Raw genomic sequence first — 57,671 nt, forward strand, 5'->3', positions numbered from 1 at the left:
AAGCCGGTAATAAAATTCCCAATAAAATAATTAGCCAAATTAGATTACCCGAAACGTTAAAGTTTTTTGGCAATGGCGGAGCAGAGGCTAAAGAAAAACCATTGATGGATTCTGGCCGACGTTGCCACCACATGATGATGCCGCTAATGCAGATTAACAAAGTGCCTAATGCTGTTATGAGGCATAACACGAGATTCGCGGTGCCGAAATAGTGGCCTTCATGAATCGCAACTCCAATTTCAATTGCGCGTGCCATTAATGGCATATCTTCCCAGCATTGCTGACCTAAAACCGCGCCTGTGTATTGGTCAATGTGAAAATAACATTGTTGAGCAGGATTCGGTGAATTCACTATAACGTGATAAACGCTGTCGGGATTTTTAGGAAAATTGATATTGACGCTAGTATCTTGTGATATTTTTTTATTAATGGCGTGGATAACCGTATCAATGCCAATCGGTGTCGTTAATTTATCTGGTACCACGGATGAATATAAATTCGGCAACCATGCGGGCTCGCTAGACTGCCCAATCCTTTTTTGGATGAGGTGCATGCTGCCGCCCCAGATGTCGGTCCAGGGCAAGCCGCTTATTAATAATACCGATAACAATATGGATAGATAGATGCCCGTTACGGAATGTATATCTCGCCAAAAAATCCGCTTACTGCTTTTTAAGCGGGGCAGTAATAAACCCCATGGTGAAAATGTGCCGCGTGGCCACCATAAATAAAATCCGCTGATTAATAATACTAAAGCCCAACAAGCGGCGAGCTCAACAAATTTTGTGCCGAATTTACCCAATAATAATTCTCCGTGTAATTCGCGTATCCACGGCATCCATCGCTGGCTTTCATCAAACTTGCCTACTATTTCGCCAGTATAAGGATTTAAAAATACAGTTAGATGCGTTTGCGAGGCGTCACTGATAACTTTGTTATGGTGATTATTATTAGAATCTATCGGAGTTGCTATTCCACTATGTGAAGCATGCGATTGAATAAGGCTTATTTCATTGGCGTGATGAGCGTCGTTTGATAACCTTATCGCGGTTATTTTTGCCGTCGGATAAATTTTCTTGATGATATAAATTTGTTGTGTGACGCTTAATGACGTTTGACTATCGGTGGGTGGTTTTATTAGATATTCATCCCGGATCGATTCATTGTAATAAGGCTCGAATAAATAAATGCCACCACTGATCGCAAGTAGCATAATAATCGGCAGAAAGATTAATCCTGCATAAAAATGCCACCGCCAAATCAAGGCGTAGAGTTTTTTATATTGATTATCGGAATTTTTTTCAATAGTGGTTTTCATTTTTTAAATACCCAAAGGCCATCCGTTTCTAAGGGATGGCCTTTTGATTAAGCTATGGTTGATGACGTGATGTTAAAAAGAATAAGCCACCCCAGCGCTCGCTGTGCGCGGTGTGCCGGGACGATAAACACCATCAGGTGCCCACGAAGGTGCTTCTGCTGTAGTGGCGTAATGATTGTCGAGTACGTTTAATACTTTTACGTCAACAGACCATTGTGAAGTCATGTCGTAAGCCGCGCGCAAGTTTAAAATATATTCGTCGGGTGTTTTTGTGGTGTTGTCTTCGTCTAGGTACCAGCTACCCAGATGTTGTAATTCGCTTTCAACGTTAAAGCCATGTAATACGACAGGATGAAAATCTAGCCGTAAATTGCCAATAGTACGCGGCGATGAAGGAATGGTGTTGCCATCCGCAGGATCATTACCACTTGCTAATTTTTGTATATAAGTATTATCGGTAATCGCGAAAGCGAATTTCATACTGAAATTATTACCTAAAGGACTGCTCACGCCTAGTTCTATACCTTGATAACGCGCTTTGCCGCCATTTTCAGAAATATCACCGGCAGGTGTAGTAACTCCTGCAACGATGCCATCTTTAGTGTCCATGCGATAAGCAGAAATATCTAGGCCTATATTATTATCAAGCCACGCTTTATAACCTAACTCAATGCTATCAATATTTTCCGGATCTAATTTGAATTGTGCTTGAGCAGGATCCAATTCATAAAGTTCAGTGGCATCAGGAATTCTGAAGCCATGTGCATACCGAGCGAATACACTTTGCATATGATTGATACGATAAGTAATGCCGAGTTTTGGATTAAGCTGTGAAAAATCATCATCATCTCGTTCGCCAAGAATTAGGTAAGGATGATCAGGAGTAACATTGCTGCTGTTTAGATGATTAGTGAATTTGTAATTTGAATTTTCGTAACGTAAACCCGCTACTACGATCCAATGTTCACCTAGCGGTTGCGTATGCTGTAAATATGGCGCGAGACTAAGATAATCAACGTCGTAATCTAAATGCACACCTTGCGGGTAGGTAGTGCCATACACGATGCGCGTAACACGGGTCTGTTCAGTGCGTGTATTGAATTGGGTTGATTCAATATCAAATCCCAATACAGTTTCGGTGTTGTTACTGTAACTAAAATAGAGGCGATTAAGTAGACCCACAGTATCGGTAGTTTTATTGGTTAATGGTGTTGTTTCTGGTTCCCAGATAGCCATATAACCGCTGTCAATGGTGCGGTAATAAGGTGTTATTTGTATTTTAGTTTGGGCAGATAGTTGTTTGCTCATTTCAGAACTTATACGTAAATATTGACTCGTTCCTTGTGCTTCATCACGATTAACTTCGGCATCTAAACCATCTTGACTCGGGTCATCATTGTATTGGTCTGCATCAAGAATGCCGGGCATTTGTGAATTAAAATCTGTGTAGGTTAAAATGCTATTAATTTCCCACTCATTATTTTCATATAAGTGACGCGCTAGTAATTGCGCGCGCTCCCATGCAGAAGTCTCGCGCCAACCATCATCTTGTTGATACGAAAAAGCAATCCGCACAGCGTGTTGTTCATTAATGGGAGTATTGATGTCTACGCGAGCATCAACCAGATTATTTTCGCCGCTACGTAAACCCATAGAATGTTTTTTATCGAAAGTAGGTTTTTGACTGAGTGTATTCACTACGGCTGCCATTGCATCGGATCCGTGCAATGCAGTGCCTGGGCCTTTTAAAACTTCCATACCACCAAAAGAAGTCAGCGCAGCGGAATAAGCAAAGGCTGCATGATTAAATGAAATAGGGGATTGTAGTGGTACGTTATCTTGTAAATATAAATAAACATTATTGTATGAAACAGGCAAACGAATCGCAGGTGCATCGACAGGGCCGCGTAGTTGTGTAAAAAATACACCCGGCATTTGATTAATAGTTTCACCAATCCAGCTCGCGTGGTCATTCGCATTTTCTTCGCCGGATAAAGTAGAGATGCTGGCGGGTACAGCCAATGCTTCTTGTTGATTGCCGGAAGTCGTTACTACCATTTCTTCGAGATTTTTTTGATGTTTTTTCGTATCAAGGGTCGTAGCACTCACTTCTGCCGCGCATAAAGTGGGCAATGCCGTAGTGCTCAGCAGGCCAATAGCCAGCCATTGTTGTAAAGAGTACATGCACGTAATCCGAAAGGTTAATTAATTGCGTGCATTATATAGAGGAAAGTTGTCGGGCGTAATGCGACAAAATGTCGCATTAGCAAAGCTAAAATGTGTATTTTGAGCAATCGCTGTGTGTTGTTGAGCCAGCGGACATCTTTAATTCAAAAAAATCTTGCCATCCTTGGCAAGCAAGCATTTAGCTCAAGCTAATGCTCATTTAATGTAAGCATTATATTTTTTAGTTAACTGACTAAAATCAGTTAATAATGTTGTTAGACGATCTTGAATTTTTGTATCGTGTAAAACGTTATTTGCATCAAATGCATCGCCTGCATTGGGCAGTCCAAACAAAGTAGGGTAGACGTGAACGCCCATTGCTTCAAATGGAACACGCGTGTGCCATAAACCGCGAATACCCGCCAATCCACCGGGTGATGCGCACATCAATAGCATGGCTTTGTTGGCCCAAGGATTGGGTTTTAAACGCGAGACCCAATCAGCCGTATTTTTAAAATGTCCGGGAATGCCGCCGTTATATTCCGGGGTGGCGATAATAATAGCTTGCGCTTGGCTGATTTCTTCACCGAGTGCTTTGACGGATGCGGGTATGCCGTTGTGTTCTTGAATGTCGCCATCAAAGGCAGGCATTGGATAATCATTTAAATCTAAAATTTTGTGTTCTATGTCGGGCTGTACGGCATTGAGAATACGCTCAACATTGCGGATGAGTTTTTTGTTTAATGCATCTTTGCGTAATGAGGCAGCGATTAATAAAAATTTCATGCTTAATATCCTAAGCAAGATCAAAAAATAAAAATTCAGCATCACTAAGGGCTTCTAAGCGAAGCATATTTTCTTCGCTAATCGCCACACCATCGCCACGTATGAGTTGATGTTCATTAATACGTAAATTGCCATCAATCATTTGCAGCCATCCATGCCGATGATTTAACAGTGTAATGTCGTGTTGTTGTCCCTGTTTAAATTTACCCGCATAGATATTCACATCTTGATGCAAAGAAACTGAATTTTCGCGGCCGTCTTGTGAAGCCACTAATACAAATGATTGTTGTTTAAATGCATCTAAAAATGATTTTTGCTCATAACCCGGCGCAATGCCGGTACGCTCAGGCAAAATCCAAATTTGTAAAAGGCGAGTGCTGCGATCTTTAAAATGATTAAATTCCGAATGACGTATGCCTGTGCCCGCGCTCATGCGTTGCACATCACCGGCTAGGATGGCAGTGCTGTTGCCCAACGTGTCGCGATGTTCTAAAGCGCCTTCGGTAACATAAGTGATAATTTCCATATCATTATGCGGATGTTCTCCAAAACCGCCGCCGCCGGCGATACGATCTTCATTAATGACTCTTAAAGCACGAAAACCCATGTGCTGAGGATCGTAATAATTAGCGAAGGAAAAGCTGTGATATGAATCTAGCCAGCCATGATTAGCGTGGCCACGTTGTTGACTAGCACGAATTTTAAGCATTGTATTCAACCGGTGATTATATTGTGCTTACTATAAAGGTAAGTTCACCATCACCGCAATCAAACGCTGCTACGCCACAGAATTAGTGCATGCAAATAGTTTTAAATCTTTAGGGTTAATCCATCAGCCAGTGCTTGGCGGTAAGCGCGCAGGGCAGGAATGCAGCCTACGAGAATAGCCCCAATGATGACGCTGCTTAATAGAAAAATTTCATAATAACTGGGTAGATTTATGCTTAATGACAGAGAGAATTTTTCTGCGAGTAAAGATTGGGCAGATAATAAAAATCCATATAGTAATAATAAACCTAGCAGACAGCCTACTGTGCTAACGATGATAACTTCGCTGAGTAATAATGCGACGATATGAATAGGGCGTGCACCGATAGCGCGCAAGATAGCCATTTCGCGACGACGTTCAGCTAACGAGCTTAGAATGACACCTAACATACCGCTTAAGCCGGTTAGTACTACGAAAATTGAAATGAATTGCAGCGTTTTTTCTACCATGCTCAAACTGTCCCACAATTGTTGTAGGGTAACGCCCGGTAAAATCGCAAGTAATGCTTCTTTGGGATAACGATTGATACTGCGTTGAAGTTGAAAAGTGTCGATTCTATTATGTAAGCCCAGCATAAATGCCGTAATCGTTTTGGGTGTTAAATCGCTTTGTCGGTTAGTCACAACGTTAATTTCCTCACCGGGTGCAGGTGGTACACCGGCTTGCCAATCGATGTGAATAGCTTCTATCGCCGCTAAACTGACATGCACGGTACGATCAACGGGGGTACCGGTTTTAGCTAATATCCCCGCGATCCGAAAAGGTTTGTCATCGTGCAAAGAAAAACTAACTTGCGAAGTGCCATGAGCGATAACAATCGATTGATTTAGTTTGTAATTAAGTTCCTTCGCTACTTCTGCGCCTATGACTGCATCATATAAATCGCTAAAAGGTTTGCCTGTTGCAAATTGCAAATCTTTTGTTCGCGCATAACGATAATGTTTAAAGTAATCTTCCGTTGTACCTAATACTCGATAACCGCGATGTGAGTCGCCCAGCGACAAGGGAATGGACCATGCCACTTTTGTGCTGCTGCTAATTGTTTGATAAGTATCCCATGAAATATTATTAACTGCGTCACCCATTCGAAATACAGAATACAATAATAATTGCACTGAACCCGTACGTGCACCGACTATTAAATCAGTTCCAGAAATTGTATTACTAAAACCAGAACGCGCTTCTACCCGAACACGCTCCACAATAAGCAATAAAGCTACGCTGGTCGCAATCGTAAAAACTGTTAATAGAACAGTAAATTTTCTATTGAGCAAGCTGCTAAAAGCGAGTTTAAATATATTCATAAATAAGTGGATGGTTCGTTGGTAAGCGCTCTATTAAGCGATTTCATGTCAAGACAGCGATCAAAAGCCGTAGCCAATTGCTGATCATGACTAACGAAGATAAGTGTGCTGTGGGTTTTGTCGCATTCTTCAAATAATAATTCAAGGAAATTATGCCGGCTGTCTGCATCTAGGGAAGAGGTGGGCTCGTCGGCAATAATTAATGCAGGTTGTCCAATTAATGCACGTGCCACGGCTACTCGTTGTTGTTGGCCGACACTTAAATCGGCGACATTGCGTTTATGTAAAAAATTATTATTAATCCCAAGACGCTCCGCCAGTCGACTTGCTTCATTAGCAAGTGTGGTGTTTTCTTTTAAAACGTTGTGTTTTCTACGTTTCGAGAAGTGGCAGGGCTGAATAATATTATCGACAATGGAAAGATAGGGTAGCAAATTAAATTGCTGAAAAATAAAACCTATATTGTCTGCTCTAAAGCGATCACGTTGCGCACCCGACAAAGCATTAAGCGAGGTGTCTAGCACCGTAATGTCGCCAGTATTTGGTTTAAAAACGCCGCCTAATAAATTAAGCAAAGTGCTTTTACCGCTGCCGCTAGCGCCTTTGATAAATATTTTTTCATTTCTATAAATCGTTAATTCTTCGATTTCGAGTGCCCAATGTTGTTGCCGGGGCCAACAAAAACCGAGATTTTGTATGGTGACAATAGATTCACGGTTTTCGATGGAAGGCGTTTGCATATTGGTTTTTCTGAATCAAAAGGTAATAGTAGATTTTTTCTTGGAAATTACCGCTGCGCTTTGTCTGTCTTGATTAATTAATTGTACATTTAATGTTTCTAAATTCGGAAAGTCTTTAAATAGATTTACGTTCAGGATTTTAAGACGGCTGATATTCTGGCAACTGAATGTATAGCTAGCATCAAAATCCGCATGACTTTCTTCGTTTGCGTGTGCGGCTTTATCGTGCTTATGCTTGCCATCATTGTGCGCATGCTCAGAACTTATGAGTGCCGATTCTATGTCAGCGGATTGTAATTTGCAGCCGGCTTCTGGATTAAAGATAAATAAGACATTGCCATTTTTAAGGGTGGCTACAGATTTGCTAATAGCTTCTCGTTGTTTTTTATTCTTAGGTTTGTGTTCAAAACCCACGATATCGTCAGCCGGTGATTCTAAATTAATTTGAATAATGGATTTTTCAATGACGATGTCTAATTTGCCCGTACCGTGTTTATGAGCATCATGATGTTCGGCTAATTCTGCGTTAGCTAATGATGCGACAGTGGCGATGAGGAGTAAACTAAAAAAACGAATTGTCGTATGCATAAAGATTGCTCCTAGTATCAGTGTAAAGAGTCGTCGGTAGTCGGTTGTTCCCAGCTAGGGAAGGGATCGTTATAGTTTGACCATTGTGCGGGAGATTGTTGCATTTCTTCGTCAGTGAGCAAACAAGCATTCAGTTGTTCGCGGGCTGATGCTTCGTCGATATTTTGGCCAATGAAAACAATTTCTTGGCGACGATCCCCAAAAGGTTCAACCGATTTTTCTAAGATACGTTGAATATCAGCGGGATGTTGCGGCCATTGATCTTCGGCAACCGCTGCCCACCATAAACCCGCAACACCATGATGCATGAGGCCTCCGGCTTGTGACCACGCACCTGCATAATCGGGGCGCGTGGCTAACCAAAAATAACCTTTGGAGCGTAGCAGGGTACCATTATTCCATCCTTGTGATAAAAAGTTGTAAAAACGTTCAGGATGAAAAGGTCGACGTGCGCTGTAAGTGAAATTAGTAATACCATACTCTTGTGTTTCAGGAATATGTTCACCGCGCATTTCTTTTAACCAACCAGGAGCTTGTGCAGCACGGTCGAAATCGAATAAATGAGTGTTAAGAATTTCCTTGAGCGCCACATCTCCCATTCTCATGGGTAAAATTTTTGCTTCCGCATTAAGGCTGCGCAGAATCGCTTGCAGATTTTTAGTTTCTTCGGCAGAAATTAAATCGGCTTTGCTAATGAGTAAAACATCGGCAAATTCAATTTGTTCGATTAATAAATCTGCAATATTGCGATCATCGTCTTCACCACTTGATTGCCCGGTATCTCGTACGCTTTCGGCCATTTGATAATCATTCATGAAGTTAACGGCATCGACCACTGTCACCATAGTATCTAATCGAGCAATATCCGATAAGCTCACGCCATCATCATCGCGAAAGGTAAATGTTTCAGCCACCGGTAAAGGTTCTGAGATGCCAGTCGATTCTATCAGCAAATAATCAAAACGATTTTCTTTGGCGAGTTGCGTTACTTCTTTCAGTAAATCTTCGCGTAAAGTACAGCAAATGCAACCGTTGCTCATTTCAATTAATTTTTCTTCGGACCGATTTAATGAGATTTCATTCGCTACTATGCTGGCATCAATATTAATGTCACTCATATCGTTTACAATTAAAGCGATACGTAAATTATGTTGATTACGTAAAATAGCATTCAGTAACGTTGTTTTTCCCGCGCCTAAAAAACCAGATAAAACCGTGACGGGTAATATTTTTTGCATACCAATACCTTAAGAGAGTGATTTTGTCGGACGCGAAGAGTGATGTTGATGACTGTGCCAATTTAAACAATGAGCGATTGCGATTAGAATAACGCCACTCACCGTGAAGTAAGTTTCTTGGCTTTCATTGTTGGCATACATTATTGCGAGTGTCATCAGTGTTAATCCGATTATGCCGATCAGCAGCCATGCGAGTTGTCGATGCTGGCGAAAACCTAGCCATAATCCCAGCAAACTTACTGGAATAGCGGTAGTCAATAAGCCGATATGTAACCATTCGGCATCAGTGAATATGCTTATGAGAGGCGAGGCGGTGATGAGCAGGGGCAGCAATAAGCAGTGAGCCAAACAAATAAGCGATAGTAGTAGCGCGCTACCATCGAAATAACGGAGTTCTGGATTATTACGATTAGGCATGGTGGGTCAGCGTTTTAGAATTCAAGATACGTAATATTATTACACATCCAATATTGTTACAATATTACATAAATAGGTGTTTTTATGAATCGAGTACGGTATTTGGTCAGGCAAAATTTAGCGCTGTGCTTGCTGTTATTTTGTGCGGCTGGAATTGCAGCGCCAGCGAGTAAGCCCATAGTTGAAAAGTCGGTAAAAATGGCGCCAGCAAAGCCCAAAACTATTGAATGGACCGCGTTAATGCCATCCAGTGATCAAAAAGCTTTGCAACTGGCGCCCCCGATTAGTCACAACATCGTGATGGATTTTGATGAAAATGGGGAGCTTAAGTGGGAGTTACCAGAGGTTTATAGTTCGGCCAAAACCGTCCCGACCATGCATGGCCAGTACATCAAGATTGCCGGATTTATTGTGCCGATTGAAATGGATGAAAAGCACATTTATGAATTTTTCTTGGTGCCGTATTTTGGTGCTTGCATCCATGTACCGCCACCACCGCCTAATCAAATAATCTATGTTCGATATCCACAAGGTTTAACCGCGGCGGAAATAATTGATCCCTTTTGGGTAGTGGGGACGTTGCAAATTGAAAAAGTTGCGAAGGGTATCGCCGCGTCTAGTTATACATTGAAGGCGGATAAAGTTTACATCTATAAATGATATGTTAGCCGCAGTGCTGACAAATTCCATGTGCTTCAATGGTTTGTCGATTAATCTTAAATCCAATCTTAGCTGCTTGCGCCTCCAATGACTGCATTGAAACGCTGGTATGCGCCTCGGTGACGGAGCCACAGCGTTCACAAATGAGTAATTGACCGACACTCGTGTCTTGAGGATGGCGGCACACGACAAAAGTGCTATCTGACGCAATGCGATGAATAAAGCCGTACGCACTTAAAAAATCAAGGGCTCTATAAACAGTGATAGGTTTGGCCGAAGGTGTGGTCGTTTGCAGCATATCTAATAAATCATAGGCACCGATGGCGTGGCCTGACCTGAGCATCAGCTCAAATACTTCGCGACGGCTTTTAGTTAAACGTAAGCCTTGTTGCTGGCATAGCGTATCAAGTGTCGCTAATAAATGATCATTTTCAATATTCACGTGAACAAGCCTAAACATAAGGTTGTTTAGTATAACGAAAGCAGCTATCACTCGGATGTCGGTATTTCAAAGCTATTCAGAAGATCGCACTGCACACTGATTGCGAATGTTATTCTATTTAACATAATACACATTATGCGAAGTAAATAATAAAGCGCAAAGCACGGGTTTAAGGCTATTTAGTCAGTAAAGCCCATCTTCACTGCGGCTGGCATTAATTACCGTTTCCCATTGTCGTAGCCAATCAATACAATTGCGCATCTTTTTGGACGGGCCTATTGATGACTTATATAAAGCGTTTCAGTGAAGTTGGGATTGACGATGTTGCTATTGTCGGCGGCAAAAATGCGTCACTGGGTGAAATGTATTCATCGCTTTCAAAGCTGGGTGTTAAGGTCCCAAATGGCTTCGCTATTACCGCTGAAGCATTTCGTTATTACTTAACTTTCAATAACTTAGATGAACAAATAAAAAATCTTATCACTCAGCTGAACGTTGAGGATTTGGATAGTTTGCATGATATCGGCGGTAAAATTCGAGCCAGTATTGAATACGGCGAAATGCCTGAAGATCTGCGCGATCAAATCATCAGTGCTTACAATGAACTGGCCGAAGAATACGGCATGGAAAAACCTGACGTTGCCGTCCGTAGTTCAGCTACCGCTGAAGACTTACCGAATGCCTCTTTTGCAGGCCAGCAAGAAAGTTATCTTAATATTCGCGGGACGCGGAACCTTATCAGCACCTGTAAGAAGGTCTTTGCATCATTATATACAGACCGTGCCATTGCCTACCGTGTACATCAGGGCTTTGATCACACCGGCGTTGCTTTGTCGATTGCAGTACAAAAGATGGTGCGTTCCGATATGGCGTCATCGGGTGTGATGTTTACCATTGATACTGAAACCGGTTTTAAGAATGTGGTCTTTATTACGGCGGCCTATGGCCTAGGTGAAAACGTCGTGCAAGGCACGGTGAATCCCGATGAATATTATGTATTTAAACCTGCGCTTGCTAAGCCCAATACCTTACCTATTATTAAACGTCAGTTAGGTAGTAAAGATTTAAAAATGATTTACACGGGCGATCATCAAGCCGGTATGTCAACGAAGAATGTGCCAGTTCATCCTGAAGATCAACGTAGCTTTACGTTAAGCGATGAAGAAATTGTTACCCTCGCCCGTTATGCTGCGATTATTGAAGATCACTACTGCAATAAACACAATCGTTATTCTCCCATGGATATTGAGTGGGCCAAAGATGGCGTGACCAATGAATTATTTATTGTGCAAGCGCGTCCTGAAACGGTGCAATCACAAAGCAATCATTTGATCCATGAAGTTTATGAGTTGCAAGTGGCGGCTGATGCGAAAAAAATTGTGGCGCAAGGTAAAAGCGTTGGTAAAAAAATCGCTTCGGGTAAAGCTAAAGTTATTTTAGAAGCGAAAGACATGCACGATTTGCACGATGGCGAAGTATTAGTAACCGATATTACGGATCCTGATTGGGAACCCGTTATGAAACGTGCTTCTGCGATTGTCACCAATCGTGGTGGACGTACATGCCATGCTGCGATCATTGCGCGTGAATTAGGTATTCCGGCGATCGTGGGTTGTGGTGATGCAACGAATCGTATTAGTGAAGGTGAAGCCTTAACGATTTCTTGCGCTGAAGGTGATAGTGGTTATGTGTATGAAGGTCTCCTGCCCTTTAAAAAACATCAAATTGATTTGTCGGGATTGGCAACAACACGCACAAAATTAATGCTGAATGTTGGTAATCCGGAAATTGCATTTGAAGCTTCTTTCTTGCCTTCCGAAGGTGTTGGTTTGGCACGTTTGGAATTTATTATTAATAATTCTATTGGCATTCATCCACGCGCTTTAATAGAGTTTGATAAGTTAGATGAATATACCCAGTATCGCATTGAAAAAAATATGCGGGGTTACACAGATCCAAAAGCATTTTATGTAGAAAAATTATCCGAAGGCGTCGGTACATTAGTAGCCGCGTTTCACCCTCGCCCGGTGATTGTTCGCTTAAGTGATTTTAAATCTAACGAATATGCCGCCATGATTGGTGGCGATCGTTATGAACCTGATGAAGAAAATCCGATGTTAGGTTTTCGTGGTGCATCACGTTATTTTGCGCCTGAATTTACCGATTGCTTTGCATTGGAATGCCAGGCTTTGAAAAAAGTCCGCGATGAAATGGGTTTAGACAATATGATTCTAATGGTGCCTTTTGTGCGCACTGTGGCAGAAGGTAAACGTGTATTAGAGTTATTAGCAAAAAATGGTTTGAAGCGTGGTGAGAATGGTTTAAAAGTTTATCTCATGTGCGAATTACCTGCTAATGCCCTACTCGCTGATCAATTTCTTGATCACTTCGATGGTTTTTCAATCGGTTCAAATGATTTAACGCAGCTAACTTTAGGCGTGGATCGTGATTCCGGTATTTTAACGGGTTACGATGAACGCAATGATGCGGTCAAAGCGTTGTTAGTGATGGCAATTGAAGCATGTAATCGTCGCGGCAAATATGTTGGTATTTGTGGTCAAGCGCCGTCAGATTTTCCGGAGTTTACGGAATTTTTGGTTGAGCATAATATTCAATCGATATCATTAAATCCTGATAGCTTGTTAGAAATGAAAAGTATTGTTTTAAAAACCGAACAAAAAATGCCACATTTGGCTGAAGTGGTTAATCGTTAATTAAGTTGCACTAAGCGCTACCCAGAGGCCGCCTTGTTAATCATTAAAACAGGCGGCTTCTTTATATAAGCATGTTATTCATTATATTAATTTATAGAGAGAATCTGTTATGCCAAAAAATGCATTTTATGCGCAATCCGGTGGTGTTACTGCCGTTATCAATGCCACTGCTGCAGGTCTTATTGAAACAGCACGTCTACATCCAGATAAAATCGGTAAAGTGTATGCAGGACGCAACGGCATCATTGGTGCGTTAACAGAAGATTTAATTGATACGAGTTTAGAGTCAGCAGAATCCATCGCTGCATTACGTCACACGCCAGCAGGTGCATTTGGTTCTTGTCGTTACAAACTTAAAGGCTTAGAAGAAAACAAAGCGGAATATGAACGTCTGATCGAAGTATTTAAAGCGCATGATATTGGTTATTTTTTCTATAACGGTGGCGGTGATTCACAAGATACGTCACATAAAATTTCTCAGCTTGGCGAAAAAATGGGTTATCCAATGATCTGTATTGGTGTACCAAAAACCGTGGATAACGATTTGCCGATTACTGATAACTGCCCTGGTTTTGGTTCCGTTGCTAAATATGTTGCGGTATCCATTAAAGAAGCTGCGTTTGATGTTGCGTCGATGGCCAAGACATCAACTAAAGTTTTTGTGATGGAAGTTATGGGTCGACATGCGGGTTGGATTGCAGCGGCTGGAGGTTTGGCGCAAGAATTTAAGGGCGATGCTCCGCATATTATTTTATTTCCAGAAATTGCTTTTGATGAAGCGGCATTTTTAAGCCGTGTTAAAGAGTCGGTTGATCAATATGGTTATTGTTGCATCGTAGTATCAGAAGGTGTGCGTAATGCGAATGGTCAATTCTTAGCCGAGGCTGGCGGCAAAGATGCATTTGGTCATGCGCAACTAGGCGGCGTTGCGCCGACGATTGCAGAATTAATTAAATTAAAATTAGGCTACAAATATCATTGGGCAGTAGCCGATTACTTACAACGTGCGGCAAGACACATAGCTTCAAAAACCGATGTTGAACAAGCGTATGCGATGGGTAAAGCAGCAGTGGAATTTGCGCTTGCGGGCAAAAATGCAGTGATGCCAACGATAGAACGCATTTCAGATCAGCCTTATGCTTGGAAAGTAGGTGTTGCTTCATTGGCTGATGTCGCGAATGTTGAGAAAAAAATGCCACGTGATTTTATTACTGCAGATGGTTTTGGTATTACAGAAGCATGCCGAAATTATTTAAGTCCCCTCATTCAAGGTGAAGACTACCCTCCCTATCACAATGGTTTGCCAAAGTATGTGCGCTTGCAGAATATTTCGGTTACAAAAAAGTTAAATACCGAATTTAATTTGAAAAAGTAATTTCCCTTCCGTTTTGCCTTTTGTTTTTAACGGTCTGTACTAGACTAACATCATCGAATGTTGCACCATCGGGTCATATTGTGGATCTTATGGTGCAATCACAAAGCGCTATAATATCTTTCGCTATTCAAATTTATAATGAAACCATATTTCGAGGGGGATTTATGTCTCTATATAAACATCCAGTTATTACTACTTCTGTTGCCTGCTTCTCAATCTTAATGCTGCAACCGGCGTTCGCAGCCGCGCTTGATGAAATTGTTGTAACCGCTCAAAAACGCGAACAAAATTTACAAGACGTGCCCCTATCTGTTACCGCTGTTTCAGGTCGAAAAATGCAACAAATGTTATTAAATGATATGACAGCTGTTGCTGCATATGTCCCCGGCCTATCAATAGATGTTAGTGATGATACAAATATACATATGCGTGGTTTAGGTTCTGGCGATAACGAAGGATTTGAGCAATCAGTGGGTATGTATATTGATGGCGTTTATATGAGTCGCGGTCGTCAATATCGAAGTGCTTTAGTCGATGTAAATCGTGTTGAAGTCGTGAAAGGCCCACAAGGTATTTTGTTTGGTCAAAACACTATTGCCGGCGCGATCAGCGTTGTTACTAATCGTCCCACAGATACGTTTGAAGCGAGTGCCTCTGCTACCGTTGGCATTGAATACGGTGATGATCAAATAACGGGCATTATTTCAGGGCCATTGACTGAAAAAATTAAAGGTCGTTTTGTAGTTAACGCTCATCAAATGGATGGTTATTTAGAAAATACAAATGCCACAACGAATGTTGAAGGTGCGCCTGGTGATGTACCGCAAGATGATGATCATACCCTTCGGGGTAGTTTAGACATTGCCGTAAATGAAAATGTAAATATGTTTATTAAAGCAGAGTTAGGCAGTTATGAACGTTTAAATAGCACTACTCAAATGACGGTTAATGGTAATTTCACTCCTACTGCTTCTTGGGGAAATTTATTTCAACTCGCCGATCCTACCCATGAAACGACTCTTGATACGACGGTGCATAGTGGCTCGGATAACGCGGATAAACAATATAAAGAGTTTGATACAACCGACACTCAGAATTTAGTTTTTAGTCTTGATCATGCTTTAAAAGATGGTTTGGTTATGACATATGTTACGGGCTACACCGATTACGATTATCAAAATGCTAAAGACGTTGACTTTACGCCATTACCGTTAATTTTTCGCGAACGTCAACAAGCATTTGATCAGTTAAGTCAAGAAATTCGTATTACCTCCCCTGCCGGTGAAAATATTGAATATATCGGCGGCGTTTATTATCAGCAAGATAATTTAGATAGTCATGTGCGCAGTGATTTACATGGAAAAACGTTAGGTATTTTAAATTCCCAATTTAATTTTCTGACGGCATCCATCATTAATAACTTTGAACAAGATGGCACTACTGCCGCAGTATTTGCGCAAGGCAGTATTAAGTTGCCTGCTAACACCAAATTAACATTAGGCGGTCGTTACAGCAGTGTGCGAAAGGAAGTAAGCAAAAATCAATATATTGCTAATTACGGTACTGAAACAGAAAATGTTTTATTGCAGACACCGATGTTAGGTTTAGGTTTTGATAAACATAGTTTTACTCAATCACGTACCGATACAGAGTTCACGCCTTCTGTTAATTTTCAGTGGGAGCCTGATGCTACTGCCATGTTATATGCAGGTGTTTCTACGGGTTTTAAAGCCGGTGGTTTTAATGAAGATCAAGAATCGGCCAATCCTGCGTTTAATCCTGATTATCGCGATGAGTTTGCTTATGATCCAGAAACATCTGCTTCTTTGGAATTAGGCAGTAAGTTCAATTTAAATGATGGCGCAACTCGCTTAAACATAGCATTGTTTTATACGCAGTTTGAAAACTTACAAACCTCTACACTCGTCGGTACAAATTTTGTAGTGAGTAATGCTGCAGAAGCAACCACCACCGGTTTTGAAATAGATACTCAATGGCTCGTAACTGAAAGTTTAGAGGCGGGTGGTAGCGTGGCGTATGTCAAAGCTGAGTTTGATAAATTCAATAATGCGCCCTGCACTTCACCCGTGGCAGCAGCGTATCTCGCAGGACGTTGTACTATTACAGGTACATCACCATTAGACATTCCGATTGGTTCGACTGATTTATCAGGCCAAACCTTACCGTTTGCGCCTGAGTGGACGGCTAATGTATATGCGCGTTATATCATTCCAATGAATGATTTAAATTGGACGATTCAAGGTGATGCAAATTATACGGACGCTTATTTCTTTGAAGCGGATTTAGATCCTCTGGATAAACAAGATGCATATACCAAATATGATCTGCGTTTAGCGCTGGGTCATGCCGATGGGATTTGGGAAGCGGCGTTAGTGGGTAAAAATATTACCGATAAAATCACAGCGGTTGCGGGTGGCGATGTGCCTTTCTTGTCTGATATCAGTAGTGGTGAAGCGCCGCATTATGTTTGGACTGCACCGGGTCGTAATTACTTAGTTAATTTTACGTATCGTTTTAAATAAGTAATCAGCATTTACTGAAAGGCGCTCATGTTGGTGTTTATGAGCGCCTTTTGTTTGGCTGCGGATAAACGTAATTTGGTCTATGATGAGGGCAGATTTTATTTGTAGTTTGGCGCGCATTGGCCGCTATTTCTCTACTGCCCAGAATAAAGGTTGTTCGTGTTTAAACGCATCTCCAAAAAACTTCTAACGGTGGCAACACGTTGGTTAAATAAGGATCTGTCGGTAGCGGATCGTATCGCCCTCACCGACTTTGATAGCTTGTTGGCTAACATTCGATTTGCAGATGTATTATTGGTTGAAGGTCAAACACGCGTCAGCAGTATTATTCGCACTATCACCATGAGCCCATGGACCCATGCCGGTATTTATATAGGTCCTTTGACAGGTATCCAAGATGAAAAATTACGCGAATTAATTCTGCAACACTATCCTGCTCAGCCTGATGAACCCTTGGTCGTTGAAGCATTATTAGGCCGTGGCACGGTGATTACTTCATTAGCAAAATACCGTGGTGAACATTTGCGCATTTGTAGACCTAAAGGTTTATCTAGCGATGATGCGCACGCTGTTGTAGCTTATTCTATTAGTCGATTAGGCACGGAATATGATGTACGCCAATTGATTGATTTAGCGCGTTTTCTTGCGCCTTACCCTTTTATTCCGAAGCGGTGGCATTCAACTTTGTTTGGCGAAAGTAAAATCGCTAAAACAGTGTGTTCGACCATGTTAGCTGAAGCGTTTGCGAGTGTGCGTTTTCCGATTCGGCCCATATTTCGTAAAACGGCTGCGGGTGATATCCGTATGTATCGACGTAACTTTCGTTTATATACACCGTCGGATTTTGATTATTCGCCGTATTTTGAAATTGTTAAAGCGCCAATTTTTGGCCAACAAACTCAGTTGGCTTATCGCGACTTGCCGTGGGAAGAACAAGACAGCGCCGAAACACTCCATGATGAAGAGTTACAGCACTCTGCAATAAAGCTCAAATAGTAAACTTACATTGTGTGAGTAGGACGATCTGCCTTGAGCGCACCGGCTAAATATCCTTCGATCTTATTACGCGTTTGACCATTATCTTGTTCGCCAAATTGCACACCAATACCGGCGGTTTTGTTGCCTTGTGCGCCAGCAGGCGTAATCCAAACGATTTTGCCGGCAACCGGTAACTTATCGGTCTCGTCCATTAAAGTCAGTAACATAAACACTTCATCACCCAATTTATAAGGCTTGCTGGTGGGAATGAATAAACCGCCATTTTTTACAAAGGGCATATAGGCGGAATATAACGCGCCTTTATCTTTGATCGTAAGTGAAAGTATCCCCTGACGAGTGCCAACTGCTGACATAAATGCTCCTAAGTAGTTACTGGTTGAGTAATATCGACCCAATCCAACATTAAACTTTCAAAAATCAATAAGCTGTTCGCATTAGTATTCAATAGCCGTTTTGCGGTGCGAAGCTTATCGATGTAATGCATAACTTCTGCTAAGTCTATCTGCTTGGCGAGGACTTGCAAGCTCTGGGCGAGTTCCGCTGACGACAAGGTTGATAATGACTGCTGACTATCCGCTTGCAGCAACGCAATATCTTCTACGCAACGCACTAACCAGCTTAAAACAATATCCGAATCACCTTCTAAGCATTGTTTCGCAAACTGTAAGGGATCTTCTTGCTGCTTAGCTACCCGTAAAAACTGGCGAAGTAATTTGTCACGTAAATTAAGCATACCGCTTTCGACAAGATGAACCGCATGCATAGGCGCACCTTCAGCAGCGTTTAATAACCCTTGAGGATCTTCATTAGGACAATGCTGTGTTAACCAGGTTTTAATGGAGGGAAATTCTGGTTGTTGGAAAACTAAACGTTGGCAACGACTGCGAATAGTCGGCAATAATCTGCTCGGCTCTGACGTTACTAAAATAATTAGCGTTTGTGGAACAGGTTCTTCCAAGGTTTTTAACAAACTATTAGCTGCATTTCGATTCATGCGTTCTGCGGGTGAAATGACGGCAATTTTATAATGCCCAAATTGTGAGGTTTGCGTAAAGCGTTCACATAAATCACGAATCTGATCAATTTTAATTTCTTTGCTGACTTTGCCTTCATCATTTACCTCGCGTTCAATGCGTAATAAATCGGGATGGCTGCCCGCTAAAGTCATTTTGCAGGCGTGACATTCGCCGCATGGCATTTGGCCAATGGGTCTTTCACATAATAAACCACGTGCAAATTCCATGGCGAAACTGGTTTTGCCGATGCCCGCTTGTCCTTGAAACAATAAAGCATGCGGCAAAGACTGTTGTGCTGCACGTTGTTGCAGTTGTGCTAATTGCGCCGGATGCCAATTTAAAAAACTCATAATGGAGATTTTTTCATAAAGAAGCAGAACTTATAAATTGCTGCAAATGGGTTTGCAATTCTTTTTGCACGATGTTTAAGTTTTGTGCTGCATCAACTATTCGGTAGCGAACTGGATCGCTAGCTGCACGCGCTAGGTAAGCCTCGCGCACTCGCTGAAAAAAATCAACAGCTTCGCGTTCGAAGCGATCTTTAGCGATGCCGCGCTCTGTTAGTCTACTCGTTAGTTGCGCGGGATCAGCGTCAAACAATAATGTTAAATCTGCTTTAAAATCTTGCAGGATAGTTTTTTCAATGGCGGAGATGGTATCAAATGCTAAACCTCGCCCGCCGCCTTGATATGCATAAGACGCATCGACAAAACGATCACAAATGACCCATGCACCTTGTTGCAAGGCGGGCTTAATAACGTCTTCTATATGTGGTGCCCGCGCTGCAAACATTAATAATAATTCGCTAAGTGGATGAATCTTTTCCTCTGGCGCTAATAACAATGCCCGAATTTTTTCGCCTAATTGCGTACCGCCTGGCTCACGTGTTAATACTACTGACAAACCTTGCGCCTGCAAGTAATCACGAATAAATATCGCGTTTGTGCTTTTACCAACACCTTCGCCACCTTCGAGTGTAATTAATTTTCCTATGGCGCTCATTTCGGTTTCTTTATTTTTCGTTGGAATTTGTCAACTGCTGCTTCATGATCACGTAGGTCTTTAGAGAAAACATGGGTGCCATTACCACGTGATACAAAAAACAAAGCATCACTATCCGCAGGATGTACTGCGGCATATAGGGCATCATGACCTGGCATTGCAATCGGGGTTGGTGTTAATCCTGCGCGAGTGTAAGTGTTATAAGCACCGTCTTTGCGCAAATCTTTTAAGCGAATATTGCCGTCATAAGTTTCGCCAATACCATAAATAATGGTGGGGTCTGTTTGTAAGCGCATATTTTTTCTTAAACGATTAATGAATACGGCTGCAATTAACGGCCGCTCATGCGCAGCACCGGTTTCTTTTTCTACAATGGAAGCCAATATTAATGCTTCATAGGCGTTGTTGAGTGGCAAACCTAGTTCGCGTTCTTGCCATATCATCCGCAAATTCGTGTCCATGGTTTTATACGCGCGGCGTAAAAAATCAACATCCGTTGTTCCACTAGGAAAACGATAAGTATCAGGGAAAAAACGACCTTCGGGATGTTCGCCCGCATAACCTAATTTCTCCATAATAAACTTAGGTGCAGCATTGTCAGGCAAAGTATGTTCGATGTAAGAACTGTTTTTTAATGATTGCCACAGTTCGCGGAAACTCCAGCCTTCAATAATAGTGAATTCATATAATATAACTTTGCCATTAACCCACATATCTAACGCTTCGGCGCCCGTTACACCAGGAGTTAGTCGGTAATCGCCCGCTTGTATTTTGTTGGCTTTGCGTAACACGCGCGCATAAATTCGTAAGCTGTACGTTTCTTTTAATACGTGATGTTCTTGTAATTGTTGAGTCACAGCTTGTAAATTGCTGCCAGCTGCGATACGTAAAGTATAAGGCTCACTTAAATGCAAGGGTTGATTGACTTTATGCAATAACAATAAAGTAATCACAACAATCACTAAAATACTGAGTTTAAATAAGCGAATAAGATTGCGCATGTTTGTCCTTAAAAGCCGAGCTGCTGCTGCGCTCGCTCCTGTAATTTTTGACTAATAGCAGTTTGAGAGTATAAGCGCGAATCTATCGATGACACCGCTACAATACCGTGTATAGCATTACTAATAAACACTTCATCTGCCGTTTTTAATGCGTCAGCTGGATAGCGGGCTATTCTGTAAGAGATATTAAGCGAGCTCGCTTGTTCTAAAATCCACTGCCGCATTACGCCAGCAACGCCGGCAAAGCCTAAATCGGGCGTATAAAGACAGTTATCGCTAACCCAAAAAATATTATGTCGCGTGCATTCAATAATAAAATTATCAGTGTCACAGACAATGCCCTCGTCTGCTGATTGCGTGCTTAGTTCTATGCTGGCCATGACTTGCTCGAGTCGATTTAAATGTTTTAAACCCGCAAGCAACGGCTGTTTGGCTAGCTGAGTATTTAGTTGCACCAGTTTGCGCGTGTTATTTTTTATTTTAGATGAATTTAAAGGCGCAACGCCAATGTAACACTGCGCAGCATGATTATCTGGCGTATAGGTTTTACTTGGGTCAATATTATTACTGCGCGTAACAATTATTTTTATTTTATATTCGCCCTGTTTTGACGTCAGTGCATTAATCTGATCAAGGATAGCTTGTTCGTTCAGCGCTTCAATTTTTAGTCGAATTAAACTTTGTTGTAATCGTTGCCAGTGTAATGACCACAGGGGCAATTTGCCATTTACAACACGAATCGTTTCAAAAACACCATCGCCATAGGCAAAGCCGCGTTCATTTAAGAACGTAAAGTTTGTTATGTCTGAATCTTCTTTATGAATACACCATTTCATGCATTAAGCCCTAACGCTCGCAATAAGCCTTTGGCTTTGCTGCGTGTTTCGTTTAATTCAGCAACAGGTTCTGAATCGGCAACAATGCCGCCGCCCGCACGTAAACGCACAATATTATTTTGTTGAACTAAGGTGCGAATCAAAATATTTAAATCCATAACGCCGTTTAAATTTAAATAACCTAAGCTGCCAGTGTAAGGTCCGCGCGCGCAACCTTCTAGTTGCGCTAAAATTTCCATGCAACGTACTTTTGGGCAACCTGTAATGGTGCCGCCGGGGAATACTGCGCGAATAATGTCACCCACGCTTACATTTTTGCGTAGACGTCCGCGGATGTTGGAAACAATGTGGTGCACGTGAGCATATGATTCAACGCTCATGAGTTCATTTACTTCAACGCTACCGGCTTCGCTGATACGGCCTAAGTCGTTGCGCTCTAAATCAATTAGCATAATATGCTCAGCGCGTTCTTTGGGCGTATCTAATAATTCTTGGATTAAGGCTTGATCCGCATCTGCAGTGCTGCCGCGTGGTCGTGTGCCGGCAATGGGTCGAGTGTCTACGAAACCATTCTGCACGCGCACTAAACGTTCCGGCGATGAGCTGATAATATTAAAATCCGCAAACTGTGCCAGCGCAGCAAATGGCGCGGGATTATGTTTGCGTAAGCGTTTATATAAATTACTAGGATTGACGGAATCGCTAAGCGTAATATTCCATTCCCGCGATAAGTTTGCTTGGAAAATATCGCCATTGTGTATATGGTTTTTGCAGTGCGCGATATTATTTAAATGTTGTTGTGCTGAATCTTCGTGAAGATGCTCGATTTTTAATTCATTAATGGCTTCCATTTTTTTATTGCATAACTGTATGTCGTTAAGAATTGTTTCAACAACATCTGCTGCCGATGTTTCATAAGCAATCCACCGTTGTTGCGTTTGATGATCGTGCACAAGAGCAACTTTATGGCGGACCGCTGCTGCGATTAAGGAATAATTTTTTTTGATATTGTGTGCGGCAACCCTCGGTTCAATTTGGCGAGCGAGTTCGTAACCTAAATATAAAAACCAGCCATTGGAAAATATTTCGTCATTGGGATGCGTAAAACTATGTTGTTCTTGAGCAAGCCATTGATCGAGTGCATTTAAAAAATTGCCCTGCTCCATATCAACGGGCGCTGAACCACTTAGATGCTCATGTTGACTATTGTGGCGCAGTTCTAAACGTTCGCCTGGAAACGCCAACAAAATATCGTAACGATGCCCGACGACATTGCCGGTGACGCTTTCGAGTAAAAAGGGATAACGTTGCGGATTTAGTTCGCACAAATCCGCCATGTCACAAAAAGGAGTTTCTAGTGGGTAGCGCATGAGCGAAACACCACGTCGCAGGTTTTAACTAATACGACGCAACGCCAATGTGCCGTTAGTACCACCAAAACCAAATGAATTGGAAATGACTAAATCGATTTTTAATGGTCTTGCAGTGCCTGGCACATAATCAAGATCGCATTCAGGATCAGGATTCACTAAATTGATAGTAGGTGGTGCAACTTGATCGCGAATCGCTAGAGCACTGAAGACGGCTTCTACACCGCCAGCTGCGCCAAGCAAATGCCCGGTCATTGATTTAGTAGAACTCACTGCTACTTTATATGCGTAGTCACCAAAAGCACCTTTAATGGCCATGGTTTCTGCTGCATCACCTGCCGGTGTGGAAGTGCCGTGCGCATTAATGTAATGCACGTCGGTAGGATTTGCTTTGGCATCGCGCAGTGCATTTAACATGCACGTTTTTGCACCTGAGCCATTTTCACGTGGTGAGGTCATATGATAAGCATCACCGCTCATACCATAGCCCGCTATTTCAGCATAAATTTTTGCGCCACGTTTTTTAGCGAATTCGTATTCTTCAAGCACTAATACGCCTGCGCCGTCACCTAAAACAAAACCATCACGCTCTTTGTCCCACGGACGACTCGCGGTTTGTGGATCATCATTACGTGTTGATAAAGCACGCGCTGCTGCAAAACCAGCTAGACCTAATGGGGAAGTCGCCATTTCTGCGCCGCCTGCAATCATCACATCAGCATCGCCGTATTGAATCATACGTGCGGCTTCACCAATGTTGTGGGTGCCAGTTGTGCAAGCGGTGACGATAGCGATGTTAGGGCCTTGAAAGCCATAACGAATTGATAAATTACCGGCAATCATATTAATGATGCTAGCCGGTACAAAAAATGGGGTAACTTTGCGAGGACCACCCGCTAATAAAATATTGTGCGTGTTTTCGATGTAAGGCAAGCCACCAATGCCTGAGCCAATCGCTGCGCCAATGCGGCCCGCATTTTCTTCTGTGACGACTAAACCAGAATCAGCAATTGCTTCTACTGCTGCGGCGAGACCATATTGCACAAAAATATCCATCTTGCGCTGTTCTTTGCGTTCGATGCCAAATGCTTCAGGATCAAAATCTTTTACGCCACAGGCAAAACGAACCGAATATTCTGACGCATCAAAATGCGTGATCGGCGCTGCGCCGGATTTACCCGCTAATATATTGTTCCAGGTGTCTTTGACGTTGTTGCCCAACGGAGTAATGCAACCAAGACCCGTTATGACGACGCGACGTTTTGACATATTGTTTGGCTCCTGATGACAATCGATTAACACTGAAAATGTTTTGCAGGGCGTGCATAGCGAAGAATATAACTATGCCAAACCCTATACATAAATATAGCCGCGATCCCGTGTGAGATAGCGGCTATAAGATATTACCACCGTACCGATTTATGAATGGCTAGTGACGTAGTTGATGGCATCCTGAACAGTGGCAATTTTTTCAGCCTCTTCATCAGGAATTTCCATTTCAAACTCTTCTTCCAGCGCCATGACTAATTCGACGATGTCTAGGGAATCTGCGCCAAGATCATCAACGAATGACGCAGCATTCGTGACTTCTTCTTCTTTAACGCCCAACTGTTCGATAACAATCTTTTTAACTCGTTCTTCCACGTTACTCATGGTCCAAAAGGCCTCCAAATATTATGCGGCTTTGCGCGGTCGCTATTGTAGTGAAAACGTCCTCAGCAATCTACTGTCTTGCTGAATTCAAATTCCCCGTTCTTGGGCTGACTGCCTGCGCAGTCTAGCTCATATACATCCCGCCGTTAACATGTAATGTTTCACCGGTGATGTACATCGCCGCAGGTGAGGCTAAAAAAGCCACGGCCTGAGCGATATCTTCTGCACGTCCCAAACGATTTAATGGGATTTGACTGATTAATGAATCACGCTGCGCTTCGGGTAAGTCGCGTGTCATGTCGGTATCGATAAATCCGGGCGCCACCACGTTGACAGTGATGCCTCTAGAACCGATTTCTCGTGCTAATGATTTGCTAAAGCCGATTACGCCCGCTTTGGCAGCGGCATAATTCGCTTGACCGGGATTACCTGTCGAACCAACTACGGAAGCGATGCTGATAATACGGCCTTTACGTGCTTTGGTCATGCCTCTCAATACCGCTTTAGAAACACGAAAAATGGAGGATAAATTTGTTTGGATAATGTCATCCCACTCTTCCGCTTTCATCCGCAGCAATAAGTTATCGCGGGTAATGCCGGCGTTATTAATTAATATGCTAACCGCGCCGTGATCTTTGCTGATGGTTTCAATCAACTGTTCGATTGCACTGTTGTCTTTAACATCTAACATTTTTCCGACGCCGTTTATTTCTTTTTCTTTCAAATAGTTAGAGATCTTTTGTGCACCAGTTTCTGATGTGGCGGTACCGATCACAAATGCTCCTTGACGGCCTAATTCCAGCGCGATCGCTTGGCCAATGCCGCGACTCGCGCCAGTGACTAAGGCTATTTCTCCGCTTAAGAAATTCATCCAGACTTCCCTTTTATTTTTGGTATTTAATCAAAGACTGCGAAAAGCATCGAGAGTTTGCTGCATGCCTTCAGTAGTGTCAGCCGCATAACCTTTTAACTCGCGATCAATCCGCTTGCATAAACCGGCTAATACCTTGCCTGGGCCTAATTCAGCTAAGTTGATAATGTCCTGCGCTTGAATATGTTTAATGGTGTCTACCCATAACACAGGACTGTGCAGCTGTTGTTGTAGCGCGCTAATGATATCCGCTGCACTGTTACGTGCCTGGGCATCAATATTATGCAATACCGGAATAGTCGGTGCTTTGACTTCAATGTTACGTAAATGTACGGCCAGCTTTTCTGCGGCTCCCCGCATTAAACTGCTATGCGAAGGTACGCTCACGGGTAATAAGCGCGCCATTTTTGCGCCAGCCGGTTTGGCTAATTCAATTGCACGAGCAACCGCGGCGCTTTGACCGGCAATCACCACTTGACCAGGCGAATTGAAATTAACCGCTTCAACAATGTCGCCTTGCGCCGCATCGCGGCAGAGTTGCCGCACTTGTTCATCTTCTAAGCCTAAAATAGCCGCCATAGCGCCTTGACCTTCCGGTACGGCTGCCTGCATCAGACGGCCGCGTTCCGCGACAATACGTAAAGCATCGGCATAAGCTATAGAGCCGGCCGCTACTAAAGCTGTGTATTCGCCTAAGCTATGTCCTGCTAAATACGCGGGCTGAGGACCTTTTAAACTTTGCCACACACGCCATGTCGCTACGCCTGCCGCCAACATTGCTGGCTGAGTGTATTCAGTTTTATTGAGTTTATCGTCTGGATTTTCGCTAATGATGTGCCACAAATCGTAGCCTAAGGCCTCTGTCGCTTCAGCAAAGCTTTCTTGCGCAACACTATGTGTGGCACGTAATTCGGCCAACATATTGACTGACTGGGAACCTTGTCCCGGAAACAAAATTGCAAAACTCATAATATCCTCGTGTGTACTGACGACTTAACGCAGACCTAATACGTCTTGCATATCAAACAAACCATGGGGCTTGGTATGTAACCAATGCGCCGCACGCATCGCGCCTTTAGCAAAGGTCATGCGACTACTGGCTTTGTGCGTGATTTCTACTCGCTCACCAATATCGGCAAACATCACCGTGTGATCACCGACAATATCGCCTGCGCGAATGGTTTCAAAACCAATCGTGCCTGGAGCACGTTCACCGGTATGACCTTCACGACCATACACAGCGCAGTTTTTTAAATCGCGACCTAGGGCTTCCGCGACTACTTCACCCATGCGTAAAGCAGTGCCGGATGGTGCGTCGACTTTATGACGATGATGGGCTTCGATAATTTCGATATCAACATCGTCACCTAAAACACGGGCGGCGATTTCTAATAATTTGAAGCAGAGATTGACGCCGACACTCATATTCGGCGCGAACATAATGCCGATAGTTTGTGCGCAGTCATTAATAATTTGTTTTTGAGCGTCATCAAAGCCGGTAGTGCCGATGACCATTTTTTTGCCGTGTTGACTGCAGATTTGTAATGCTTGCAGACTAGGTTCGGGGCGCGTGAAATCTACTAACACATCAAATTGATCAACAACCGCGAGGATGGAATCATTGATAACCACACCCACTTCACCGACGCCTGCCAGCAAGCCGGCATCCGTACCGATAATGCCACTGCCGCCACGTTCAAGCGCTGCGCCTAAGGTGAGTTCGGGATGTGTTTGACAAGCTTCGATCAAAGCGCGACCCATGCGACCGGCAGCGCCGTGAATTCCAATTCGAATCATAAGTATCGTCTACTTCGTTTATAGAATGCGCGTCATTATACGGAAGCCATGCCCATCGCGCAGCTTAGAGTTTCATATCATCAAAAAACTTTTTTACATGATCACGCCAGCCGCGTTCTTGGGGGCTGTGTTTGCCGTTATCTTTAGCCATGCTTTGTGCAAATTTATTCAGCAAATCTTTTTGCTCGCTGGATAAATTCACCGGAATTTCAACTTGCACTTGGCATAACAAATCACCGCGCGCGCCGCCGCGCACAGGTTTTACGCCTTTGCCGCGAATGCGAAAAACTTTATCACTTTGAGTTTCGCTAGGAATTTTTAATTTAACACGACCATCAAGCGTAGGAATTTCAACTTCACCGCCGAGTGCTGCAATCACAATACTGATGGGGACTAAGCATAAAAGATTGTTGTCATCACGTTTAAAAATGGCGTGCGCTTTAACATTAATCTGCACATATAAATCGCCGGCAGGGCCATTGTTCTGGCCTGCTTCGCCTTCACCGCTTAAACGAATACGATCTCCGGTATCGACACCGGCGGGTACTTTGACAGATAAGGTTTTATTTTTTTGTAAACGACCTTCACCGCGACAAGCATTACACGGATCGCTAATTATTTGACCGCGACCATGACAACGTGGACACGTTTGTTGTACGGAAAAAAAGCCTTGCTGCATACGTACTTGGCCAACACCACCACAAGTAGTACAGGTTTGTGGTTTGCTGCCCTTTTTCGCACCGGAACCGTCACAGGTATCGCATATTTCCATCGTCGGAATGCGAATTTTTACTTCAGTACCGTTAACGGCATCTTCTAGTGAAATATCTAAACGATATTGCAAATCAGCGCCGCGATAAACGCGATTACCGCCACGTCCACCACCGCCAAAAATATCACCAAACACATCGCCAAAAATATCACTGAAGTTACCATTGCCATGTTGCGCGCCAGCGCCGCCACCCATGCCACTTACGCCGGCATGACCAAATTGATCATACGCACTGCGTTTTTGGGAATCGGATAAAATTTCGTAAGCTTCTTTCGCTTCTTTGAATTTTTCTTCGGCTTCTTTCGAATCAGGATTGCGATCAGGATGATGCTTCATCGCTAAACGGCGATAAGCTTTTTTAATTTCTTCGTCACTAGCGTTTTTTGCAACGCCTAAAGTTTCGTAATAATCAGATTTTGCCATTGCGATCTCGTATCTAAAACACATTGCCCAATAGCAAAGCTACTGGGCAATGGTTAATCATCATGCCGGTCATTGTTTATAATGTCATAAACAAAAATTCTTATTTGTCTTCTTTTACTTCTTCGTAATCAGCGTCGACGACATCACCATCGTTATTGGCTTCTGTGCTTTGTGATGAATTCGCTTGTTCTTGATTACCCGCTTGTTGAGCATAAGCTTTTTGCGCTAAGTTACCCGCAGCTTCAGTTAAAGCCGTGGTTTTTTCTTTAATCGCATCTAAGTCATCATTTTTTAACGCTTCTTGCAATGCGCTAATCGCCGTTTGCACCGCTTGTTTATCACTGGTTTCTGCTTTATCGCCCAAATCCGTCAAGGATTTTTCGGCGGCATTAATCATCGTATCTGCTTGATTACGTGCATCGATGCGCTCACGCAATTTACGATCTTCTTCGGCATTCGCTTCTGCATCTTTCACCATGCGTTCAATTTCAGCATCGCTTAAACCGCTAGATGCTTTAATCACGATAGATTGTTGCTTGCCTGTGGCTTTATCTTTAGCCGATACGTTTAAAATACCGTTGGCATCGATATCGAAATTCACTTCGATTTGCGGTGTGCCGCGCGGTGCAGGCGGAATATCATTTAAATCAAAACGACCCAGTGATTTATTGCCAGAAGCAATTTCGCGCTCACCTTGTAACACGTGCACGGTAACGGCAGTTTGATTGTTTTCTGCGGTAGAAAATACTTGATTCGCTTTGGTCGGAATCGTGGTATTTTTTTCGATGAGTTTGGTCATGACCCCACCCATCGTTTCAATACCTAACGATAACGGGGTAACGTCTAACAATAATACGTCTTTAACTTCGCCGCCTAATACGCCACCTTGAATAGCAGCGCCAATGGCAACGGCTTCATCAGGATTTACATCTTTGCGCGGCTCTTGACCAAAGAATTCGCGTACTGCTTGTTGTACTTTTGGCATACGCGTTTGGCCACCTACTAAAATCACATCGGTAACCTGTTCAGCGGTCAAGCCTGCATCTTTTAATGCTTGTTTACATGGCGCAATCGTATTTTGAATCAAGTCATCGACTAATGATTCTAATTTTGCGCGCGTAATTTTTAGATTTAAATGTTTCGGACCGGTGTTATCTGCCGTAATGTACGGCAAATTAATGTCGGTCTGTGTGGCAGAAGATAATTCGATTTTAGCTTTTTCTGCCGCTTCTTTTAGTCGCTGCATAGCTAAAGGATCATTTTTAATATCAATGCCTTGTTCTTTTTTGAATTCAGCTAATAAGAATTCAATTAAACGGCGATCAAAATCTTCACCGCCTAAGAAAGTGTCGCCATTGGTTGCCAATACTTCAAATTGATGTTCGCCATCAATTTCAGCAATTTCAATAATAGAAATATCGAAAGTACCGCCACCTAAATCGTACACGGCAATTTTAGCGTCGCCACGATTTTTATCCATGCCGTAAGCCAATGCAGCGGCAGTAGGTTCGTTGATGATGCGCTTAACATCTAAACCTGCAATTCGTCCTGCGTCTTTAGTTGCTTGACGTTGTGAATCATTAAAATAAGCAGGAACGGTAATAACTGCTTCGCTGACGGTTTCACCTAAATAATCTTCTGCCGTTTTTTTCATTTTCATTAAAACGCGCGCAGAAATTTCCGGCGCAGCCATACGCTTGCCACGCGCTTCTACCCACGCGTCGCCGTTGTCAGCTTTAACAATTTTATAAGGTACTAATTGAATATCTTTTTGCACTTCTTTTTCATCAAAGCGACGACCAATCAATCGTTTGACGGCATAAAGTGTATTTTGTGGATTCGTAACCGCTTGGCGCTTGGCTGCTTGACCAACGAGAATTTCGTCGTCTTCCGCAAAAGCTACGGTGGAAGGTGTAGTGCGATCACCTTCGCTATTTTCAATTACTTTGGCTTTGCCACCTTCCATCACTGCTACGCAAGAATTGGTGGTGCCTAAGTCAATACCAATAATTTTACCCATGTTTAAATCTCCGCAAGCTTATGCTTAATAATTTGATGCCTCATATATAAGGCTCAGGTTGTGTATTTCAAGTCTTCAATGTGGTTTTAGTTAGCCGGTGCTTTAGCGATAACCACCAAGGCGGGCCGTAATAAACGTTCATGCAAGCGATAACCTTTTTGCAGTACTTGAATGATGGTGTTCGCGGGTTGTTCGGCACTTTCTTGCATAGACATGGCTTGATGCCAATCTGGATTAAACTTTTCATTTATAGGATCAAGCACTTTGATTTGATAACGCTCCATGGCTTGCGCTAATTGTTTCAAGGTCAAATCCACGCCTTCGCGCAAAGTGGCTATATCATTTGATTTATCCGCTGCGGCTAAGCCTAATTCCAAGCTGTCACGAACGCTTAAAATATCTAAAGCCATTTTTTCAATACTGTATTTATGCGCATTTTCTAAATCGCGCTGAGCGCGTTTTTGGGCATTATCCAGCTCCGCGCGGGCCCGTAATCCTTGGTCCCACTGCTCAGCAATTTTTTGCTGTGCCGCCGCCAGCTGTTCTTGTAATACGCTTAATTCAGAAGGTATTTCAGTTGAGTCGAGCTCCACTTGCACATGGGCTTCAGCTTGATCGAGCGGGCTTTGATCGACGGGTTGTTCTGCGGACATAACATACTCTTTTGACAATACGAAGTTCTAGTAACTGGGGCTAAATCCAAGGATTTCAAGGGCTGCTAAGGATTCAGCGGAGGCGCACTATATAAAAGATAACGATAATTTGCGACCCCATCCGGTCAATTCGGGATGCTTATTTATGATTGCTCAGACAATGCTGCACTGAGTAATTTGGCGGTGATGTCTACAATAGGAATCACCCGATCGTAAGCCATGCGCGTGGGTCCCACTACACCTAACACCCCAATTACTTCGCCACCGACAGAATATGGCGCAGTAATAACGCTGCAATCATCCAGCGCTTGGTAGCCCGACTCTTGACCTATATAAATCTGTACGCCATCAGCCTGCTGACAACGATCCAGTAAATGCAGAATGTCGCGTTTTTTATTGAATGCTTCAAACAATTGCTTGAGCTTTTCCATATCGGATAAATCTTTGACGTTCATTAAATTAGTCTGGCCATCAACAAATAAATCATCGCCGGTTTGTTGAGGATCTAATGAAAATACCTGCCCCGACATTTCAATCACGAGTTTCATCAAATGATTTAACTGTTCTTGCGCCTGCAACAAATCATGGCGTAAACGTTCTTGAATGCCGCCTAAATCACGACCCGAAAAATGCGCATTAATAAAATTCGCCGCTTGCTGTAATTCATCACGACTGTAATCACGATCTACATGTACGACACGGTTTTGAATTTCCTTGTCATTGACGATCAACAATGCCAATACCCGTCGATTGCTTAAAGGTAAAAACTCTACTTGGCGCAAAGCTGCCGCTTCAGGTCTAGGTACCATGACCAAACCCGCAAAGCGCGTGATATCGGATAACACCGTGCTCGCCGACTTTAGTAAGGTTTTGTTATCTCGCGTTAAACCCAGTTGTAATTTTAGGCTTTCGATTTCCACATCATGCAAAGGTTTGATGTTTAACATCGTGTCAACAAAGACGCGATAGCCTTTAGCAGTCGGAATACGTCCAGCAGAAGTATGTGGCGAGCGCACCAAACCCATGCCCTCTAAATCCGCCATCACATGACGAATCGTCGCGGGACTCAAATCCATCAACGAATCCTGCAATAAAGTACGTGACCCTATCGGCTCGCCGTCACGAATATAACGTTCAATCAGAGTTTTGAGTAATTGCTGTGAACGCTCATCTAAAGAATGAAACGTGGGGTCAGGATGAAAAACAGGAGAATCAGTCATAGTCGTATTCTGACAGATTAACGCATTACAGCAATATATTAGCGTTAAATGCTGAACAACTTCGTGTTTACTTGCTTATGCATTTCATACGCGCATTATTATTCTGGTCGCATATGCGGAAACAGTAAGACATCACGAATCGACGGCGCATTGGCTAACAACATCACCAAACGATCAATGCCTATACCCTCGCCTGCAGTAGGCGGTAAACCATATTCTAGGGCGCGAATATAATCAGCATCATAATGCATTGCCTCTTCATCGCCAGCGGCTTTTTCATCGACTTGCTTTTTGAAACGTTCAGCTTGATCTTCCGGATCATTTAATTCTGAAAAACCATTCGCAATTTCACGGCCGCCGACAAAAAATTCAAAACGATCAGTAACAAAAGGATTGTCGTCGTTGCGCCGCGCCAATGGTGATACTTCAGCGGGATATGCAGTTATAAAAGTCGGTTGACGTAATTTTTCTTCAGCCGTTTTTTCGAATATTTCAATTTGAATTTTACCTAAACCATAAGTAGGTTTCAGCGCAATACCAATACTTTTTGCATACGCGCTGGCGCGACTCAGATCGTCGATGTCATCACCGCTAAGTTGCGGATTAAATTTTAAAATCGCTTCGCGCACGCTCATGCGTACAAACGGTTCAGCAAAATCATAGCGCTCATCTTGATATTGGATTTTGCTGCTGCCTAAAGTTGTTTCAGCTAATTTACGCAGCATGTCTTCAGTAAGATTCATCAAATCGTGATAATCAGCATACGACTGGTAAAACTCTAACATGGTAAATTCTGGATTGTGGCGAGTCGACACGCCTTCATTACGAAAGTTTCGATTGATCTCGTAGACTTTTTCAAAACCACCTACGACTAAACGTTTTAAATATAACTCTGGCGCGATGCGCAAATACAGCGTCATATCTAAAGCATGATGATGCGTAACAAAAGGTCTTGCGGTTGCGCCACCCGGAATAACTTGCATCATCGGTGTTTCAACTTCAACAAACTCTAGACCATTTAAATATTGACGAATAAAGTTAATCACGCGCGTGCGCAAATGAAACACTGCACGGGCTTCTGCGTTCATGATTAAATCAACATAACGTTGACGATAGCGTTGTTCTGTATCAGACAAGCCATGGAATTTTTCGGGTAATGGCCGTAGCGATTTAGTTAATAATTGTAAACTGTCAATTTTTACGCTGAGTTCACCGGTTTTAGTTTTAAACAAGACGCCTTGGGCGCCGACGATATCGCCGATATCCCACGTTTTAAATGCATCGTAAACACCTTCTGGCAAACTATCGCGCTGGACAAATAATTGCACTTGACCTGACATGTCTTGTAAGTGAGTAAAACTAGCTTTGCCCATTATGCGTTTCGCCATCATGCGGCCTGCTACCGCTACACGTAATTTAAGCGCTTCTAATTCTTCCGCGGTTTTATCATTATATTGCGTATGTAATTTTGCAGCTAAAGCATCGCGCCGAAAATCATTGGGATAGGCTTGACCTTGTTCGCGCAATTTTCCTAATTTTTCGCGACGCAATGCGATGAGTTTATTTTCATCCGGTTTTTCAACGGTCGAGTCAGCGGCTTCGTGATTTTTATCGGTCATGATTTATAATCCAGCTTTTAAACTTGCTTCAATGAATTTATCCAAATCACCGTCTAAGACGGCTTGAGTATTAGAGGTTTCGATATTAGTACGCAAATCTTTAATTCTTGATTGATCTAATACATATGAGCGGATTTGACTGCCCCAGCCAATATCCGACTTACTATCTTCTAGTGCTTGTGACGCGACATTACGTTTTTGTACTTCTAATTCGTAAAGTTTGGCTTTTAATTGCTTCATCGCCGTATCGCGATTTTTATGTTGTGAACGATCGCTTTGACATTGCACAACTGTATTAGTAGGCACATGCGTGATGCGAATAGCCGATTCAGTTTTATTAACGTGTTGTCCGCCGGCGCCGCTGGCACGATACACGTCAACGCGTAAATCAGCCGGGTTAATTTCAATATCAATATCGTCATCAATTTCAGGCGATAAAAACACCGCGCTAAATGACGTATGACGACGATTGCCAGAATCAAACGGTGATTTACGGACTAAGCGATGCACGCCGGTTTCGGTGCGTAACCAACCATAGGCATAATCACCATCCACTTTAATCGTAGCGCTTTTAATACCTGCTACTTCACCGGGTGATAGCTCAATAATTTCTGCTTTGAAACCTTTAGCTTCTGACCAACGCAAATACATACGCAATAATATTTCGGCCCAGTCTTGCGCTTCGGTGCCGCCGGAGCCGGCTTGAATATCAAGGAAGGCATTATGACTATCCATTTCGCCGGAAAACATACGACGAAATTCTAAAGCAGCGACGCGTTGTTCGCATTGCGCTAAATCAACGGCGATGGATTCGATAGTGTCGATGTCATTTTCGGCGCGTGCTAAGGCTAAGAGTTCAGCGGTATCGGCGATTTGTGCGGCGGTGTTGCCAATGACGTTTACAATAATTTCTAAGGCTGCGCGCTCTTTGCCTAAGGCTTGCGCGCGTTCGGGATTATTCCAGATGTTGCCTGTTTCCAGTTCGCGATTAACTTCTTCTAAACGTTCTTGTTTGGCGGCATAGTCAAAGATACCCCCTGAGCGAATCTAGGCGCAGCGTTAAATCGGCAATATGAGCAGTGACGGCGTTAATTTCGAGCATAATTTTTATCTACTGAGTTTTTTCTAGAAGACACGATGCGCGTCATGATACACGAAATAGGCGGGCAATTACTAACGCTGCTTAATCGGCCGCTTCAATATGGGTGATTTGTAATTGTAGTTTTCGTTGGTCTGTATAGAAGTTAATATCAAGTTTATAACTTGCACGCACACGTTGAATATTTTGCCAGCTTTCTCCCGTTTCATTAAATGCAATGGCGTCGAATACACGGCCCGCTAAATTTAGTTTTAATTTGAGATGCGATTCTCCGACAATTCTACGTTCCACTACCTCAAAATACCCATCAAATATAGGCTCAGCGAAACGCTGCCCCCATGGTGCGGCATCACGTAAGACTTGCGCTGTTTCTAAAGTGAGATCGGCGGCATCTAATTCACCATCGGACCAAATAATGGCTTCGCCTAATTCAACATCTTGTGCGTAATATTCCACCGCTTGTGCAAAGGCCGCCTGGAAATCACTTAATGCACTCTGCGCAATCGTTAAACCTGCCGCCATTGCATGACCACCAAAACTTTGGATTAAACTCGGATACTGCGCATGCACCCATTCCAAACAATCGCGAATATGCACGCCTGGAATTGAACGCGCCGAGCCTTTAATAAAATTCATTTGTTCACTGGGCGCAAAAGCAATCACCGGACGATGAAACGTTTCTTTAATTCGCGCTGCTAAAATACCAATAACGCCCGGGTGCCATTCGCTATCGAACAAAGCCAAGCCCGCTGGCAATTTCGCGCCTGCCAGTTTTTTGATGAGCGCAGATAATTTATCCAATGCTTGCGTTTGCATGTCACGCTCAATGACGCGCCGTTCTTTATTAAACGCATCCAAACGTTCAGCTAATTGACGCGCTTCGTTCGCATCATCAGTCAATAAACAACGAATACCTAAAGCCATGTCATCTAAACGCCCGGCTGCATTAAGCCGCGGCGCAACTACAAAACCTAAATCACTAGCGAGCAATTCTTGTGCTGAACGTCCGGCTACAGCTAACAAAGCCTGAATACCCGGTACACATTGTTTCGCTCGTATGCGACGTAATCCTTGTTCAACTAAAATGCGATTGTTGTGATCGAGTGGCACCACATCGGCAACCGTGCCGAGTGCGACTAAATCTAACCATTGGGCAAGATTAGGTGCTATTCGTGTTTCGTTAAACCATGCACGTTTGCGTAAAGCAGCGCGCACCGCAGACAAAACATAAAATATTACGCCGACACCCGCAAGATTTTTACTTGGGAAAGTATCATTCGGTAAATTTGGATTTACGATAACGCGCGCGGCGGGTAAATGTGCGCCCGGTAAATGATGATCGGTGATAATGACGCCGATCCCTGCTGCATTCGCAGCAAGTACTCCCGCATGACTAGAGATGCCGTTATCAACAGTCAGTAACCAATCTGGTTTTCGTTGCGCGGCTATCGCGACAATTTCGGGCGTTAAACCATAACCAAATTCAAAACGGTTAGGCACTAAAAAATCAACTTGTTGCGCTCCCATTGCGCGTAGCGCGCGTACCGCTAACGCACTGCTCGTTGCGCCGTCGGCATCAAAGTCGCCCATAATTAAAATGCGTTGATTGCTTATGATGGCGTCAGCTAATAATTCGGCAGCTTGCTCTAAACCAGACAAAGCTTGCGCATCGTATAATTTATTTAAGCTACAATTTAATTCGTCAACTGATCCAATGTGACGATGGGCTAAAACCTGACGTAAAATTGGATGTACATCGCTGGACCAAACGAGTTGATTAACAATATTGCGACGTTGAATCTTTTTATGGATGTGAGACAAGGCAAGTTATAAATCAAAAAATAGCGCTTAACAATTAATCAAGCAGCACTATAACGAGCACTGCGCAAGATTCGTTTAATGCGTTGGACTAATAATTGGCGTTGCACGGGTTTAAATAATAATTTATTGCGCGGCACGTCATGATATTCCAACAACCATTCTGCATCATAACCAGAAACGTATAATACGTTTAATTGCGGATACACTGCATTGAGTTGTTGATATAACTTAACACCAGAACCGTCGGGCATTACTACATCGCTAAGCAATAAACTAATTTCCGAACCACATTCTTGCATCAGCGCTCGTGCTTCAGCGGTGCCACCCGCAGAAAATACTTTAATGTTCGCTGCACGCAAGGCCGTTACCATAAAAGTACGTACGGTCGAATCATCTTCAACGATTAATACTGCACCTGTGTCATTAGCTAATTTAATATCCGATGTAATAGATGATGCGCCTACTAATGGCGCGTGCGCTGCTTGCATGTCACGCGCTGGCAGCTCCAGAATAAAACAACTGCCTTTCCCTAACGTGCTTTTAACACTAATGCGCCCTTCATGCTGTTTCACTAATGCATATACCGTCGACAAACCTAATCCATTGCCTTGTTGTTTAGTCGTATAAAAGGGTTCGAAAATACGCTGTAATTGTTCTTCGCGCATGCCAGTACCGGTATCTGTCACTTCCACAATCACAATGGGTTGCGCATCTTGATTAGGTGCACGGCGTGTGTAGACATCAAGCGCTAAACGTCCGCCATCGATCATGGCATCTTGCGCATTTAAAGCAAGATTCATAATAATTTGATCAAGTTGGGTTGCATCAAACCAAATCATCGGTAGTTGAGCTGCGCAATTAATTTCCAAACGAATATCTTCGCGCAATAAACGTCGCAACATGGGTTGCAATTCATGTAAGCAACGATTGATGTCTAAATATTCTGGTGATATGGGTTGTTTACGAGCAAAAGCTAATAATTGCTCGGCTAAATCACGCGCGCGTTCACCTGCGCCTAAAATTGCTTCGACGTATTCGCTAGCGGTGCTATTCGGTGTTGATTGTTCTTGTAATAATTCAGCGTAACCTAAAATACCGGAAAGCAAATTATTAAAGTCATGCGCAACGCCGCCGGCTAAATTACCAATGGCTTCCATTTTTTGCATCTGACTTAATTGATCTAATGCGGTTTGATATTCGGTAATATCTTGTGCAGTGCCGACAATTAAACGGACACGCCCATCAGCGTCGCGCTCATAAATTGAATCGCGACTATGAAACCATCGCCATTGACCATCATTTGCTTTTAAACGGTAAGTTGCTTCTAGGGGTGTTTCATTGTCATTGGAATGCAGCAACGCAGCAAAATGTTGTTCCATATGTGCCGCATCATCGGGATGCATTACGGCGGGTAACAACTCGCCACCCATATCTATAAGTTGCTGGGTGCTGTAACCCAACACCTGCAAAGCACCTCTACTATTAAATAATGTTTTACGTTCAATGACGTCGAACAAATAAATAGCGTTCGGACTCGTATCATAAATGGCTTTGACAAAGCGGACTTGCTGCTCAACTTTTGCATCAGACCACAACCACTCAATTGCGTGAGAGGTAGATCTATTGTCGGTGATAACCGATAAGTTGCCCGAGTGGGTGGTGCGTGATTGATTACTGCCGGCATTGTCTTTCATTAATACTCCTGGCAGCCCCTGCCCGAGCTTATAGTTTGGCTAATGAGTATATATAAGTATGAATTTGGTCGGGACGGCAGGATTTGAACCTGCGACCACCACACCCCCAGCGTGGTGCGCTACCAGGCTGCGCTACGCCCCGACAAAGCGGGCGCATTATAACCAAAAAACATCTTAACGTTTTAAGATTTGCAAGATCTCTTCGAGTTCAACGCGGATCTGGTGAATAATTTGTTGGCTTTGAGAGGTGTCGTCTTTTGCGGTTTCGCCGGATAACTGCAAACGCGCGCCGCCGATAGTGTAGCCTTGGTCATATAATAAACTACGAATTTGCCGAATCAGAATCACATCATGACGTTGATAATAACGGCGGTTACCACGACGCTTAACGGGTTTAAGATGTGAAAATTCTTGTTCCCAATAACGCAATACATGCGGTTTGACACTGCACAACTCGCTGACTTCACCAATTGTGAAGTAACGTTTGTTAGGTATCGCAAGTAATTCGTTATTGTTGCTGGCTTCCAGCATACGCTTCCACTCGTGCTTTCAGTTTTTGTCCTGGCCGGAATGTCACTACGCGCCGCGCTGAGATAGGTATCTCTTCGCCCGTTTTAGGATTTCGGCCGGGTCGTTGATTTTTGGTACGCAAGGTAAAATTACCAAAACCTGATAACTTTACTTCATCACCTTTAGCTAAGGCGTCGCGCACTTCGATAAAAAATAACTCCACCAATTCCTTGGCTTCACGCTTGTTCAGTCCGAGTTCATCGAACAGCATCTCGGCCATTTCAGCTTTGGTGAGTGCCATGTTAACGCCTACTCCCTCAAGATCGCGTTGAGATCTGCCCGTAGTGCAGCGAGAATAACGGCCACTGCCGCATCCACCTCATCGTCGGTAAGAGTGCGCGAAAATTCCTGTAAAATCAAGCCCATCGCGAAACTTTTTCGACCAGGTATCACGCCTTTTCCAGCGTAAACATCAAATAAAAGCACGGATCGTAAACTGCTAATGCCTATTTTCTGCACGCTCGCCAAGACCGCTTGCCAGTCGCAGTTGTGATCCACGATGATGGCCAAATCCCGGCGAATGGCAGGGAATTTGGAAACATCAGCAGCTTTTGCTACCGTGGGCTGATTTAATAAAGGCGCTATATCGAGTTCAAACGCATAGACCGCGCCTTCTATATCAAGTGCTGCCAAATTAGCAGGATGCAAAGCACCGACTACACCGATGACTTTATCCGCACATTTTATATAGGCTGCGGAGCCGGGCTGCCACGGCAATAACTCGTTCATAAGCGGTTCAAATAAAATATCGCGCAAACCAGCAGCGGCGAGCAAAGCTTCGATGTCGCCTTTAATATCATAAAAATCTAACTGTGGTTTAGCTGCTTGCCAGGATTCCGGTTCACGACTACCCCATCGCAAAGCCGCTAAGGTTGGCGTTTGACTAAGTTGATTATGTGCATCTAATTCAAAGCGCAAACCAGCTTCAAAAATTTGTAAGCGTTTTTGTTGGCGATTTTGATTGTAAATTAATGTTTGTAACAAGCCCGGAATTAAGCTCGTGCGCATCACCGCCATTTCAGACGAAATCGGATTGCGTAAAGCAAGATTAATCCGCTGAGGTAATAGAGGCTGCTGCAAAACGGGATCAACAAAACTGTAGGTAATAACTTCTTGGAAACCGCGCGCTATTAATAAATGGCTTAAACGACGTTGGCGATTTTCACCCGCATCGGCACGCACACGTGCGCGTAGCATGGGCATACGACGCGGCAAATTATCGTAACCATGCAAGCGCGCTAATTCTTCGATCAAATCTACTTCACGCGCCATATCAAAACGAAAAGTCGGTGGTGTTACCTGCCAACCATCAGCCACACGCTGCAGTTGCATACCAAGACCACTGAGAATTTGTTCCACCTGCGTTTGCGGGAATGGCATTCCAAGTATTTTTTCAATGCGCATAGTGCGCAAATGAATGGTCGGCCGCGTTAGATTAGTATTGTTAACATCGATTACGGGGCCTACTTGACCACCCGCTAAGCCACAAATTAATGTCGTTGCACGCTCTATTGCTAAACGCTGAATCGCGGAATCAACACCACGTTCGAAACGCTGCGATGAATCGGTATGTAAATTATATTCGCGCGCTTTACCTGCTAATGCATCTTGAGTAAAGCACGCGCTTTCTAGAAAAATATCGGTAGTGTTCTCTGTTACCGCTGAGGCTGCACCGCCCATGATGCCGGCTAATGCTAATACACCCTTGTCATCCGCAATGACTAAAGTATCTGATTTTACTTCAATGGTTTGACCATCTAATAACGCCAAACTAATGGCCTGTTTCAGTGTACGAACATGAATGCCGCCGTGTAATTTCTGCAAATCAAACGCATGCATAGGCTGCCCGATTTCTAACATTACATAATTACTTATATCAACGACGGGATGAATATTACGTATACCGGCACGACGTAATCGTTCCGTAATCCAAATAGGCGTTTGAACGTTTTCTAATTTTAAATTACGAATTACGCGGCCCACATACACAGGACAGGCATCACGCGCTTCGATATTAATTTTTAAAACATCGTCAATCGTCGGGGCAAACGGAGTAATCGCAATGTCTTGCAAAGACAAATTATTCAAAGTCGCAATTTCACGTGCAACCCCTCGAACGCTTAAGCAATCACCTCGATTCGGCGTGACATCAATTTCTATAATGTTATCGTTTAATAATAGATATTCGCGAATGTCTTGACCGACAGGCGCATCACTGGGCAATGCCAATAATCCATTTGAGACTTCCGCTAAACCTAATTCTACTGCTGAACACAACATACCGAAGGACTCAACGCCGCGTAACTTGCCCTTTTTAATATTTAAACCATTCGGCAAATTAGCGCCAATCATGGCTAATGGCGCTTTCATTCCTTGCGCAGCATTCGCTGCACCACACACGATTTGCAATAGTTCTGTTTGACCAACATCAACACCACACACGCGTAAACGATCTGCATCCGGATGTTGGCTGATGGTTTTTATTTCAGCCACAACTACATTATCAAACATGGGGGCAACAGCAGAGACGCCATCTACTTCCAAACCCAAGCGATTGAGTTGGACCAGCAACTCGTCCGTCTTAATAGCGGGATTTACAAATGTTCGTAGCCAAGCTTCACTGAATTTCATAGGTTCATCAACAGAGTATTTTTAAATCATGCTATTAAGCGAATTGCGCTAAGAAACGCGCATCGTTTTCGAAAAACATACGTAAATCGGTTACACCTAAACGCAACATCGCTAAACGCTCTACGCCCATTCCGAAGGCATAACCCGTATAACGTTCGCTATCAATATTACAATGGCGAAAAACTTCAGGATGCACCATGCCACTCCCTAATACTTCTAGCCAGCCCGTGTTTTTGCAAATACGACAACCTTTACCAACACAATGTACGCATTGAATATCTACTTCAGCAGAAGGTTCAGTAAACGGGAAATACGAAGGACGATAGCGTGTTTTTAAGTCATCACGTTCAAAAAAAGCTTTTAAAAATGCATCCAGCGTGCCCATCAAATCTGCAAAGCTGACATCTTCATCAACTAACAAACCTTCAACTTGATGAAACATCGGCGTGTGTGTGACATCAGAGTCACAACGATAAACTCGTCCGGGTGCAATAATGCGTAATGGCAATGGTTGATTTTTCATAACGCGCACTTGCACAGGCGAAGTGTGCGTGCGCAATAATAAACCATGCTCAACATAAAATGTGTCGTGCATGGCACGTGCGGGATGTGTTTTTGGAATATTTAAGGCTTCGAAATTATGAAATTCATCTTCTACTTCTGGGCCTTCTTCTACACTAAAACCAAGCTCCGCTAAAATATCGACAATGCGATGTAACGTTTGCGTAATGGGGTGCCATGCACCGCTCGCAATATGACGTCCCGGTAAAGTGACATCAATCGTTTCTGCACTTAAGCGTTGTTGTAATGCGGATTGTTCTAATATTATTTTGCGTGCATCTAAAGCTGATTGCAGCGCATCTTTTAATTCATTAATTTTTTGACCCGCAGCTTTACGTTCTTCGGCTGGCATTTCGCCTAATGATTTTAATAATGCGGTGACCGAACCTTTTTTGCCTAGATATTGCACGCGCAATTGATCTAACTGCGGTAAATCAGTTACTGCGGCAATGGCTGTTGTGGCTTCTGTATTCAGTGCATCAAAAATATGTGGCATGTATCAATCCTGAAGGACATAAAAAAGGGGAAGTCTTTACAGGCTTCCCCCTTTTCTTAACTTACATTACTGCGTCTTAAGACAGGGAAGTTCTAGCTTGCTCAGCGATCTGAGCAAACGCTTCCTTATTAAACACGGCTAAATCAGCTAACACTTTACGATCGATTTCAATGTTCGCTTTTTTCAGCCCATTCATAAAGCGGCTGTACGATAAACCGCAATCACGTGCCGCAGCATTAATCCGCACAATCCATAAAGAGCGGAATTGGCGTTTTTTCTGACGACGATCGCGATAAGCGTATTGACCTGCTTTGGTAACAGCTTGCTCGGCTACACGAAACACACGACTACGTGCGCCATAATAACCTTTTGCTTTATCTAAAACTTTTTTGTGCCGCGCGCGAGCGGTCACACCACGTTTAACTCGAGGCATGTCTCACTCCTTATGCGTAGGGCATCATTTGATAAATAGAAGCGACGTCACTTCCATGTACATGGATACCATCGCGTAATTGACGTTTACGCTTGGCGCTCTTTTTGGTGAGGATATGTCGTTTGTGCGACTGTCCACGCTTGATTTTGCCTGATGCGGCAACTCTAAACCGTTTGGCTGCGCCACGGTTTGTTTTCAACTTAGGCATTTTGTGCTCCTAGAGTGTTAGAACTAAAATAGTCTTGCGGGCAATGCCCTGCCCAGCTCAACCAATTACTTGCTACTTACTTCTTTTTCGGTCCCAGAACCATGATCATTTGGCGACCTTCAAGCTTGGGATATTGTTCAACTGTCCCATGCTCTTCTAAATCTTTTTGCACGCGTTTCAAAAACTCAAAACCTAAATCTTGATGCGCCATTTCGCGACCACGAAAACGCATAGTCACTTTGGCTTTATCACCATCTTCTAAGAATCGAATTAAATTACGCAATTTAACTTGATAATCACCGTCATCAGTTCCGGGGCGCAACTTAATTTCTTTGAGCTGCACTTGTTTCTGATTACGTTTTGCTTGATGAGCTTTCTTGCTTTGCTCAAACTTAAATTTGCCGAAATTCATAATACGGCAAACCGGCGGTTTTTCGGTGGGCACGATCTCAACCAAATCTAACTCTGCTTCATTTGCTAATGCTTGTGCTTCGCTAATGCTTAACACGCCGAGCTGATTGCCTTCTGAATCAATTACTCGTACTTCACGAGCGGTAATCTTGTCATTGATTCGATGACTCTTTACATCAACGATAGGTCGATCCTCCGAAAAAATTTACTATCTACAGGCTCATTCTAATGATGGCCGACTACGACTCACGACTTCCTGCTGCAAATGCGCAGCAAACGCGGCGAGCGTCATAATACCAAGATCTTCCCCTTCGCGGGTACGAACTGATACAGAACCAGACTCTACTTCACGATCTCCCACAACTAATAAGTAAGGGACGCGCTGTAAAGTTTGCTCGCGGATTTTAAAGCCGATCTTCTCATTTCTCAAGTCAGAAGTGACTCTGAGCCCCTGTTTTTTAAGGATTTTTTCAGCTTCGCGCACAAATGAGCCTTGTGCATCGGTAATATTGAGTAAAACCGCTTGTTGCGGCGCCAACCAAGCAGGAAATTTGCCGGCGTAATGCTCGATTAAAATACCAATAAATCGCTCCAGCGAACCCAAAATAGCCCGATGCAGCATAATTGGCGTCTGCCGACTGCCGTCTTCAGCGATATAAGTAGCGTTCAAACGCGCTGGAATAAAGGGATCTAATTGCAAAGTCCCGCACTGCCACACGCGACCGATACAATCTTTTAATGCGAATTCGATTTTAGGGCCATAAAATGCACCTTCTCCAGGATTGGGTTGCCACGCAATTCCCTCAGAATCTAAAGCATCCGCTAAGGCTTTTTCAGCAGTGTCCCAAAAAATATCGTCGCCAATGCGTTTTGCAGGGCGTGTTGATAATTTCACTTGGATATCGGTGAAGCCAAAGTCTGCATAAACCGAATATAACAATTTTATAAAACTCGCGGCTTCCGCGCTGACTTGTTGTTCGGTACAAAAAATATGGGCATCGTCTTGCACAAAACCGCGCACTCGCATTAAGCCATGCAAAGTGCCCGACGCTTCATTACGATGACAAGAACCAAATTCCGCCATTCGTAACGGTAAATCACGATAACTTTTCAAACCATGATTATAGATTTGCACATGACAAGGACAATTCATTGGTTTGATCGCAAATTGGCGATCTTCCGAACCCGTTAAAAACATATCATCAATAAATTTTTCCGCATGACCGGATTTTTGCCACAAAGAAATATCCACAATTTCCGGTGTATGTACTTCTTCATAATCTGCTTCGCGTAAACGTCCGCGAATATAATTTTGAATTTCAGTATAAATACGCCAGCCGTTGTCATGCCAAAATACCATGCCAGGCGCTTCTTCTTGGGTGTGAAATAAATCTAACGCACGCCCTATTTTGCGATGATCGCGTTTTTCAGCTTCTTCTAATCGATGCAAATAAGCTTTTAATTCTTTAGGATCAGTCCATGCAGTACCATAAATACGCTGCAACATTTCATTATTAGAATCACCGCGCCAATAGGCACCCGCAACTTTCATCAATTTAAATGCTTTTAAATGACCCGTACTAGGCACATGCGGGCCTCTGCATAAATCAATAAAATCGCCTTGCTGATATAAAGAAATCGCCTGATCCGATGGAATATCTGCAATGATTTTAGCTTTATATTCTTCGCCTAAGCCACGAAAAAAAGTGACCGCTGCATCACGTGCCATTACGGTGCGCGCTACTTTGAAATCAGTTTGCGCAAGCTCGGTCATTTTGGCTTCAATAAGCGCCAAGTCATCTAAAGTAAAAGTACGCTCAAACGCAAAGTCATAAAAAAATCCGTCTTCAATGACAGGACCGATGGTAACTTGTGCAGTGGGAAATAATTGTTTAACCGCTTGCGCTAATAAATGTGCGGTTGAATGACGAATGACGTCTAACGCTTCCGGACTTTTTGGCGTAATGATACTGAGCGCGACATCGCGTTCAATGAGATAACTGGTGTCGACTAATTGGCCATCAATGGCGCCGGCCAGCGCCGCTTTAGCAAGTCCCGCACCTATAGATGCAGCAACTTCAGCGACAGTAACAGCATGATCGAAAGGACGTTGCGAACCATCAGGAAGAGTAATAACAGGCATGAACTATCTCCAGTGGTGGCTGATACGAAGAGCCACGTGGTTATAAAAAATGAAATGAAATCCAATAAACTACAGGAAGCTTTGAATGACGATGGCATGTTAATGTCACAGCCAATAACGTTAAGATCTGCAACTTCGCTCGCCATGCCGTACGAGTGCATGGAATCGAAACACAGTATTAGCATTATTGGTAGGCACGACTGGACTCGAACCAGCGACCCCTACCATGTCAAGGTAGTGCTCTAACCAACTGAGCTACGCGCCTGCCGTTCATCCCGCTGTTTCCAGCTGGGCGCGGAACATTATCACATGTGCTTGAAGCTGACTAGACACTATGCGGCAACAAAGCCTATCTAGTTCAGCCTCAACAACGCATCATTCTTTAGCAAAATATCTCATAATGGCAACGACCTGATTTTGAATTGTAATGGACTTCAATATGTTTAATGCTTCATCTTTTGCCGCTATCATGCTGACATTTTTCGTTTTAAGAAACGCTTAGATTAAAAAGCACGCATAAAAAAAGCTCGCTGGATAACCGCGAGCTTAAATAAGAAGCATTAATTAAATTTATTACCAACCGCTCCACTCATATGAATAATTGTAGCCAGCTTCGAGATTGGTGCCGTCTAAAAGATAATCACCTGGTTTTTGTCCGTTATAACCATTTTTGTAACGTGGCATATGCGCCGCTAAAATTGCCGCTTGAGAACCCGACCAAAAATATTCATGGGTACGCTTCGCCAATGGCATGACACCTAAGTCGTAAACCAAATGTTCTATTTGACGCGCATATAACATAAAGTCTTTATACGAATTAAAAGTTAACTGGTTACGCATCAAACCACCACGTTGTGCATGACAGGCTCGACAATTAGGCGCTACTACTTGTGTATAAAGTATCTCTGTATTAGCGGGAGCGGTAGGATTATTAATTGCTAGCCAGCCGGATGGAATATAAGCGCCATTAAATGTTGGATTCGGCAACGTTTTCCCACCATACCAACCATAAATCATTTTTACGGGCGTAGGCGTAGACCATTCTTCTGGAATGCCATTCACGGGTAACAACGGATACGTCGCGAGGACCGCTTGATTAAAGGTTTTTAATCGCGGTTCTAATGTTGCGCGATTATTATCGACGGCAGTATCAAACAATAAAGTATCTAAATCCCACGGCAAGAAGTAAGTGTTGGTGTCACCATTGTTCGGATAAGTACCATTACTCAATAATGATTTTGGTTCACCGCCATGACATACATTGCATAAACCGGGCATAAATTTCGCGCCTTCGCCATCCAAATCTGCCGCATAAATTCGGCGACCTACGCCATCATAAGCAAAAAACTTTACAAACTTACGACCTGACAACAACACATTAGGTGCAATCGCTGTATTAGGTATTCCATTTGAAGGTGATTCAGTGCTGGGTGTGCCCGTATATTCCATGCAAACTGTGGCTAATAATTCACTCGCAAGATGTGCTTTAGCGCTGTCAATTTTAACTTGTGCAGGGGCATTCACACTACCCGCTGGGCCTGCATAATTTTCTACACACGAAGCAACGCTTCCATCAGCATTTGTTTTTACATACATGCGTCGCCCAAAACCAAGATCGGCTTCATTAACATAAACAGCGGCATTGCTATCGCTAAGGGCATTAAAGGTTTTAAAAGCATCATGCGTGAGTCGTAAATTAGCGGGATCGATCGCGGCATAATACGCTTCAGCAGTTGTTTGAGTTTCTTGAAACTGCGGTGCGGATTTGTTTAAAAATTGCAAAAAGGCATGCGCAGGTTCCACGGCATGACAATATGCGCCATAAGTGAGCAATGGTAAAAATAACAAAGGTACACGCGCACGTAAAACTAACAGACGGTTCATAGTCCATATCTCCAACATTATTGTTATTAAAAAAGTTTTATTTCAGGAGAAGCTCTAAAGCGCATTCCGCGCTCCGTACAAAAAATCATCCTTAAACAGCCAGTGGGTATTCATTACCCTACTGCGGCGCAAGATAATGCAACGCTGCTAAAAAATCAATGATAAAAATCTGCTTTATGTTTTTTATTTATGAATATTTAATGACGTTACAAAATAGTTGTAAGCTCCAGCGCTTTCTTGCGCAATTGCTCAATCTTGTCACGTAGTCGTGCGGCATTTTCAAATTCTAGATTACGCGCATGTTCGTACATTTGTTGTTCGAGTTTTTTTATAGCTTTACTTGCTTCGCGTGGCGACATATTTTCCATCGCCTGATACTCGCCCGCTTCTTCAGCTGCTTTTAAAATAGTATTGCGTAATCCCGTATTCCGGCCACTGGGCGCATTCACCGTGTAACCACCTTGCATGATATCGCCAATACTCTTTGTAATGCCCACTGGCGTAATGCCGTGTTCTTGATTATAAGCCATCTGCTTTTCACGTCTACGCGTGGTTTCACTCATGGCGCGCTGCATAGAATTAGTTATTTTATCCGCATACAAAATAGCTTTGCCATTTATGTTACGTGCAGAACGACCTATCGTTTGAATCAAAGAACGTTCGGAGCGCAAGAAACCTTCTTTATCGGCATCAAGAATCGTGACTAAAGAAACTTCAGGCAAATCCAAACCTTCGCGCAATAAATTAATACCCACTAACACATCAAATTCACCTAAGCGTAAATCACGAATAATTTCCACGCGTTCAACAGTGTCTACATCGGAATGCAAATAACGCACTTTAATGCCGTGCTCGGATAAATAATCCGTTAAGTCTTCCGCCATACGTTTAGTCAACGTCGTCACTAATACGCGTTCATTGACGGCGACACGCAAATTAATTTCTGATAAAACATCATCAACTTGGGTAACGGCCGGACGTACTTCAACAATCGGATCAATTAAACCCGTTGGACGTACGACTTGTTCGGCAATATTATCAGCGTGCTCGGCTTCATAAACACTCGGTGTTGCGGAAACAAAAATAGTTTGCGGCGAAATACGTTCGAATTCTTCAAATTTTAACGGTCGGTTATCTAACGCCGAAGGCAAGCGAAATCCATAAGTCACTAAGGTTTCTTTGCGCGAACGATCGCCTTTATACATAGCACCTATTTGCGGCACAGTGACGTGACTCTCATCAATTACAAGTAACGCATCCGCTGGCAAATAATCAAACAAACACGGTGGTGGTTCACCACTCACACGTCCTGACAAGTGACGAGAATAATTTTCAATGCCGTTGCAATATCCCAACTCTTGAATCATTTCTAAATCGAACATCGTGCGTTCTTGCAAGCGCTGCGCTTCTACTAATTTATTATTTGCGTATAACTCTTCTAAGCGTTCTTTTAATTCTATTTTGATTTTATCAATAGCTTTTAAAACCATTTCTCTCGGCGTTGCATAATGAGTTTTTGGATAAATTGTAAAACGTTGGAGCTTGTGTAGAACTTCGCCTGTTAAAGGATCAAACAAACTGATGTTTTCAATTTCATCATCAAACAATTCGATGCGCAGCGCTTCGCGTTCAGACTCTGCCGGAAATACGTCTAAGACTTCACCGCGAACACGATAAGTCCCCCGGCGTAATTCAATATCATTGCGCGTGTATTGCAATTCAGCCAGTCGGCGTAATAACTGACGTTGGTCAATGCGTTCGCCTTTGACTAAATGTAAAATCATTTTGAAATAAGATTGTGGATCACCCAAACCATAAATCGCCGAAACGCTGGCGATAATAATAGTATCGCGACGCTCTAATAATGCCTTGGTGGCTGACAAACGCATTTGTTCAATTTGTTCATTCAGTGAAGAATCTTTCTCTATATAAGTATTGGATGCCGGCACATACGCTTCGGGTTGGTAATAGTCGTAATAGGAAACAAAATATTCCACTGCATTATTGGGAAAAAATTCTTTCATCTCCCCGTAAAGTTGTGCTGCCAAGGTTTTATTAGGCGCCAAAATCATTGCTGGACGTTGCAAACGATTAATCACATTGGCGATCGTGAAGGTTTTACCGGAACCCGTCACCCCCAACAGGGTTTGATACATCAAACCTTCTTGCAGGCCACGGCATAGACTTTCAATCGCCGCGGGCTGATCGCCAGCGGGTTGATAGTGGGTATTTAATTCAAATAATTTTGCAGCTGGTTTAGACATTGGGCAAGAATTCAGTATGATGTGCGCCCAGCAGTTTACCTGAATTTACAACGATTTTTGGAGTCGCAAACAACGTGGACATCAAGCTTTCTGAGCGCGTACAACGCATACAACCCTCGCCTACTTTGGCATTGACCGGCCTCGTGGCCAAATTAAAAGCCGAAGGCCGCAATATCATCGCGCTAGGCGCAGGCGAGCCGGATTTTGATACGCCGGAACATATTAAAGACGCCGCCATTAAAGCACTGCGCGATGGCCATACCAAATATACACCGGTAGAAGGCATAGCTTCCCTTAAACAAGCGGTTGTCGATAAATTCAAACGCGAAAACGAACTAAATTATAAAACTGAGCAAGTGCTGGTGTCGTGCGGTGGCAAACAAAGCATTTTTAATCTCGTCAGCGCCTACATTAATCCGGGCGATGAAGTGATTATCCCCAGTCCTTATTGGGTTTCTTATCCGGATATTGTGACGCTGCATGAAGGCGTGCCGGTCTTTATTGAAGGCAGCCAAGATCAGCGCTTTAAAATTACGCCTGCTCAATTGGCGGCAGCCATTACGCCTAAAACCCGCTTATTCTTTATTAATAGCCCCTCTAATCCTGCGGGCACGGCTTATACACATGCCGAACTACGCGCCTTGGGTGATGTATTACGCAAACACCCACACGTGTTAATTGCCACCGATGATATGTACGAACACATCATGTGGACCGATGAGGCTTTCGCCAATATTTTGATGGTCTGCCCCGACTTATACGATCGCACGATGGTGTTAAATGGCGTTTCCAAAGCCTATTCCATGACGGGCTGGCGTATCGGTTACGCTGCAGGTCCGCAAAATTTGATTAAGGCTATGTCTAAAGTGCAATCTCAAAGCACCACTCATGCCGCATCGATCGCACAATACGCTGCTGTTGCGGCTTTGAATGGTGATCAAAATTGCATCAAAGAAATGGTTGTCGCTTTTAAACGTCGCCATGATTTATTGCACAAAGGTTTAAATGAAATCAGCGGCATTGAATGCATTGCAGGCGACGGCACTTTTTACTTGTTCCCACAAGTTAAGGGCTTAATTCAAAAACTCGGATTAAAGAATGATATGGAACTGGCATCCTTCCTGATCGAAAAAGCGGAAGTCGCCTTAGTGCCTGGATCATCATTCGGCATGGATGGCTATACGCGTTTATCATTTGCGACTAGCGATGCCAATTTAGTAGAAGCACTCGCGCGCATCAAAAAAGTCATTGCTTAATAAACGACCAATGAAACGCAATAAAAAAGCCGGCAATGCCGGCTTTTTTTGTACTGCTGTTTTTTTGTAGTGCTAAGGGATCAAGCGTAAAACATCTACACTGACCGAAAAAATGGCTCCTCGGGACGGACTCGAACCGCCGACCCAGTGATTAACAGTCACTTGCTCTACCGACTGAGCTACCGAGGAACGGTAGGGGCGCAATCTTACGCATTCAGCTCTAGTTGGTCAATGCTAGAACGCCACTGAAAAATGGCTCACCGCTGCCAACTTTACCGGTCAATTACACTTTTAAATTACGCAAATACTCAGCGAACTCGGCTTTTATTTCAGCATGCTCTAAACCGTATTCGACTGACGCTTGCAAGTAACCTAATTTGCTGCCGCAATCAAAACGTTTGCCTTGAAACTGATAACCATACACTGTTTCTTCTTGTAGCAAGGTTGCAATCGCGTCGGTTAATTGAATCTCACCACCCGCACCCGGTTTGGTTTTTTCTAAATGATGAAAAATACGGCTGTTAAAAATATAACGTCCTACCACCGCAAGATTAGAACGCGCATCTTTAGGTTGTGGTTTTTCAACAATGCCAGTCATACGGGTTAAATACTTACCACCAACCTCGCCTTCAACAATCCCATATTTAGAAGTATCTTCGCGAGGCACTTCTTGCAATGCAATCACACTATTATTTTCACGATTATAAATAGTCACCATTTGTTCTAAACAAGTGCTGCCATCACCACGAATCAAATCGTCTGCCAAAATAACCGCGAACGGATCATCACCCACAATTTTTTTCGCGCATAACACCGCATGGCCTAAACCCAACGCTTGCGTCTGACGAATATAAACACAGGTCACTTCGGGCGGCAAAATGTCACGTACCAATTCTAAAGTTTCCAGTTTGCCTTTTTGTTCTAGCTCGGTTTCTAATTCATACGCTTTATCAAAATGATCAGGAATCGAACGTTTATTACGACCCGTTACAAAAATCAATTCATCAATGCCCGCTTTCACGGCTTCTTCAGCCGCATATTGAATTAAGGGTTTGTCGACAATAGGCAACATTTCTTTGGGATTAGCTTTAGTCGCCGGCAAAAAACGTGTGCCCATGCCTGCCACCGGGAAAACCGCTTTACGTACTTTCTGCACCTTGCTCATCGATCACTCCTTAAATACTTATTTAATCGACCTTCACACTGCTAACCATGGATGTCGATCAGTGAAAATTTGTCGTGCATGATACTATGTCCCTCATCAGTTCAACAGTTGAGCAAGACATGAATCTGATCGATCGCACAACAAAAGCATTGTTTACCCTGCATGCGGCCTCGTTACCCGATTGGTCGAATCTGCTCATTCTTACCCCGCATGCTGCCGGTGCACGCGCGCTGCGCACGGCCTTACTACACGAAAGCCAAAAACAGGGTTATGCCGCTTTATTAGGCCCGCAAATTTTGCCATTTAGACAATGGCTAGATGAAACTTGTCCTATTAATCTGTTGCCCAGACTCAGTGACGCGCAACGCCTATTGTGGTTAGTGAATGTATTAAAACAATATCCCAGCTTATACGGCCAAGGCAGCCCTTGGTTGCTGGCGCAAAATCTCATGAGCTTGTTTGATGAACTTAGCACGCGCAGTTTAGTGTTGATTGATGATTTAACGGAATTTAAAACCAACCTTCAACAAGCGTATGCTTTTTCACAACACCATGCGGATGCGAGTCTTACTTGGTTAGATCGCGAAGCCGCCTTAGTACATTCGTTATGGAAAGCATGGCAAAGCGGCCCACAACAGCAATTAGACAAAACTCAAAGTTATGTTACCCAATTACACAATAGTCCTGCGCAGATTTTTGCAGATACGCAGATTTGTTTAATGGGTTTAGAACTAAAACATCCAGCTGAACGTGCTTGGCAAAGCGCTTTGATGGCAGAATTTAACACCACGCTGATTCCCCTATTTGATGAGCATGAAACTTCACCCGCGCATCTATTATTAAATGCTGCCTTACATGAAGATGAAATGCCTTTCAGTCAACGTGCGCAACAATTTGCGCAACAATATCCTGAACATTCACAACAAGAAAACTGGACACTTTGCGTAACCCATGACTTCGAACATCAAGCTCATGCTATCGCGCAACACGTCATTCACTTAAAAACCAAAAACATTAACAACATTGGCATTGTTACCGAAGATCGTCGTTTTGCACGACGTTTACGCGCATTACTGGAACGTCAAAAAATTTCTTTACGTGACCATACGGGCTGGGCTTATTCCACTACACGAGTGGCCGCTTTTTTTGAATATTGGTTGCAATGCATAGAAGAAGATTTTCCACATACTGCGTTTCTCGATATTTTAAAAACGCCTGCGATGCTGAGCAGTCGCGATGAACATTATGCGCAACATATTTATCGTTTTGAACAAGACATTATTCTGCGGGAAAATATTGGCAGCGGCTTACAACGTTACAAACTAGCCTTAAAAAAACGTCGTGAACGCTTGGCTATTCAACAGCAACACTATCATTTGGAATACAGGGCGATTGATGATCTTCTCAGCGAGTTTGAGAATATCGCCAAGCCCTTAAAAAAACTCAAACAAACCAAAAATGTCAAACTCGACGAATTAATTAAGGTTTTATTAAGCAGCCTAGAACAGCTAAACGTTCGCGAGTTTTTCTCACAAGATGCAGCTGGCGCGCAGTTATTAGAACTCCTTACAACATTGCACGCCGAAGCGATTGCGCTAAATGAATCCTTACAATGGCATGAATTTCGTATATGGTTACGATACGTGCTAGAACATAATTATTTTCATTTAGACAGCGATTATCACGGGGTTGAATTATTAACGCTGGAACAAGCCCGAGGCTTAGCCTTTGAGCAAATTATTATCGCCGGCGCGAATGCGCAACAATTTCCTGGCGACTCGCAGCAACTAACTTTTTTTAATGATCGTGTACGCAAACAACTCGGTTTAAGCGATTGGCCAGAACGACGCACGCGCCGGCAACAACTTTTTTGTCGATTATTAACAGACGCTAAACACAGCTTAATTATTTGGCAAACTACGCAAGACGGCGCACCTCAAGAACCCTCGCCCTGGTTACTGGCAATCGATAAATTTCACGAGCTTGCATACGGCACTTCGCTCATTGATATAGCAGCGCCTTTATTTAAATCAACGCCATTTAATTTATTGTCGAATAATAGGCCTGCGCCGTCACTACTAACACCGCAACTTTTGCCCGATGACATTTCGGTCAGCGCGCATCAACGACTGATTACCTGCCCTTATCGGTTTTTCATGAGCGATGTGTTGCGCTTAAAAGCGCCAGATACGATTAAAGAAATGATGGCGCATGATGAATACGGTCGTTTAGTTCATCAAGCATTACATCTATTCCATCAACAACTGGCCGCAAACGAAATTATTACAGCAGAACACGCCAATGTTTTATTGCAAGATATTAGTAAAAATTTATTTAATCAGAGATTAGAAGCCAATTTCTTGCACCACGGTTGGTTACAGCGCTGGCTAAATGTAATTCCTGCTTATATCGAATGGCAATATCAGCGTAACGTCGATTGGCAAGTTATCGCAATGGAACAAGCTGAAGCACAACAACTCAGTGTAGATCCAGCGCTCAGCATTCATGGCACGATTGATCGTATTGACAAACAAAGCGCTGGCGAATCATTAATCGATTACAAAACAGGCGCATTACCCAATAAAGAAGCTGTATATGCGGGCGAAAATGTACAGTTAAGCAGTTATCAATGGTTAAGACCGGCAACGCAAGTTGTTAATTACGTGAGCCTTAAAGACGAAGAAAAAATTCGAGTATTAGAAGTCGAAGGCGACACATTAAAATTATTAGCTAATAAAACCCAACAACGTTTAATTAATATTTTCCGCGACATTAACGCAGGAGTTGCATTAACGGCAACAGGCGTGCCTAAGGATTGTGCTTATTGCGATGCGCGCGCCTTGTGCAGAGAACCTGCATGGCGACGCACATCGATATCGAAATAATAAATTATTGCCCTTTAATAGCGATCAACTCTTTACCTACCGTTAGATAAAGCATTTTTTCAGCTAAAAAAGGTGCGGTACGCAACGGCTGGCCGATGTCTAATTTCCATAACTCTTTACCATTACCGCGATCTACTGCATATAAAACACCATCGGTGCTCGCAATATATACTTGATCCCAACTTAATAGCGGCGCAGCAACGATAGCGTTGAAAGTTTTATATTCCCATTCGGCACTACCATTTCTGCGATTTAAACCATAAGCCACACCATCTTCGCTCACCACCACGACTAAACTTCCATCGATAGCTACCGAGGTTTTAATGGCTTTACCGGCGCGAAATTTCCAATCTTCTTTGCCAGATTTTAAATTTAGCGCATACAGAAAACGATCATCACTGCCTACATACGCACGACCACTATAAATTACCGGTGCTGCATGAATGGGTTCAAGTGCTTCAACTTGCCACATGAATTGACCATTCTCACTATTGAAGGCATAGATCATACCTTTAGTCGTTGCCATTACGACCACATCATCGGCAACGGCAATACCTGCCGTTACTATTTGTTTCGCTTCAAACTGCCAACGTTTTTGTCCGGTTTTTAAATCAACCGCTGTCAACAAACCATCGCGATTAACCACATATAACATGTCTTTAAAAATCATCGGGGCGCTATCAATGATGCCGCCCATTTTAAAACGCCAGTTTTCGCGTTTCTCTTTTAAGTTAAACGCATACACTTGGCCATCTGCGCTAGTCATATAATAAATATCTTCAACAACGGCCGGCTCACCGACAACAGCGCCTTGCGTACCATAACGCCAACGTTTTTGTCCGGTTTTAGCATCGACGGCATAAACATATTTATCATCAGCGCCAAACAACGCGACCTCATTATCGTTCACCACGACTGCAGAACGTATGGCCGCATTTACTGGATAACGCCATGCGATAACCGGATTTTTAGTAACATCTTTAGCGTCGGAATAACCCACACGACCCGACGTGTAATGACTCATCACATCAGCGGCAGCGAGTCCGCACAAAAATATTTGAATAATTGAAACACAACCCACGATTACTAAGGTTTTCTTTGGCATGTCATTACCCTTCCTTTTATTTATATTTAACAACATTTATATTTAATAAAAAAGTATACCGATTTATTACACGCGGTTGCTAGCGCATGCGAGCAGTTTACACATTTTGATAAGCCGTGCGCACCCGATCTTGAATTCCACATAATAATTCATAGGCGATGGTTTCAGCGTTCTGTGCAATCTGTTCGACCGGCAAACCTTCGCCCCACAAAGTTACTTCATCACCCACCTGAATGTTTGATAAATGACTCACATCCAACGTTAATAAATCCATCGACACACGTCCCACTAAAAATGCGCGCTGTCCGTTTACTAATACAGGCGTGCCGCTTTTTGCATGACGCGGATAACCATCGCCATAACCAATCGCGACTACCGCAATACGCATATCGCGCTGACAAACATAAGCATCACCGTAGCCTACCGAATCACCGGCACGTACTTGATTAATAGCAATCACCCGCGTTTTTAATGTCATGACAGCGTGTAAATTTAAAGCAGTTGCTGTGTGATCTAAGAATGGAGAAATACCATACAAAGCAATGCCTGGCCGTACCCAATCATAATGACTATTTGGCCAATCCCATAAACACGCAGAATTAGCAGCGCTAGCTTCTAACTGTAATGACTGTTGAACCTGAGCAAAGACCGCAAGTTGTTGACTGGTGAATTGACCATGAGTAATACCTTCATCTGCTCGCGCCATATGCGTAAGCAAACGCACATTGATGCC

The 57,671-nt window shown here is 43.2% G+C and carries 49 protein-coding genes and 3 tRNA genes (2 of these 52 running past the window's edge); 7 read left to right on the forward strand and 45 right to left on the reverse strand.

All coding sequences use genetic code 11. From position 1 onward, the window contains the following. The 9 genes from H0W44_06395 to H0W44_06435 all read right to left on the reverse strand — a co-directional run. Window positions 1-1,318, reverse strand: partial view of a PepSY domain-containing protein gene (locus tag H0W44_06395; GenBank protein ID MBA3582067.1) — the 5' portion only. Its footprint begins 77 nt before the window's first position; the window shows 1,318 of its 1,395 coding nt (coding positions 1-1,318); its start codon is at window positions 1,316-1,318; its stop codon lies beyond the left edge, outside the window. Window positions 1,319-1,390: 72 nt separating this feature from the next. Beyond that, window positions 1,391-3,502 (reverse strand): TonB-dependent receptor, encoded by a 2,112-nt coding sequence (locus tag H0W44_06400; GenBank protein MBA3582068.1) that lies wholly within the window; start codon window positions 3,500-3,502, stop codon window positions 1,391-1,393. A 198-nt stretch (window positions 3,503-3,700) separates the two neighbouring features. Next, window positions 3,701-4,270: an NAD(P)H-dependent oxidoreductase gene (locus tag H0W44_06405; protein MBA3582069.1), complete on the reverse strand. Its 570-nt coding sequence runs from the start codon at window positions 4,268-4,270 to the stop codon at window positions 3,701-3,703. Window positions 4,271-4,280: 10 nt separating this feature from the next. Further along, the gene (locus tag H0W44_06410) at window positions 4,281-4,979 is read right to left on the reverse strand and encodes a pirin family protein (protein ID MBA3582070.1); all 699 of its coding nucleotides are present in this window, start codon (window positions 4,977-4,979) and stop codon (window positions 4,281-4,283) included. Between the two features lie 101 nt (window positions 4,980-5,080). Then, window positions 5,081-6,343, reverse strand: coding sequence for an ABC transporter permease (locus tag H0W44_06415; protein ID MBA3582071.1), 1,263 nt, complete (start codon window positions 6,341-6,343; stop codon window positions 5,081-5,083). Beyond that, window positions 6,340-7,083 (reverse strand): ABC transporter ATP-binding protein, encoded by a 744-nt coding sequence (locus H0W44_06420; protein ID MBA3582072.1) that lies wholly within the window; start codon window positions 7,081-7,083, stop codon window positions 6,340-6,342. The genes H0W44_06415 and H0W44_06420 overlap by 4 nt, the downstream gene beginning before the upstream one ends. A 15-nt stretch (window positions 7,084-7,098) precedes the next feature. Further along, window positions 7,099-7,671, reverse strand: coding sequence for a DUF2796 domain-containing protein (locus tag H0W44_06425; GenBank protein MBA3582073.1), 573 nt, complete (start codon window positions 7,669-7,671; stop codon window positions 7,099-7,101). A 17-nt stretch (window positions 7,672-7,688) separates the two neighbouring features. Continuing rightward, window positions 7,689-8,909 carry a GTP-binding protein gene (locus H0W44_06430; protein MBA3582074.1) on the reverse strand — a complete coding sequence of 407 codons (1,221 nt, stop codon included), beginning with the start codon at window positions 8,907-8,909 and terminating at the stop codon, window positions 7,689-7,691. Window positions 8,910-8,918: 9 nt separating this feature from the next. Then, entirely contained in the window at window positions 8,919-9,326 is a 408-nt protein-coding gene (locus H0W44_06435) for a MerC domain-containing protein (protein ID MBA3582075.1), read from the reverse strand. A gap of 84 nt (window positions 9,327-9,410) precedes the next feature. Here H0W44_06435 and H0W44_06440 point away from each other — a divergent pair, with 84 nt between their 5' ends. Further along, a complete protein-coding gene (locus H0W44_06440; protein MBA3582076.1) occupies window positions 9,411-9,986 on the forward strand; it encodes a DUF3299 domain-containing protein in 576 nt (191 codons plus the stop codon). 4 nt (window positions 9,987-9,990) lie between these two features. Here the strand turns inward: H0W44_06440 and H0W44_06445 are convergent, their stop codons facing one another. Next, window positions 9,991-10,446 carry a transcriptional repressor gene (locus H0W44_06445; GenBank protein MBA3582077.1) on the reverse strand — a complete coding sequence of 152 codons (456 nt, stop codon included), beginning with the start codon at window positions 10,444-10,446 and terminating at the stop codon, window positions 9,991-9,993. Between the two features lie 263 nt (window positions 10,447-10,709). Here H0W44_06445 and ppsA point away from each other — a divergent pair, with 263 nt between their 5' ends. The 4 genes from ppsA (at window position 10,710) to H0W44_06465 (ending at window position 18,056) form a co-directional block, all read left to right on the forward strand. After that, on the forward strand, window positions 10,710-13,142 hold the full coding sequence (gene ppsA, locus H0W44_06450; protein MBA3582078.1) for a phosphoenolpyruvate synthase: 2,433 nt from the start codon (window positions 10,710-10,712) through the stop codon (window positions 13,140-13,142). A 109-nt stretch (window positions 13,143-13,251) separates the two neighbouring features. Next, entirely contained in the window at window positions 13,252-14,517 is a 1,266-nt protein-coding gene (locus tag H0W44_06455; protein ID MBA3582079.1) for a 6-phosphofructokinase, read from the forward strand. Window positions 14,518-14,681: 164 nt separating this feature from the next. Beyond that, complete coding sequence (locus H0W44_06460) at window positions 14,682-17,060, forward strand: TonB-dependent receptor (GenBank protein ID MBA3582080.1); 2,379 nt, start codon at window positions 14,682-14,684, stop codon at window positions 17,058-17,060. A gap of 159 nt (window positions 17,061-17,219) precedes the next feature. Next, on the forward strand, window positions 17,220-18,056 hold the full coding sequence (locus H0W44_06465) for a hypothetical protein (GenBank protein ID MBA3582081.1): 837 nt from the start codon (window positions 17,220-17,222) through the stop codon (window positions 18,054-18,056). A 5-nt stretch (window positions 18,057-18,061) separates the two neighbouring features. Here H0W44_06465 and H0W44_06470 read toward each other — a convergent pair whose 3' ends face one another. The 31 genes from H0W44_06470 to uvrB form a co-directional block, all read right to left on the reverse strand. Beyond that, window positions 18,062-18,412 carry a PilZ domain-containing protein gene (locus tag H0W44_06470; GenBank protein ID MBA3582082.1) on the reverse strand — a complete coding sequence of 117 codons (351 nt, stop codon included), beginning with the start codon at window positions 18,410-18,412 and terminating at the stop codon, window positions 18,062-18,064. A gap of 8 nt (window positions 18,413-18,420) precedes the next feature. Then, the gene (locus H0W44_06475) at window positions 18,421-19,425 is read right to left on the reverse strand and encodes a DNA polymerase III subunit delta' (protein ID MBA3582083.1); all 1,005 of its coding nucleotides are present in this window, start codon (window positions 19,423-19,425) and stop codon (window positions 18,421-18,423) included. A gap of 13 nt (window positions 19,426-19,438) precedes the next feature. Beyond that, window positions 19,439-20,077 carry a dTMP kinase gene (locus H0W44_06480; protein ID MBA3582084.1) on the reverse strand — a complete coding sequence of 213 codons (639 nt, stop codon included), beginning with the start codon at window positions 20,075-20,077 and terminating at the stop codon, window positions 19,439-19,441. Continuing rightward, a complete protein-coding gene (gene mltG / locus H0W44_06485) occupies window positions 20,074-21,078 on the reverse strand; it encodes an endolytic transglycosylase MltG (GenBank protein ID MBA3582085.1) in 1,005 nt (334 codons plus the stop codon). The genes H0W44_06480 and mltG overlap by 4 nt, the downstream gene beginning before the upstream one ends. Before the next feature lie 8 nt (window positions 21,079-21,086). After that, window positions 21,087-21,914, reverse strand: coding sequence for an aminodeoxychorismate lyase (pabC, locus tag H0W44_06490; protein MBA3582086.1), 828 nt, complete (start codon window positions 21,912-21,914; stop codon window positions 21,087-21,089). Further along, complete coding sequence (locus tag H0W44_06495; protein MBA3582087.1) at window positions 21,911-23,251, reverse strand: aminodeoxychorismate synthase component I; 1,341 nt, start codon at window positions 23,249-23,251, stop codon at window positions 21,911-21,913. The genes pabC and H0W44_06495 overlap by 4 nt, the downstream gene beginning before the upstream one ends. A 57-nt stretch (window positions 23,252-23,308) precedes the next feature. Beyond that, window positions 23,309-24,553: a beta-ketoacyl-ACP synthase II gene (gene fabF, locus H0W44_06500; protein ID MBA3582088.1), complete on the reverse strand. Its 1,245-nt coding sequence runs from the start codon at window positions 24,551-24,553 to the stop codon at window positions 23,309-23,311. A gap of 150 nt (window positions 24,554-24,703) precedes the next feature. Beyond that, window positions 24,704-24,937 (reverse strand): acyl carrier protein, encoded by a 234-nt coding sequence (gene acpP / locus H0W44_06505; GenBank protein ID MBA3582089.1) that lies wholly within the window; start codon window positions 24,935-24,937, stop codon window positions 24,704-24,706. Window positions 24,938-25,061: 124 nt separating this feature from the next. After that, window positions 25,062-25,808 carry a 3-oxoacyl-ACP reductase FabG gene (fabG, locus tag H0W44_06510; GenBank protein MBA3582090.1) on the reverse strand — a complete coding sequence of 249 codons (747 nt, stop codon included), beginning with the start codon at window positions 25,806-25,808 and terminating at the stop codon, window positions 25,062-25,064. A gap of 30 nt (window positions 25,809-25,838) precedes the next feature. Further along, the gene (gene fabD, locus H0W44_06515) at window positions 25,839-26,777 is read right to left on the reverse strand and encodes an ACP S-malonyltransferase (GenBank protein ID MBA3582091.1); all 939 of its coding nucleotides are present in this window, start codon (window positions 26,775-26,777) and stop codon (window positions 25,839-25,841) included. A 24-nt stretch (window positions 26,778-26,801) separates the two neighbouring features. Further along, the gene (dapB, locus tag H0W44_06520) at window positions 26,802-27,605 is read right to left on the reverse strand and encodes a 4-hydroxy-tetrahydrodipicolinate reductase (GenBank protein ID MBA3582092.1); all 804 of its coding nucleotides are present in this window, start codon (window positions 27,603-27,605) and stop codon (window positions 26,802-26,804) included. Window positions 27,606-27,669: 64 nt separating this feature from the next. Further along, complete coding sequence (gene dnaJ / locus H0W44_06525) at window positions 27,670-28,800, reverse strand: molecular chaperone DnaJ (protein ID MBA3582093.1); 1,131 nt, start codon at window positions 28,798-28,800, stop codon at window positions 27,670-27,672. A 100-nt stretch (window positions 28,801-28,900) separates the two neighbouring features. Further along, window positions 28,901-30,820, reverse strand: coding sequence for a molecular chaperone DnaK (gene dnaK, locus H0W44_06530; protein MBA3582094.1), 1,920 nt, complete (start codon window positions 30,818-30,820; stop codon window positions 28,901-28,903). Between the two features lie 86 nt (window positions 30,821-30,906). Further along, on the reverse strand, window positions 30,907-31,473 hold the full coding sequence (grpE, locus tag H0W44_06535) for a nucleotide exchange factor GrpE (protein ID MBA3582095.1): 567 nt from the start codon (window positions 31,471-31,473) through the stop codon (window positions 30,907-30,909). Window positions 31,474-31,616: 143 nt separating this feature from the next. Further along, on the reverse strand, window positions 31,617-32,693 hold the full coding sequence (gene hrcA, locus H0W44_06540; GenBank protein ID MBA3582096.1) for a heat-inducible transcriptional repressor HrcA: 1,077 nt from the start codon (window positions 32,691-32,693) through the stop codon (window positions 31,617-31,619). 98 nt (window positions 32,694-32,791) lie between these two features. Then, window positions 32,792-34,312: a lysine--tRNA ligase gene (gene lysS, locus H0W44_06545; protein ID MBA3582097.1), complete on the reverse strand. Its 1,521-nt coding sequence runs from the start codon at window positions 34,310-34,312 to the stop codon at window positions 32,792-32,794. Window positions 34,313-34,315: 3 nt separating this feature from the next. Then, window positions 34,316-35,414 (reverse strand): peptide chain release factor 2 gene (gene prfB, locus H0W44_06550; protein MBA3582098.1). Its coding sequence is split into 2 segments (ribosomal slippage): window positions 34,316-35,338 and window positions 35,340-35,414, totalling 1,098 coding nucleotides; the frame shifts between segments, so codons are not numbered across the junction. Window positions 35,415-35,495: 81 nt separating this feature from the next. Further along, on the reverse strand, window positions 35,496-37,223 hold the full coding sequence (gene recJ / locus H0W44_06555) for a single-stranded-DNA-specific exonuclease RecJ (GenBank protein MBA3582099.1): 1,728 nt from the start codon (window positions 37,221-37,223) through the stop codon (window positions 35,496-35,498). Window positions 37,224-37,270: 47 nt separating this feature from the next. Further along, window positions 37,271-38,926: a PAS domain-containing protein gene (locus tag H0W44_06560; GenBank protein ID MBA3582100.1), complete on the reverse strand. Its 1,656-nt coding sequence runs from the start codon at window positions 38,924-38,926 to the stop codon at window positions 37,271-37,273. A gap of 65 nt (window positions 38,927-38,991) precedes the next feature. Beyond that, window positions 38,992-39,068, reverse strand: a tRNA-Pro gene (locus tag H0W44_06565). 32 nt (window positions 39,069-39,100) lie between these two features. Beyond that, on the reverse strand, window positions 39,101-39,457 hold the full coding sequence (locus H0W44_06570; protein ID MBA3582101.1) for a MerR family transcriptional regulator: 357 nt from the start codon (window positions 39,455-39,457) through the stop codon (window positions 39,101-39,103). After that, window positions 39,435-39,737: an integration host factor subunit alpha gene (gene ihfA / locus H0W44_06575; protein ID MBA3582102.1), complete on the reverse strand. Its 303-nt coding sequence runs from the start codon at window positions 39,735-39,737 to the stop codon at window positions 39,435-39,437. The genes H0W44_06570 and ihfA overlap by 23 nt, the downstream gene beginning before the upstream one ends. An 8-nt stretch (window positions 39,738-39,745) precedes the next feature. Continuing rightward, complete coding sequence (gene pheT / locus H0W44_06580) at window positions 39,746-42,127, reverse strand: phenylalanine--tRNA ligase subunit beta (protein MBA3582103.1); 2,382 nt, start codon at window positions 42,125-42,127, stop codon at window positions 39,746-39,748. Window positions 42,128-42,161: 34 nt separating this feature from the next. Then, entirely contained in the window at window positions 42,162-43,184 is a 1,023-nt protein-coding gene (gene pheS / locus H0W44_06585; GenBank protein ID MBA3582104.1) for a phenylalanine--tRNA ligase subunit alpha, read from the reverse strand. 76 nt (window positions 43,185-43,260) lie between these two features. Continuing rightward, entirely contained in the window at window positions 43,261-43,617 is a 357-nt protein-coding gene (rplT, locus tag H0W44_06590) for a 50S ribosomal protein L20 (GenBank protein MBA3582105.1), read from the reverse strand. A gap of 10 nt (window positions 43,618-43,627) precedes the next feature. Then, window positions 43,628-43,825 (reverse strand): 50S ribosomal protein L35, encoded by a 198-nt coding sequence (gene rpmI, locus H0W44_06595; GenBank protein MBA3582106.1) that lies wholly within the window; start codon window positions 43,823-43,825, stop codon window positions 43,628-43,630. Between the two features lie 76 nt (window positions 43,826-43,901). Continuing rightward, entirely contained in the window at window positions 43,902-44,420 is a 519-nt protein-coding gene (infC, locus tag H0W44_06600; GenBank protein ID MBA3582107.1) for a translation initiation factor IF-3, read from the reverse strand. Window positions 44,421-44,456: 36 nt separating this feature from the next. Continuing rightward, window positions 44,457-46,379 (reverse strand): threonine--tRNA ligase, encoded by a 1,923-nt coding sequence (thrS, locus tag H0W44_06605; GenBank protein ID MBA3582108.1) that lies wholly within the window; start codon window positions 46,377-46,379, stop codon window positions 44,457-44,459. A 188-nt stretch (window positions 46,380-46,567) separates the two neighbouring features. Then, window positions 46,568-46,644: transfer RNA gene (locus tag H0W44_06610), tRNA-Val, on the reverse strand. Window positions 46,645-46,952: 308 nt separating this feature from the next. Further along, window positions 46,953-48,263 (reverse strand): hypothetical protein, encoded by a 1,311-nt coding sequence (locus tag H0W44_06615; protein MBA3582109.1) that lies wholly within the window; start codon window positions 48,261-48,263, stop codon window positions 46,953-46,955. A gap of 206 nt (window positions 48,264-48,469) precedes the next feature. Beyond that, complete coding sequence (uvrB, locus tag H0W44_06620) at window positions 48,470-50,527, reverse strand: excinuclease ABC subunit UvrB (protein ID MBA3582110.1); 2,058 nt, start codon at window positions 50,525-50,527, stop codon at window positions 48,470-48,472. Between the two features lie 74 nt (window positions 50,528-50,601). Here uvrB and H0W44_06625 point away from each other — a divergent pair, with 74 nt between their 5' ends. Then, window positions 50,602-51,783, forward strand: a complete 1,182-nt coding sequence (locus H0W44_06625; GenBank protein ID MBA3582111.1) for a pyridoxal phosphate-dependent aminotransferase — start codon at window positions 50,602-50,604, stop codon at window positions 51,781-51,783. Window positions 51,784-51,896: 113 nt separating this feature from the next. On the opposite strand, the gene H0W44_06630 is transcribed toward H0W44_06625, so the two are convergent. Beyond that, window positions 51,897-51,972, reverse strand: a tRNA-Asn gene (locus H0W44_06630). 94 nt (window positions 51,973-52,066) lie between these two features. After that, window positions 52,067-52,939, reverse strand: a complete 873-nt coding sequence (gene galU, locus H0W44_06635) for a UTP--glucose-1-phosphate uridylyltransferase GalU (protein MBA3582112.1) — start codon at window positions 52,937-52,939, stop codon at window positions 52,067-52,069. Window positions 52,940-53,067: 128 nt separating this feature from the next. On the opposite strand from galU, the gene H0W44_06640 reads away from it, so the two are divergent. Continuing rightward, complete coding sequence (locus H0W44_06640; protein MBA3582113.1) at window positions 53,068-55,833, forward strand: PD-(D/E)XK nuclease family protein; 2,766 nt, start codon at window positions 53,068-53,070, stop codon at window positions 55,831-55,833. A gap of 4 nt (window positions 55,834-55,837) precedes the next feature. Here H0W44_06640 and H0W44_06645 read toward each other — a convergent pair whose 3' ends face one another. Next, window positions 55,838-56,938: a PQQ-like beta-propeller repeat protein gene (locus H0W44_06645; GenBank protein MBA3582114.1), complete on the reverse strand. Its 1,101-nt coding sequence runs from the start codon at window positions 56,936-56,938 to the stop codon at window positions 55,838-55,840. Between the two features lie 97 nt (window positions 56,939-57,035). Beyond that, window positions 57,036-57,671, reverse strand: the 3' portion of a protein-coding gene (gene alr / locus H0W44_06650) for an alanine racemase (GenBank protein ID MBA3582115.1). The gene runs 441 nt beyond the window's last position; the window shows 636 of its 1,077 coding nt (coding positions 442-1,077); its start codon lies off the right edge, out of view; it ends in the stop codon at window positions 57,036-57,038.

It is taken from the genome of Gammaproteobacteria bacterium (assembly GCA_013817245.1).
GTDB lineage: Bacteria > Pseudomonadota > Gammaproteobacteria > HTCC5015 > HTCC5015 > JACDDA01.

Coding starts and splice junctions, on each gene's coding strand:
- H0W44_06480 (MBA3582084.1), bottom strand. CDS start 20,077: ATGAGCGCCATAGGAAAATTAATTACACTCGAAGGTGGCGAAGGTGTT.
- rplT (MBA3582105.1), bottom strand. CDS start 43,617: ATGCCTCGAGTTAAACGTGGTGTGACCGCTCGCGCGCGGCACAAAAAA.
- pheT (MBA3582103.1), bottom strand. CDS start 42,127: ATGAAATTCAGTGAAGCTTGGCTACGAACATTTGTAAATCCCGCTATT.
- H0W44_06400 (MBA3582068.1), bottom strand. CDS start 3,502: ATGTACTCTTTACAACAATGGCTGGCTATTGGCCTGCTGAGCACTACG.
- H0W44_06440 (MBA3582076.1), top strand. CDS start 9,411: ATGAATCGAGTACGGTATTTGGTCAGGCAAAATTTAGCGCTGTGCTTG.
- lysS (MBA3582097.1), bottom strand. CDS start 34,312: ATGACCGATAAAAATCACGAAGCCGCTGACTCGACCGTTGAAAAACCG.
- rpmI (MBA3582106.1), bottom strand. CDS start 43,825: ATGCCTAAGTTGAAAACAAACCGTGGCGCAGCCAAACGGTTTAGAGTT.
- H0W44_06455 (MBA3582079.1), top strand. CDS start 13,252: ATGCCAAAAAATGCATTTTATGCGCAATCCGGTGGTGTTACTGCCGTT.
- H0W44_06425 (MBA3582073.1), bottom strand. CDS start 7,671: ATGCATACGACAATTCGTTTTTTTAGTTTACTCCTCATCGCCACTGTC.
- H0W44_06435 (MBA3582075.1), bottom strand. CDS start 9,326: ATGCCTAATCGTAATAATCCAGAACTCCGTTATTTCGATGGTAGCGCG.
- H0W44_06470 (MBA3582082.1), bottom strand. CDS start 18,412: ATGTCAGCAGTTGGCACTCGTCAGGGGATACTTTCACTTACGATCAAA.
- H0W44_06570 (MBA3582101.1), bottom strand. CDS start 39,457: ATGCTGGAAGCCAGCAACAATAACGAATTACTTGCGATACCTAACAAA.
- H0W44_06420 (MBA3582072.1), bottom strand. CDS start 7,083: ATGCAAACGCCTTCCATCGAAAACCGTGAATCTATTGTCACCATACAA.
- H0W44_06645 (MBA3582114.1), bottom strand. CDS start 56,938: ATGCCAAAGAAAACCTTAGTAATCGTGGGTTGTGTTTCAATTATTCAA.
- fabG (MBA3582090.1), bottom strand. CDS start 25,808: ATGAATTTCTTAAGCGGAGAAATAGCCTTAGTCACTGGCGCGAGTCGC.
- grpE (MBA3582095.1), bottom strand. CDS start 31,473: ATGTCCGCAGAACAACCCGTCGATCAAAGCCCGCTCGATCAAGCTGAA.
- H0W44_06405 (MBA3582069.1), bottom strand. CDS start 4,270: ATGAAATTTTTATTAATCGCTGCCTCATTACGCAAAGATGCATTAAAC.
- uvrB (MBA3582110.1), bottom strand. CDS start 50,527: ATGTCTAAACCAGCTGCAAAATTATTTGAATTAAATACCCACTATCAA.
- thrS (MBA3582108.1), bottom strand. CDS start 46,379: ATGCCTGTTATTACTCTTCCTGATGGTTCGCAACGTCCTTTCGATCAT.
- ihfA (MBA3582102.1), bottom strand. CDS start 39,737: ATGGCACTCACCAAAGCTGAAATGGCCGAGATGCTGTTCGATGAACTC.
- H0W44_06615 (MBA3582109.1), bottom strand. CDS start 48,263: ATGAACCGTCTGTTAGTTTTACGTGCGCGTGTACCTTTGTTATTTTTA.
- acpP (MBA3582089.1), bottom strand. CDS start 24,937: ATGAGTAACGTGGAAGAACGAGTTAAAAAGATTGTTATCGAACAGTTG.
- H0W44_06495 (MBA3582087.1), bottom strand. CDS start 23,251: ATGGCGGATTTGTGCGAACTAAATCCGCAACGTTATCCCTTTTTACTC.
- pabC (MBA3582086.1), bottom strand. CDS start 21,914: ATGAAATGGTGTATTCATAAAGAAGATTCAGACATAACAAACTTTACG.
- dapB (MBA3582092.1), bottom strand. CDS start 27,605: ATGATTCGAATTGGAATTCACGGCGCTGCCGGTCGCATGGGTCGCGCT.
- H0W44_06460 (MBA3582080.1), top strand. CDS start 14,682: ATGTCTCTATATAAACATCCAGTTATTACTACTTCTGTTGCCTGCTTC.
- H0W44_06560 (MBA3582100.1), bottom strand. CDS start 38,926: ATGAAAGACAATGCCGGCAGTAATCAATCACGCACCACCCACTCGGGC.
- H0W44_06415 (MBA3582071.1), bottom strand. CDS start 6,343: ATGAATATATTTAAACTCGCTTTTAGCAGCTTGCTCAATAGAAAATTT.
- H0W44_06410 (MBA3582070.1), bottom strand. CDS start 4,979: ATGCTTAAAATTCGTGCTAGTCAACAACGTGGCCACGCTAATCATGGC.
- H0W44_06445 (MBA3582077.1), bottom strand. CDS start 10,446: ATGTTTAGGCTTGTTCACGTGAATATTGAAAATGATCATTTATTAGCG.
- fabF (MBA3582088.1), bottom strand. CDS start 24,553: ATGTCAAAACGTCGCGTCGTCATAACGGGTCTTGGTTGCATTACTCCG.
- dnaK (MBA3582094.1), bottom strand. CDS start 30,820: ATGGGTAAAATTATTGGTATTGACTTAGGCACCACCAATTCTTGCGTA.
- mltG (MBA3582085.1), bottom strand. CDS start 21,078: ATGCGCAATCTTATTCGCTTATTTAAACTCAGTATTTTAGTGATTGTT.
- pheS (MBA3582104.1), bottom strand. CDS start 43,184: ATGCCACATATTTTTGATGCACTGAATACAGAAGCCACAACAGCCATT.
- H0W44_06640 (MBA3582113.1), top strand. CDS start 53,068: ATGAATCTGATCGATCGCACAACAAAAGCATTGTTTACCCTGCATGCG.
- fabD (MBA3582091.1), bottom strand. CDS start 26,777: ATGAGTTTTGCAATTTTGTTTCCGGGACAAGGTTCCCAGTCAGTCAAT.
- ppsA (MBA3582078.1), top strand. CDS start 10,710: ATGACTTATATAAAGCGTTTCAGTGAAGTTGGGATTGACGATGTTGCT.
- hrcA (MBA3582096.1), bottom strand. CDS start 32,693: ATGACTGATTCTCCTGTTTTTCATCCTGACCCCACGTTTCATTCTTTA.
- H0W44_06475 (MBA3582083.1), bottom strand. CDS start 19,425: ATGAGTTTTTTAAATTGGCATCCGGCGCAATTAGCACAACTGCAACAA.
- dnaJ (MBA3582093.1), bottom strand. CDS start 28,800: ATGGCAAAATCTGATTATTACGAAACTTTAGGCGTTGCAAAAAACGCT.
- H0W44_06430 (MBA3582074.1), bottom strand. CDS start 8,909: ATGCAAAAAATATTACCCGTCACGGTTTTATCTGGTTTTTTAGGCGCG.